This is a genomic window from Marinobacter sp. G5_S1_61_S3 (genome assembly GCF_054968585.1).
On sequence record NZ_JBQKUK010000006.1, the window covers coordinates 170,201 to 227,871 of the forward strand.

Consider the following 57,671-nt stretch of genomic DNA (forward strand, 5'->3'; position numbering starts at 1 on the left):
CGCAGTCATGAAGAAGGCATCCTGGCGGCTCGCGAGATCGGTTACCCGTTGGTGGTGCGCCCCTCCTACGTGCTGGGTGGTCGCGCCATGGAAATCGTCTATGACGAGGAAGAACTGGTTCGCTACATGCGAAATGCGGTGCTGGTTTCCAACGACAGCCCGGTGCTGCTGGATCACTTCCTCAATGCCGCTATTGAGGTGGACATTGACGCCATCAGTGACGGCAAGGACGTGGTGATCGGCGGTATCATGCAGCACATTGAGCAGGCCGGCGTGCACTCCGGTGACTCCGCCTGTTCCCTGCCGCCCTACACCCTGCCGAAAGACGTGCAGGATGAGATGCGCGAGGCGGTACGCAAGATGGCTATTGAACTGGATGTCATCGGTCTGATGAACGTCCAGTTGGCCTGGCAAGGTGGCCAGATCTACGTGATCGAGGTCAACCCGCGGGCGTCCCGTACCGTGCCGTTTGTGTCCAAGGCCATCGGTGTGTCCCTGGCCAAAGTGGCGGCCCGTTGCATGGCTGGCAAGTCACTGGCAGAGCAGGGCTTCACCCAGGAAATTGTGCCGACTTACTATTCGGTCAAGGAATCGGTGTTTCCGTTCAACAAGTTCCCGGCGGTGGACCCGATCCTGGGGCCGGAGATGAAGTCCACCGGTGAGGTGATGGGTATTGGTGACAGCTTCGACGAAGCCTTTGCCAAGGCAGCCCTGGCCTCTGGTGAGCGCCTGCCGGCCAAGGGCACGGCTTTCATGTCCGTGCGGGACGTCGATAAGCCCGGGGCCGCGAAAGTGGCACAGGATCTGATTGACGCCGGTTTCAAGGTAATTGCCACCACCGGTACAGCCAAGGCGCTGAAGCAGGCCGGGCTCACCGTTGATCGGGTGAACAAGGTTCGTGAAGGTCGTCCGCACATCGTGGACGCGATTAAGAATGGTCAGGTGCAGCTGATTATTAACACCACCGAAGGTCGCAAGGCGATTTCCGACTCGGCACAGATTCGCCAGTCGGCCCTGCAGACCAAGGTAACCTACACAACGACACTGGCGGGCGGCGAAGCCTTCTGCAGGGCCATCAAATTCGGCCCCGAGCGCACTGTGCGCCGCCTCCAGGATCTACACGCAGGAAAGTAAGACTATGGCTGACAGAGTACCCATGACAAAGGCGGGTGAAATCCGCCTACGTGAGGAGCTTCAGAAACTGAAGTCCGAAGATCGTCCCCGGGTGATTGCGGCTATTTCCGATGCCCGCGAACACGGCGACCTGAAAGAGAACGCGGAATACCACGCCGCTCGGGAGCAGCAGAGCTTTATCGAAGGGCGTATCCAGGAAATTGAAGGCAAACTGTCCGCAGCCCAGGTGATCGACGTCAACACCATCGAAAACACTGGCAAGGTGATCTTCGGCACCACCGTGCGAATGCTCAATGTCGATACCGATGAGCAGGTCAGCTACCAGATCGTTGGAGAGGATGAGGCGGACATCAAGGCCGGAAAGCTGTCCATTTCTTCGCCGATTGCGCGGGCGCTGGTAGGCAAGAGCGAGGGTGACGTGGTTGCCGTGCGTGTGCCTTCGGGCACCGTTGAGTATGAAATCGAGCAGGTAGAGCACATCTGACATTCGTCGGGTGCGGATTCTGCAAACAAAAAGCCGGCTGCGAACAACAGCCGGCTTTTTACATTGTGTGGCTCTAGCGTGCTGACAGCGTCAGTGTTTCTGGCGCAGCAGGTTGGACAGCTTGGGGTTGGGCTTTTTCGCCCGGCGCAGGATCACGGCGATCTTGCCGATAGTCTGCACCAGCTCCGCACCGGAGGCTTCGCACAGGGCGGCAACGGCTTCCTGGCGGGTTTCGCGGTCCTGGCTGGCAACCTTGATCTTGATCAGCTCGTGGTCGTTCAGGGCCCGCTCGAGTTCCTCCTGAAGCCCTTCGGTCAGGCCCTTGTCGCCGACAATGATAACGGGCTTCAGGTTGTGGGCGATGCCCCGGTATTCCCGGCGCTGTTCCGGCGAAAGACTCATTATGTGATCTCTTTATGGGTGCGATTAATAAAACGTCAGCGGCGAAACGCTCGCCAATTCCGTATAATCGCGGGATTGTATCAGATCAATCGGCCGGTGAAATCGCCGTTACCACGTACCCATATGATCGGAGGCCCAATTGGAGCGCTTTATGGAGGTAGGTTTTGGCTCGCTCGAAAACCAGTGACCGCTGGCTGAAGGAACATTTTGATGATGTCTGGGTCAAAAAGTCCCGGGAAGACGGCTATCGTTCGCGGGCCAGCTACAAGCTGATTGAGCTCGACAACAAAGATCGCCTGTTCCGCCCCGGGCAGACGGTTGTCGATTTGGGCGCCGCGCCTGGCGGCTGGTCCCAGGTGGCGGTAGAGCGGGTTGGTGACAACGGCACGGTGGTCGCCAGCGATATTCTCGAGATGAGCCCGATTGCGGGTGTGGCGTTTGTCCAGGGCGATTTTACCGAGCAGTCAGTACTGGACGAATTGCTGGATTTACTGGGTGATCGCCGCGCTGACGTTGTAATTTCGGATATGGCACCCAATATGAGTGGTATGGCGGCAGTGGATATTCCTAACGCCATGGGTTTGGTGGAGTTGGCGCTGGATATGGCGCAGCAAGTCCTGAAGCCCGGTGGCGTGTTTGTCGCCAAAGTATTTCAGGGAGAGGGATTTGATGTCCTGCTGGCTGAAATGCGTAAAAGTTTTGGCACCGTTGTCAGCAGGAAGCCTGACTCCTCCCGCGCAAGATCCAGGGAGATCTATCAGGTGTGCAAGGGATTTAAGGGCTGACCCGCCCCGGAACGGAATGACCGTGGGATTGACACCCCTGCAGTGGTCGATACGGATAGGCCGATTCTGGTGGACGGGCGTACAATTGGTGTAAGGTGTCAGAAAAGGCTTTCTCCTGACGGGGCGATCCTTCAATTCACAGGTGACGATCCTTGAACGATATGGCAAAAAATCTGGTTCTCTGGCTGATTATAGCCGCCGTACTGCTGATGGTGTTTCAGAATTTCACACCCACCACCAGCGGACAACAGGTCAATTATTCGCAGTTTGTGGAAATGGTGCAGGACGGACAGGTCCGTCAGGTCACCATTGACGGTCTGCAGGTTCAGGGTACCCGTGGTGACGGCTCCCAGTTCCAGACCATCCGCCCTCAGGTGTCCGATAACAAGCTGATGGATGATCTGCTGGCCAACAACGTGGAAGTCATCGGTAAGGAGCCGGAGCGTCAAAGCCTCTGGACTCAGCTGTTGGTGGCTGCCTTCCCCATCCTTATCATTATCGCGCTGTTCGTATTCTTTATGCGGCAGATGCAGGGCGGTGGCGGTGGCAAAGGGCCCATGTCCTTTGGCAAGAGTAAAGCCCGCCTGATGAGTGAGGATCAGATCAAAACCACCTTTGGTGACGTTGCCGGTGTCGACGAGGCCAAGGAAGACGTTAAGGAACTGGTGGATTTCCTACGGGATCCCAGCAAGTTCCAGCGTCTTGGTGGCAGTATTCCCAAGGGCGTGCTGATGGTGGGTCAGCCGGGTACCGGTAAGACCCTGCTCGCCAAGGCGATTGCCGGTGAGGCCAAGGTGCCATTCTTCTCGATTTCCGGTTCGGACTTCGTGGAAATGTTCGTGGGCGTGGGTGCCTCCCGTGTTCGTGATATGTTCGAGCAGGCCAAGAAACAGAGCCCCTGTATCATCTTCATCGACGAGATCGATGCCGTTGGTCGCCATCGTGGCGCTGGTATGGGTGGTGGTCACGATGAGCGTGAGCAGACACTGAACCAGTTACTGGTCGAGATGGATGGCTTTGAGGGTAACGAAGGCGTTATCGTGATTGCCGCCACCAACCGTCCGGACGTGCTGGACCCGGCTCTGCTCCGCCCGGGGCGCTTTGACCGCCAGGTCGTTGTCGGATTGCCGGACATCATCGGCCGTGAGCAGATTCTCAAGGTACACATGAAAAAAGTGCCCCTGGCCGATGGGGTAGAGCCTGTGTTGATTGCCCGTGGCACGCCCGGCTTCTCGGGTGCTGACCTGGCGAACCTGGTGAACGAAGCTGCGTTGTTTGCGGCCCGTCGCAACCAGCGTCTGGTCTCCATGGAAGAGTTTGAGCTCGCGAAAGACAAGATCATGATGGGCGCCGAGCGCAAATCCATGGTCATGAGCGAGAAAGAGAAGCGTAATACGGCATACCACGAGTCCGGTCACGCCATTGTCGGGCGTCTGATGCCTGAGCATGATCCGGTCTACAAGGTCAGTATCATTCCTCGCGGCCGCGCCTTGGGTGTCACTATGTTCCTGCCAGAGGAAGACAAGTACAGCCACAGCAAGCGCTTCCTGATCAGTTCGATCTGCAGCCTGTTTGGTGGTCGTATTGCAGAAGAACTGACCCTCGGTTTCGATGGCGTCACCACCGGTGCTTCCAACGATATCGAGCGGGCAACCAGCCTGGCGCGCAATATGGTGACGCGCTGGGGGCTGTCGGAGAAGCTCGGCCCACTGCAGTACGATACCGACAGCGAAGAGCCTTTCCTCGGCCGCTCTGCCGGTCAGGCACAAACGGTCTATTCTCCTGAAACGGCGCAGCGTATCGATGAAGAAGTTCGCAACATCATCGACAGCTGTTATGAAAAGGCGAAGCAGTTGCTCGTCGATAATCGTGACAAGCTCGATCTGATGGCCGATGCCCTGATGAAATACGAGACTATTGATCGTTACCAGATCGATGACATCATGGAAGGCCGTGAGCCACGCCCGCCGAAAGGTTGGGGAGATAGCGGTCCCTCTGGTGGTGTTCCGGCTGATGAGCCTGAGCAGGCGCCTGCTCCGAAGGGTTCAGACGACGGTCGTCAACCGGGTGTTGGCCGGCCGGCTGGTGAGCACTGAGCCAGGCTGGATACCGGTCAGATGTAATTGAAGACTGAACGCCGCCCCTGACGGGGCGGCGTTTGTTTTTGTGGGTTGCAGAAAAGGTTGGTTATGCAGATAAACTTCGCGGGCAGAATTCTGGATATGTCCGGCTGCCATGTCATGGGGATCCTGAATGTGACGCCGGACTCCTTCTCGGATGGAGGTCGGTATAATACCGTCGAGATTGCCCTGGCGAGGGCTCGTGAGATGGTGGCGGACGGTGCGGCTTTTATTGATGTAGGGGGTGAGTCCACGCGGCCAGGTGCTACTCCGGTGTCTATTGAGGAAGAGCTTGCGCGAGTGTGTCCGGTGGTAGAGGCGATTGCCCGTGATCTGGACGTTGTTGTTTCGGTCGATACCAGCTCTCCCCAGGTTATGGCGGAGGTGGTGAAGCTCGGTGCCGGGATGATTAACGACGTCAGGGCGCTGCAACGGGATGGCGCGCCCGAGGTGGTGGCAAGGGCTGAAGTGCCGGTGTGTGTCATGCACATTCAAGGTGAACCGGATACCATGCAGGATGATCCTCGCTACCGGAATGTGCGGCGGGAGGTCAGTTCGTTTCTTACCGAGCGGATGCGGGTGATAGAGAAAGCCGGTGTGCGGCCAGATAACATCATCCTTGATCCCGGCTTCGGTTTTGGCAAGTCTCCGCAGCACAACCTTCAGTTACTGGCTTCACTGGAGCAGTTGCAACTGCTGGGGCATCCGATGCTGGTGGGTATGTCCCGCAAGAGTATGTTGGGCCATATCACCGGTCGTGATGTCAGTGAACGCTTGCCCGCAAGCCTCGCTGCCGCGACAATATCCGCCATGAAGGGCGCATCCATCATTCGCGTCCACGATGTCAGGGAAACAGTCGATGCCGTTAAAGTGGTGACGGCAATGGAGGAAGCTGGACGATGAGTGACAGAAAATATTTCGGCACGGACGGTATCCGGGGCCGGGTGGGTGAATTCCCCATAACACCTGAATTCATGCTGCGCCTGGGATGGGCTGCCGGGCAGGCCTTTAAGCGGGATGGGCAGCGCAACAGCGTATTGATTGGCAAGGACACCCGTCTATCGGGTTACATGTTTGAGTCGGCACTGGAGGCGGGTCTGTCGGCGGCAGGCGTGGATGTAAAGCTGCTTGGCCCCATGCCTACCCCGGCGATTGCGTACCTGACGCGTACCTTCCGAGCGTCCGCCGGAATCGTCATCAGTGCCTCCCATAATCCGCACCATGACAACGGTATCAAGTTCTTTTCCCCTGCCGGGACCAAGCTGGATGATGCTCTGGAGACAGAGATCGAGAAATGGTTGGATCGGCCCATTGAAGTTTGCGGGTCGAAGGAGCTGGGGAAGGCGTCCCGGGTGGATGACGCCCCTGGCCGATATGTGGAGTTCTGCAAGAGCACCGTGCCTAATGAGTTTTCCCTGGAAGGTCTGCGCATCGTCCTGGACTGTGCCCATGGTGCAACGTACCACGTTGCACCGAAAGTGTTCCGCGAGTTGGGGGCGAAGATCTCCGTGGTGGGGGGCGAGCCTGACGGTTTGAACATCAATCTCGATGTTGGTTCCACTCACATGGAATCATTGAGCCGGGCCGTTCTGGAGAAGCAGGCCGATCTCGGGATTGCCTTTGATGGTGACGGTGACCGGGTGCTCATGGTGGATCGTGACGGCTCTGAAGTCGATGGCGACGAGTTGCTCTACGTGATCGCCGCGCAACGTCATGCCGCTGGAACATTGAAAGGCGGTGTTGTGGGCACCCTAATGACCAACCTGGGTGTTGAGTTGGCGCTCAGGGAGCAGGGTATTGATTTCGAGCGCGCAAAAGTCGGCGACCGGTATGTCATGGAGCGACTTATCGACCGGGGCTGGTTACTCGGTGGTGAAGGTTCCGGCCATATGGTCATCCGCGATTGCACCAGCACTGGTGATGGTATTGTGTCGGCGCTTCAGGTTTTGTTGGCTATCCGTCGTGCAGGCAGTTCCCTGGCAGATTTGCGCCAGGGCATGAGCAAGCTGCCCCAGAAAATGATCAACGTGCGTGTCGATCAGCGTTTTGATCCCCTCGGGCGTGACGATATTGTCAGGGCCGTGGAGTCGGCAGAGGCCAGGCTGGGTGGCGGTGGCCGCGTGCTTCTGAGGGCGTCGGGCACCGAACCTCTGATCCGGGTAATGACAGAAGGGCAAGATGAGACGCAAATCGTGAAAATTGCCGAGGAACTGGCTGTTGTGGTTGAGAATTCGCGGGCATGATTTTGTGCTCAGGGGCAGTTGTCTGCCGTAAAAGACTGCTGTATAGTTCGCCCTCCCTTGATTCAGGGGTTTTTTATGCGCCGTAAGATTGTTGCCGGCAACTGGAAAATGAACGGGTCGAAAGACCTTGTAAGCAATCTGGTTGGTCAAGTCCGGTCCGAGTTGGCATCGTTTGATAATGGTGTGGAGGCTGTTATTATTCCTCCCGCCCTGTTTGTTGGCGATGTCGTTGAGCAGGCTGGCGAAAAGCTGGCGGTTGGTGTCCAGAACGTAGCGTGCTGGGGTTCAGGCGCCTACACCGGGGAAGTCTCCGCGGCGATGGCAAAAGATTGCGGCTGTGGTTTTACCTTGGTCGGGCATTCGGAGCGCAGACAACTCTTCGGCGAAACCGATGAGCAGGTTGCCGCCAAGGTCGGGCAGGCCCTGGCGTCCGGGTTGGTCGCTGTCATCTGTGTTGGCGAGACCCTCGAAGAGCGTAGTGCGGGCAAGGCTGAAGACGTCGTGTCGCTGCAGGTTCGCAAAGCCGTCGCGGACGTTGGCAGTGAGTCATGGCAGCAGGTTGTGATTGCCTATGAGCCAGTTTGGGCCATAGGAACGGGTAAAACCGCAACCGCTGATGATGCTCAGGCCATGCATGCCGCGATCCGCGATGTGTTGAAGTCCCTTGGGGCTCCGGCGGATGAGATATCGCTGCTTTACGGCGGCAGTGTAAAAGCGGATAATGCCGCGGCGCTTTTTGCTCAGCCGGACATCGATGGTGGGTTGATTGGTGGCGCGTCATTGGATGCAAACGATTTTGTAAGTATTTGCCGGGCGGTGCCAGGCAAGTCCTGAGCGTTAAAGGTTCGCGAAAGCCATTAGCAAGAGTCATTAGAGAGTCATTATGGATTGGGTCGAAACACTGGTTGTCGTTCTGCACGTGCTCATTGCGGTGGCGCTGGTGACGCTGGTCCTGCTCCAGCAGGGTAAGGGTGCCAATGCCGGTGCTGCATTTGGTGGCGGCGCCTCCCAGACCGTGTTTGGCAGCGAGGGCAGCAGTAGCTTTCTGACCCGTGCCACAACTTTGCTGGCTATCGTATTTTTTGTAACGAGTTTTTCGCTGGCTGTATTTGCCAAGCAGCGTGCCGAAGTCGCAGGTGAAGCGGGTATTCCTGTGGTTCAGGAATCACCGGCCGCATCGGATGCCGGGCAGGCTGAAAGTGAATCAGCGACAGACGGCGAAGCCGGGCGCGGGGATGAGAATAAACTCCCCGAGCTCGAGTAAGGGTGCTGCCCAGGTGGTGGAACTGGTAGACACGCTATCTTGAGGGGGTAGTGGCGAAAGCCGTGCCGGTTCGAGTCCGGCCCTGGGCACCATACTAGAAGAAAAACGGCTTGGATTTACCAGGCCGTTTTTTTTGGTCAGTCCTTGACCACTAAGGCCGGCGTCTCTATACTCCGGCGGATATTGGAGCGGGCTCCGGGCGCAGTTTGCCCTGCCGGTTCCAGGCAGGCCAGGTGTCTGTCAGCAGGGGGTGTTTAGATTGCTTTTCCCCTGTGAGTTCTTGCAACAAAGGGCCCCACTTTTTAGGGGCTTTTTGATTAAGGGGCCTGGCGCATCAGGCCCTGGTGCATAAAAAGGGCTGATCAACAGCCCTTTTTTTGTTTTTGGGGTCAGATAAATCGAGTAACGGAGACGGGATAACCTTGTCAGCCAAGTTGAAGCAGCTGGAAGAAATGCTCAGGCCCATTGTGGAAGGCCTGGGTTACGAGTTTTGGGGCATTGAATTTCGCTCCCAGGGACACCATTCCCTATTGAGAATTTTTATTGACGATGCTGAGAACGGCATCGGCATTGAAGACTGTGAGAAAGTCAGTCGCCAGGCCAGCGGCGTAATGGATGTGGAAGACCCCATTCAGACGGAGTATACCCTCGAGGTATCTTCTCCGGGCATGGACCGGCCGTTGTTCCGTCTGGAGCAGTATGAGGCATTCGCAGGCCACCAGGTCCAGATCAAATTACGAATGGCATTTGAGGGGCGTCGCAAGTTTCAGGGCCTGATTAAAGGCATTGAAGGTGAAGACGTTGTCGTGGTTGTTGATGATCACGAATACCTGTTGCCATTCGATAGCATCGAGAAAGCCAACATCGTTCCGGTATTTGAGTAAGTCAGTGGACGCAAAGTTTATTTTTAAGGGCAGGGCAATCCAATGAGTAAAGAGATCTTGCTGGTGGTTGAATCCGTCTCGAACGAGAAAGGTGTCGAGAAGGACGTGATCTTCGAAGCAATCGAGCTGGCACTCGCCACCGCTGCCAAAAAACGCTATGACGACGAGGAAGCGGATATCCGCGTTTCCATCGATCGCCGCACCGGCGAATATGAGACGTTCCGTCGCTGGCTGGTGGTTGATAACGATGCGGTTCCTGCCTTGGGCACCGAGTTGACCATGCAGGAAGCGGAAGACATCGACAAGAGTCTGCAGCCCGGCGATATCCACGAAGAGAAAGTGGAATCCGTTGCCTTCGGCCGTATTGGTGCCCAGGCAGCGAAACAGATCATATTCCAGAAAGTGCGGGAAGCCGAGCGCACCAAGATTGTCGACAGCTACCGGGATCGCGTGGGTGAACTCGTCTCTGGCACCGTAAAGAAAGTGACACGTGACAACGTCATCGTGGATCTGGGGGCCAATGCCGAAGCCTTGCTGCCCCGTGAACACCTGATTCCCCGTGAAACGTTCCGTATGGGTGATCGTGTGCGCTCTCTTCTGCAGGAAATTCGTACCGATCATCGCGGCCCGCAGCTGATTCTGAGCCGTACCGATCCGCAGATGCTGATCGAACTGTTCCGCATTGAGGTGCCGGAAATCGCGGAGGAACTGATAGAAATTCGTGGCGCTGCCCGGGATCCAGGCTCCCGCGCCAAGATTGCAGTCAAGACCAACGATCGCCGGATTGATCCGGTGGGCGCCTGCGTGGGCATGCGTGGTTCACGAGTCCAGGCGGTTTCTAACGAGTTGGGTGGCGAGCGTGTGGATATCGTGCTGTGGGACGACAACCCAGCGCAACTGGTCATCAATGCCATGGCGCCGGCGGAAGTCGCGTCCATCGTCATGGACGAGGATCGCCATACCATGGAAGTGGCGGTAGCAGAGGATAACCTGGCCCAGGCAATAGGCCGTAACGGTCAAAACGTTCGGTTGGCGACGGATCTTACCGGTTGGACGCTGAACGTCATGACCGAAGAAGAAGCGGGTGAACGTCAGGAGCAGGAGTATAATTCTCTGCTCGAGCACTTCACCGGCAACCTGGATGTGGACGAGGAATTTGCAGGTGTCCTCATTGAGGAAGGGTTTACCTCCATTGAGGAGGTGGCGTACATCCCCATGGAAGAGATGCTTGCCATTGACGGTTTTGATGAAGAAACCGTGACCGAATTGCGTCGCCGTGCCAAGGATGCCCTGTTGAATCAGGCCTTGGCCAGCGAAGAGGCGCTAGAGGGCGCTGAGCCCGCTGAAGATCTTCTCGCAATGGACGGTATGGACCGTGGCCTGGCCTTCAAGTTGGCCGGTATGGGGATTCGTACCATGGAAGATCTCGCAGAGCAGTCGGTTGACGATCTGCTCGACATCGAAGGAATGGAAGAAGAGCGTGCCGGCCAGTTGATTATGGCAGCACGCGCCCCCTGGTTTGAAGACCAGGCTTAATCGGGAGGAGGACCAGTATGGCTGATGTAACGGTAAAACAACTGGCCGCAGATGTAGGCGCTCCCGTGGATCGTTTGCTGCGACAGATCGTGGAGGCGGGCTTGAAAGCCCGCTCCGAGGCGGATTCTGTTACCAGTGATGAGAAGCAACAGTTGCTGACCTATCTGAAAAAGAATCACGGTGAGAGTGAAGCTGAACCCAAGAAGATCACTCTCAAGCGCAAGACAACAACCACGCTGAAAGCGGGCCGTACCAAAACGGTCAATGTTGAGGTTCGCAAGCGCCGTACGTATATCAAGCGCGCTGAGCTCGAGCCGGAAGCGGCGAAGCAGGAAGAAGCTGCCGAGCAGGCAGCGGCTGCTGCACCGGAAGAGGCTCCAGCGACAGTAGCGGCTGAGCAGGCACAGCCTGCGGACGCGCCGAAGCCGGAAGCGCCGGTGTCAGATGCCCCGGCTGAAGAGCCGGCTGTTGATGAAAAACCGGCCGAGGAAGTTCAGCCGGAAGTGGCTGCTGAGCCGGAACCGTCACCGGTTCCCGCCCCGGAAGACATGCCGATTCCGCCGCCGGAAGAAGGCGAAGGCAAGGATCGCAAGCCGAAGAAGAAGAAAGAGAAAGCCCGTGAGCGCGGTGACGAGCTGGAAGAAGGCAAGCCCAAGAAGAAGTCCGCGGGGCATCGTGGGCCGCGTAGCCGTCCGGTGGAAGAACCTCTGATTATCAATGAAGAGGAAGAAGACACCACGCTGCGTAAGCCGCTTCGAGCGAAAAAGAAACCCAAAGAAAAGCGTCATGCTTTCGAGAGGCCGACCAAGCCAATGGTACGAGAAGTCGATATTCCCGAGACGATCACTGTCGGTGATCTTGCCCAGCGGATGGCCGTCAAGTCAGCCGACGTCATCAAAAAACTGATGGGCATGGGGGTAATGGCGACAATCAACCAGGCTCTCGATCAGGAAACCGCCGTGCTGGTGACCGAAGAGCTGGGTCACAAGCCGAATACAGTGAGCGAAGATGCATTCGAAGAGGAAGTTCTGAGCGAGTTCTCCTTTGAAGGCAAGGAAAAGACCAAGCGTGCACCTGTCGTCAGTGTGATGGGCCACGTAGACCATGGTAAAACCTCGCTGCTGGATTACATTCGCCGCACCAAGGTGGCGTCCGGCGAGTCCGGGGGGATCACCCAGCACATCGGTGCGTACCATGTGGAAACCGACCATGGCATGGTGTCCTTCCTGGATACTCCGGGCCACGCCGCTTTCACGGCAATGCGTGCGCGGGGTGCCCAGTGCACCGATATCGTTATCTTGGTGGTGGCCGCCGATGACGGCGTTATGCCGCAAACCAAGGAAGCCGTAGATCACGCTCGTTCTGCCGGCGTTCCCATCGTTGTTGCCATCAACAAGATGGACAAGGAAGAGGCCGACCCGGATCGTATCAAAACCGAGCTGGCTGGTATGGAAGTCATTCCGGAAGACTGGGGCGGTGATGTTCAGTTTATCCCCGTGTCAGCCCATACCGGTGACGGCATTGAAGACCTGCTTGAGGCACTGCTGCTGCAGGCCGAAATCCTTGAGCTCGAGGCTTCTCCGGACGCACCTGCGAAGGGTGTGGTGGTTGAATCCAGCCTCGAGCGTGGTCGCGGTTCCGTGGCTACAGTGCTGGTCCAGAACGGCACGCTCCGTCAGGGCGAGATGGTGGTTGCGGGTTCCTTCTTCGGTAAGGTTCGCGCCATGACCGACGAGGCTGGCAAGCAAGTCAAGCAAGCCGGGCCCTCTATTCCGGTGGAAATCCTGGGCCTGAACGGCACGCCGAACGCTGGTGATGAGTTCTTTGCCGTGGCCGACGAGAAGAAAGCCAAGGAGCTGGCGGAATTCCGTCAGTCCCGCGAGCGGGAGCAGCGTCTGCACAGGCAGCAGGCCGCCAAGCTTGAGAACCTGTTCGAAAATATGGGCAAGGACGAGGTCAAAACCCTAAATGTGGTGCTCAAGACCGACGTTCGTGGTTCCCTGGAAGCCATCACCAAATCGCTGCAGGATCTTGGTAACGACGAAGTACAGGTCAAGATCGTGTCCTCGGGCGTTGGTGGTATTGCTGAGACTGACATCAGTCTGGCGATGGCGACCAACGCGGTTATTTTCGGCTTTAACGTGCGTGCGGACACGGCGTCCAAGCGTCTGGTGGAGCAGGAAGGTCTGGATCTGCGCTACTACAGCATCATCTACAACCTGATTGATGATGTGAAAGCGGCCCTGACCGGCATGTTGGCGCCGGAATTCCGCGAGGATATCGTGGGCATTGCCGATGTGCGTGACGTGTTCCGTTCGCCGAAGTTCGGCCAGGTGGCTGGCTGTATGGTCACCGAAGGTAACGTATACCGTAACAAGCCAATTCGTGTCCTGCGGGATAACGTGGTTATCTTTGAGGGCGAGCTGGAATCCCTGCGCCGCTTCAAGGACGACGTGCCGGAAGTCCGCAACGGTATGGAGTGTGGTATCGGCGTTAAGGGCTACGACGTGAAAGTCGGCGACCAGATCGAGGTGTTCGATCGCGTTCGGGTCGAGCGTAAGCTTGAGTCCACCGGCGCGTGATGCGCCTGAGATAAAAGGAAACCTGATGCCAAGAGAGTTCAGCCGGATTGATCGCATCGGCGATCAGATGCAGCGAGAGCTGGCCCAGCTCATCCAGCGGGAGGTCAAGGACCCGCGGGTGGGTATGGTCACGGTGAATGCCGTCAAGGTGAGCCGTGACCTGGGTTATGCAGACGTTTACGTATCGCTGCTGACCACCGAAGAGCTGACCGAGGAGTCGCCGCAGGTGCGGGATTCCCTGACAGTGCTGAATAAAGCGGCTGGCTTCCTGAAGGGGCAGGTCGGCCGTGCCATGAAATTGCGGGTGACGCCCCAGTTGCGCTTTCATTTCGATACGCTGCTTGGGCACAGCCGTCACATGGACAACCTGATTCGCGAAGCGGTTGGTGATAAACCGGCGGTTGACCGTGACGACGCCTCCACCGACGGGGCGTCTGATGATCCGGAGCAAAAGGCTTGAGTCGACGTCGTAAAGGCCGCGATGTTAATGGCATCCTGGTGATCGACAAACCGATGGATATTACGTCCAACGGCATCCTGCAGCAGGTAAAACGCCTGTTCGGGGCGGCCAAGGCCGGTCACACCGGTGCGCTGGACCCGCTGGCCACCGGCGTGTTGCCGCTGTGCTTCGGCGAGGCCACCAAGTTTTCCCAGATGATGCTGGACAGCGACAAAGCCTACATCGCCACCGCTCGCCTCGGTGTTCGCACCGAAACCGGGGACAGCGAAGGCGCCGTGGTTGCTGAGAAACCGGTACCCCCTGGGCTGGATGCAGAAGCCCTGGAACCGGTATTGGATCGCTTTCGTGGCGATATCCAGCAGGTTCCCTCCATGTACTCCGCGCTAAAACACAAGGGCAGGCCACTCTATGAGTACGCGCGCGAAGGTATTGAAGTGGAGCGTCCGTCGCGCCCGGTGACCATTTACGAGCTGACGCTGCTGGAGGTGCGCGAGACCGAGATTGATATCGCGGTAAGTTGCACGAAAGGCACCTATATTCGCTCGCTGGTGGAGGATATTGGCGAGGCATTGGGCTGCGGTGCGCATGTGACGGCATTACGCCGCACCATGGCCTCCGGCTTCACGCTCGCGGACGCGCGCGAGGTCTCAATGCTGGAGTCCATGCGTGAAGAGGGCGAAAGTCTGGATGGCCTGCTGGTGGCCCCGGATGCTGCTCTGTCCATGTTCCCGGAACGGGATCTGGAAGGCAGTTCGCTGGTATCGATATTGAATGGACAACCAGTTAGAATATCGGGTCAGCCTGAGGAAGGGTTCGTTCGCCTTTATGGCAACGGGCGTTTTGTCGGGCTGGCGGAAGGATTCCCGGAGGGGGAGGCGACCAAACTGGTGCCTCGCCGTCTGGTGAAGAGTGGCTGACAACCGTTTGAGAGAACGGGGTGCAGCTGATTAGCCGGGCTGTAGAGATGCGTGGTTCGGCCGAATTCGATAGCATCGCGACAATGAGGTGAGTTTTATGGCACTTTCTGCCGACGAGAAAGCACAGATCGTTAAGGATTTTCAGCAGGGTGATGGCGATACCGGTTCACCTGAAGTTCAGGTTGCACTGTTGAGCCACAACATCAACAAGCTGCAGGATCACTTCAAGACCAACAAGCAGGATCACCATTCCCGCCGTGGTCTGATCCGGATGGTTAACCAGCGTCGTAAGCTGCTGGATTACCTCAAGCGTAAGAACGCAGACCGCTACCTGGACCTGATCCAGCGTCTGAGCCTGCGCCGCTAATCCGGTTGTACTTAACGGCCGGCGGGGCTCTGATAGCCCCGCTGGTTGTGCCTCTCTCCTGCATCGTGTCTGTCTGTGAACCCTGAAGGAACTCCCTGTCGTAACGGAAAGCTGAAATTGATAGCAGGTTGTTGAAAAGCCCGGTTTAGCAAAGTGGTTTCTGCCCCGGGGTTTTGCAACAGCCTGTTAGCTTTCAGACGGGCTACCCTTCAGTTCATCACTTCAGACGGTGTTGCAGTTATAGCGGATAATTCGCAGGGGCGAGTTGTCCGGGTCAACCAATTGAAATGATGAATTCAGGAGTTACCGTGGATCTTAATCCCGTTAAAAAATCGTTCGAACTCGGCGGCAAGACCGTCACCATCGAAACCGGTCGTATCGCCCGTCAGGCCACTGGCTCTGTGCTGGTTACCGTAGACGACATTTCGGTACTGGGTACCGTGGTAGCGGCCAAGGAAGCCAAGCCGGGCCAGCCGTTTTTCCCGCTGACCGTCAACTACTTCGAGAAAACCTACGCTGTGGGCAAGATCCCGGGTGGTTTCTTTAAGCGTGAAGGCCGTCCGTCCGAGAAAGAAACCCTGACCTCCCGTCTGATTGACCGTCCGATTCGTCCGCTGTTTCCCAAGGGATTCATGAACGAAACCCAGGTCATCACTACGGTGATGTCGTCCAGCAAGAACCAGGATCCGGATATTGCGGCCATGCTCGCCGCTTCCGCCGCCCTGTCGATCTCCGGTATCCCGTTCGATGGTCCTATCGGTGCATCCCGCGTCGCATACACCAACGAGCGTGGCTACTTCCTGAACCCGACCTTCGAAGAGCTGGAAACCTCCCTGCTGGACATGGTGGTTGCGGGTACTGAAGACGCGGTTCTGATGGTTGAATCCGAAGCCAAGGGCCTGACAGAAGACCAGATGCTGGGCGCCGTGCTCTTCGGGCATCAGGAAATGCAGACAGCGGTTACCGCGATCAAGGAATTTGCCGCTGAAGTTGGCAAGCCGCGTTGGGAATGGCTGCCAGAGGCGGAGAACACCGAGCTTCTGAACGCCGTAAAAGCTGACTTTGCTGCCGACATCGAGCAGGCCTATGGTATCCGTGACAAGATGGAACGCTATGCCCGCCTGAGCGAGATCAAGTCCGCGGCCGTTGAAAAACTGGCCGGAGAAGAAGAAGGTCAGCCGGCGGAAGACGAAGTGAAGAAGTACTTCGCGAAGGTTGAGAAGACGATCGTTCGTCAGCAGGTTATCGACGGCAAGCCGCGTATCGATGGCCGTGACAACAAGACCGTTCGCCCCATTGAAGTGGAAGTTGGCGTTCTGCCGAGCACCCACGGTTCCGCCCTGTTTACCCGTGGCGAAACCCAGGCCATCGTGACCACCACGCTCGGTACTGCGCGTGATATGCAGATCATCGATGCCCTGGAAGGTGAGCGTAAAGACCCGTTCCTGTTCCACTACAACTTCCCTCCGTACTCCGTTGGCGAAGCTGGCCGTGTGGGTACACCGGGCCGTCGTGAAGTTGGCCACGGCCGTTTGGCCAAGCGTGGTGTGGCAGCGGTTATGCCCACCATGGAAGAGTTCCCGTACACCATCCGTGCGGTGTCTGAAATCACCGAATCCAACGGTTCCAGCTCCATGGCGTCTGTCTGTGGTTCCAGCCTGGCGCTGATGGATGCGGGTGTGCCCATCAAGGCGCCGGTGGCTGGTATCGCCATGGGTCTGGTCAAGGAAGGCGAACAGTTCGCGGTTCTGACCGACATCCTGGGTGACGAGGATCACCTCGGCGATATGGACTTCAAAGTCGCGGGTACCTCTGAAGGTATCACTGCGCTGCAGATGGACATCAAGATTCAAGGCATAACTGACGAGATCATGGAAATTGCCCTGGACCAGGCCAACGCTGCACGTCTGCACATCCTGGGTGAGATGGCCAAGGTTATCTCTGCGCCGCGCAAAGAGCTTTCCAGTCGCGCGCCAAGCATCACCACCATCAAGATCAACCCGGAGAAGATCCGCGACGTTATCGGCAAGGGCGGTTCTACTATCCGCTCCATCTGTGACGAGACCGGTGCGTCCATCGATCTGGACGATGATGGCAATGTGAAGATCTATGCCGACAATCAGGATGCGGCCAATGCTGCGATGAAGCGGGTGATGGAAATCACTGCGGAAATCGAAGTTGGCGCTATCTACAGCGGTCGCGTTGAGCGCATTGTGGACTTTGGTGCCTTTGTTAACATCCTGCCCGGCAAGGATGGTCTGGTGCACATTTCCCAGATCTCCGAGCGTCGTATCGAGAACGTGACTGACGAGCTGAGCGAAGGTCAGGAAGTTCTGGTCAAGGTTCTGGATGTGGACAACCGTGGGCGCGTGAAGCTGTCCATGAAGGAAGTGAAGGAAGGGGAGCAGCCGACGGATCTGTCTGCGCTGTAAGCTCTGCCTTTGACGAAAACCCGCCGCTCTTCGGAGTTTGGCGGGTTTTTTATTTTCAGGCCTTCAACTCTTGTGAAGCGTCCGTCGCAGACAGGCTTTCAAAACACGCCACGTAAATACGTCCCTGTAGGGCTCGGTCGCGCCATCCCTGGCGCTCCACGGTTTTGCAAGCCTGTCTGCGACGGACGCCCAGGCTGTTTACTCGCCTTCCATGAATTCCAGAACTTCCTCCTGATACCCCGGAATCACAAATGTTGAGGCGTGGGACGTATCCGTTTGCAAAAACGATTTTGGTTCCGCCGCCGCTTCATACAATCGCTCCCCATGATGAAACGGGATGATTCCGTCCCGAACACTGTGAATCACCATCACTGGAACCGGGCTGATATCACCGATGCGTTCGTGAGCTTCGTATTCGTCAGTGATCGTCCAGCTCAATGGAACCTGCAGTGGCCAGGTTAGCCAGAAGTCGCCGAGTTTTTCGCGGGCGATGGCGCGGAAGCCGGAGAAGGTGCCGTCGAGGATGACGCCATCAAGAGGTGGTTGTTCATTGCGTTGAACCCATTCGCTCGCAAGGGCGGTTCCCAGTGCGCCGCCGAGGCTCTGGCCAAGTAGGAACAGGGGGCGGTTTTCGACGTCCTGTTGTCCAACCAGCCACCGAAGACCGGTCTCTGCGTCGTGCAGGGTGCCTTCTATGTCCGGTGCGCCGGTGGAGCGGCCGTATCCCCGGTAGTCGATCAGGAAGACGTTGTAGTGCCTCTCAGGCAGCCAGGCGACGTTCATGATGTGGCTGCTGATGTTCTGGGCGTTGCCGTGAAGGAAGTAAACAGTCCCTTTCGGTTCGGAGCTGGCGGGGAGCCACCAGCCGTGGAGGGTTTCTCCGTCGGGGGTTTCCACGAACACGTCTTCGTAGTCCAGGTTCAGTCGGTCCGGGGTGATGTAGGTGACCTGGTCCGGATAGAAGAACACGCTGCTGCAGCCGGTCTGCAACAGCAGGGTAAACGCGGCGGTGAGGCCGGCCAGTGTTCTCAGAGTTGTCAGAAGTAGGCGTGGAGTCCGAGTTGCCATGTGCTGCGGTACCTGTCGTAGTGGTCTTCACGGCTGAATTTTCCGAACAGGCTGAAGTCCCGTCCGAGGTGCCAGTTGCCTTCCAGGTAGGCTTGGTCCTGGCGGTGTTGGTTGCTGACGATCCAGGCCTTGGTTTTCACGCCACCCAGAAGGCTGAACTGGTTGTTTTGGTGGAGTATGCCCAGATCGGCGCCGGGGGCAGCGTCGTAACCGCGGCGCAGGTCGTCGTCGATTTCCAGGTCGGCGGTGGCCATGGCAAAGGCCTGGGTGCCGGTTGTCAGTCGCCAGCTTCCACCGGCACCGCCCTCGAGGTAGGGGGTGAATACGCGTTTGGTTTCGGTGTCCGTGCGGCGGCCGCCGAAGCCGACTTGCCAGGATAATGGCGAGAAGAACTGGTTGCGCGGCGAGAGGGAGCGGATTTCCACGCCGGTCAGTTGTTCAACCTGTACTTCGTCGTTGTCCGTGTAAAGGCGGGCGTCCAGGCGCAGGAATTGGAGTTGTGCTCCGCCACGGTAGCCTGCGGGAGGGTCAAGTACATCGTGGTAGGCGGGGCGTAACGTGAGTTCGCTAAAGTTGCGGTCACCCATGCGCCCGCCGCTGACGCTGGCGCGAAAGGTGTCATGGCCCTGGTCGTCGCGGATGGCAGGCTCAGGGGGGCCGTCCTGTATTGCGACCCCGCGGATCTCGCTGCGTTCCCTTAGCAGGTCATGGGAGAGTGGGGCTGCGTGTTCCCTGGGCCAGCCCTCGGCTTCGCTTTGGTAGCGAACATAGTCGTAGGTGGCGTCCAGCACCCTCGCACGCGGCTCATCGCTTAACGCTTGTACCTCGGGCGCATCGGCATCCACATACCCGTTGGCGATGGCGGCGGCGAGTGTCTGATGATCGTCCGGCAGGGCGTCGATGCGGTGGCTGACGTTGGTGGCTGCTGAGGGGCGGTAGTAGACGGAGTCGACAAGCCCCTTGTCGACAGCCCATCGCACCGTGTCCGAGGGAATGGCATGGGTGCCAACTTCCCCCAGCAGGTCGGTGCCGGGTCGGGCGACGTCGATCAGGGCCAGCAGGCGGTAGGCGCAGTTCTCGTCAAAAAAGTAGTAATCGAAGTTGCGATCGCGAATCTCCCAGGTGTGAGCCAGCATCATGTCCACTTCCGACTGGGTGAGATTAAGCGTGTACTCCCACAGGTCCCGGTGCTCAATGTCGGAATAGAGGCGGATTTTTTCGTAATAGGGCTGGATCGAGGTAATGCCCGGGTAGCCACCAAAAATACCCTTGTAGGCAAACAGGATTTCACTGTCGTGGGCGGCTGCATCAGCGGCGTAGGAGATGGTGTTGGCCAGGATCAGGTTGGTTTCCTCGTCTTCCTGGGGCGGGTCCAGGCGTAGAAACGTGTGGCCAAACATGGACGACGGGCTGTTCAGATACGACGCGGCAAACACCAGGGTCACGGTTTCGGTATTCAGCTCGTCGGTCCAGTCCTCGAAAGCGGGGCAGTTTACGGGGTGCTCCGGCAGGTCCAGTTGCGCCCTCAGCCAGCGGTCCCGTGCCGGGAAGCGGCAGCGCGCGTGCTCATTTCCGCCTCCGGGTTGGGTGATGGCCGTGACAGTGGCTTCCAATTCCGCCTTTGGTGAGGTTTTGCCGTTGTCGCTGAGGTAGAAGGCATCGTCGTCCGCCTGGCCAGTGTAGCCGTCGCCAAAGCGGTCGGGTTGGTAATGGAGCAGGGTCAACCACGCAGGATTCAGATGCAGGTTTCCGGTGTTGGGGAGCGATGTGGCGAATGCGTTGAAACAGGATGCCAGCCAGACAAAGGCCAGCGCGAACCGAAGCGAAGTGCGCATGGATGGTCAGTCAATTCCGGGTTAGGCGACAGGTGGGTGGCAATGGAATCATTGCGCCTTCCCTGGCGCGCAAACTCCGTTTTCTTCGAGCCCGAGGATCAGGCGGCTACGTACTTGCTCAGCGTATCGTTCTGCTCCAGCAGGGCTACGATGGCATCGACAGCCTCGCCAGAGGTGGTGTCGGACGATGGGAAAATGGTGGCGAAGTTGTCCTGCAGAACTTTGCGGAAAGAGTCGCGATCCGTTTCGTCCACACCCAGCAGCACGGCCAGGGTGTCCAGGTTTTCGCCGGAGCCACGGGACATGTCGCGGGCAACCTTATCGATGTTGCTGTCCATGTACATGGCCATGGATTGCACAGACTGGTTGGTCTGACAACCCAGGGTGCCGGTGGTCATACCAAACGTCTGGTTACCGAAAGTACCGTTGGTGGTTGCCGCCAGAACATGGGGGGCGATGCCTGACTGTCCTTTCCAGATCATTGCGCCTACGCCGCAACCAGGCTGAGCGAAGGCCAGGGTAGAAGCACCCATGAGCAGTGCACCTGCGATGAGTTTTTTCATTATCCACTCCTTGTTTGGTTTAGCTGTCGTCGCAAACGCGCCATACCCACCTGAAAGAGTCCCGGGACCGGCGCGCTAACGGCCCTGACTGATTTCCCGTGGAGACAGGTCGACCGTTGACTCTGAGTATAGTTGAAATCTCAGGAAGGCAAATTACAAAAGCGCTGAGTGATTGATTTGGCCCATAAATCCAAAGTGTGATCACGTGTTCATATTTCTAAATGAGCTAAAAAATGTTCTTTTTCCGCAATCTTGTTATATATGATTGGTTTGGGTATAGTGCGCGCGGCCATGAAGGCTTGTACACAACACATGGAGATTGAGTTTTGAAAAAAGTTCTTGTCGCATCATCACTGATTCTTGCCGGCGCACTGACTGGCTGTTCCTCACTGAACACCAGTGCTCCTTCCCTGCCGCTGTCCGGCTCCGTCGCTACCGACGTCAAGGCCGACATCGAAGTAGGCGAGAAAATCACTGGTCAATCCTCGGCAACCAAGGTTCTGTTCTTTACCCTGGGTGCTGAAACGGAATACGCTGACGGCGTTGCCTACTCTGCCGGCGGTAACGGTGGCAGTGCATTGCCTTTCGCGCTGCCGAATCCGGTTGAAGCTGTTAAGGCAGCGGCTGCCTACAACGCCATTCAGGAATCCGGTGCTGACGTGATTGTCGCTCCACGTTACACCGTCCAGAAGGACGATTACGTGGTATTCGGAACCATCAACGTATCCGTTGAAGGTTACAAGGGCACCATCAAGAGCGTTAAGTAAGTGATTGCTTGATGCCAGGTGTTACAAAAAAGCCGGAACATGACACCATGTTCCGGCTTTTTTGCGTTTAGGTACGCCGTTCTATCGGTGGATGGCTATACCATCAACCACCGAGATAGGCATTCTGAACGTCCGGGTTGGCCAGCAGGTTTTTTCCGGTATCGTGCAGGCGGATGCGTCCGGTTTCCAGCACGTAGCCTCGATCCGCCAGGTTCAGTGCCTGATGCGCATTCTGTTCCACCAGGAACACAGTAATACCTTCTTCTCGCAGCTTCCCGATGATCTCGAAGATCTGTTTGATCACCAGCGGTGCGAGCCCAAGCGAGGGCTCGTCCAGGATGATCATATTCGGTTTGCTCATCAGCGCCCGCCCGATGGCCAGCATCTGCTGTTCGCCACCTGACATGGTGCCGGCCCGCTGATGTTCCCGTTCCTTCAGGCGCGGAAACAGTTCGTAGACGTGGTCCTGGCTTTTGCGGATTTCCGATTTGGTGTTGAAAAAACCGCCCATGTGGAGGTTCTCTTCAACCGTCAGGCCGGAAAACACGCGCCGGCCTTCCGGCACAATGGCAATGCCCGAGCGCATGATGTTGGACGTGAGATCACGGGTGATGTCCCGCCCCTGAAGGATCACTCGGCCAGAGGTGGCCTGGGGATTCCCGCAGACGGTCATCAGCAGGGTGGTCTTACCGGCGCCATTGGCACCGATCAGCGACACGATCTCACCTTTCTTTACTTCAACAGAAACCCCGTGAAGTGCCTCGATCTTGCCGTAATGGGTATGGACGTCTTCTAGTACAAGCATGGTTATTCCTCAGGCCTCACCCAGATAGGCTTTGATGACATCATCGTTGCGGCGAATCTCATCCGGTGTGCCGCTGGCCAGGGGGCGCCCCTGGTTGATCACATTAATGCGGTCGGAGATATCCATCACCAGACTCATGTCGTGCTCAATCAGCACCACAGAGACGTTGTAGTCTTCCTTAAGGCTGATAATCAACTGATTCAGGTCTTTGGTTTCGGCCGGGTTCAGGCCGGCAGCGGGTTCATCCAGCATCAGCAGTTCGGGCTCGGTCACCATGCAGCGAGCTATCTCAAGACGGCGCTGTTGGCCATAGGCCAGATTGCCAGCTTCCCGGTTCGCCATGTCCGTCAGCCCCACCCGGTCCAGCCAGTAGGCGGCCCGGTCCAGCGACTTTTGTTCTTTCTCCCGATAGTTGGGCGTATTCAGTATGCCGGAGAGCAGGTTGGTGTTGAGGTGGCGGTGCTGGGCCACCAGCAGGTTTTCCACCACCGTCATACGGCTGAACAGCCGCACGTGCTGAAAGGTTCTGACCAAGCCAAGACGGGAAATCTTATAGTCTGGCTTCCCCTGGATTTCGCCTCCCTTGAACAGGATCTTGCCACCAGTAGGTTTGTAGAAACCGCTCATGCAGTTAAACACCGTGGTTTTGCCGGCTCCGTTGGGGCCGATGATCGCCACAATCTCATGTTCCCGTACGTCCAGCGACACCTGATCCACCGCCAGGAGCCCGCCAAAGCGCATCGACAGATTCTGTACTTCAAGCATTATCCGTCACTCCTGCTTTTTCAGTTCAATGTGGATGCGTCGCATGGGCAGCAGGCCTTGCGGGCGCCAGACCATCATCAACACCATGGCCGCGCCGAAGATCAGCATCCGGTACTCGGAGAACTCCCGCGCCAGTTCCGGCAGTATAGTGACCGCTATTGCGGCGAGAATAACCCCCATCTGGGAGCCCATGCCACCCAGTACCACAATCGCCAGAATGATGGCCGATTCCAGGAACACAAAGGATTCCGGGCTGATAAAGCCCTGCTTGGAGGCGAACACCGTACCAGCAAAGCCGGCGAAGAAAGCGCCGATGGTAAAGGCGGAAAGCTTGACCGCAGTCCGGTTCAACCCCAGGGATTTAGCCGCAATCTCATCTTCTCGCAGGGCTTCCCAGGCACGGCCTACCGGCATGCGCATCAGGCGGCGGATAGCGATAGCGGTAATGACGGCCAGTACCAGAGCGATCAGGTACAGGAAAATCACCTTATGCTCACCGCTGTAGGCAATGCCGAAGGTTTCATGGAATGACGTGTTGCCTTCCTCCTTGACCCGGCGACCGAACTCCATGCCGAACAGGGTAGGGTCGGGAATGCCGCCAATACCGTTTGGCCCGCCCGTCAGATTGGTCATGTTGTTCAGCAGGATGCGGATGATTTCCCCAAACCCGAGTGTGACGATGGCCAGGTAATCCCCGCGCAGTCGCAATACCGGAAAGCCGAGGACCAACCCGAACAGGGCTGCTAGCAGGGCACCGATCGGTAGGGCGAACCAGAATGAAACGCCGTAGTACTGCGACAGCAGGGCAAAGGTGTATGCCCCTACAGCGTAGAAAGCGACGTAGCCCAGATCCAGCAGGCCGGCCAGGCCGACAACCACATTCAGGCCCAGGGCCAGCATGACGTAGATCAGTACCAGGGTGGACAGATCCACCGCGCCGCGAGAGGCGATAAATGGCCAGACGAGAGCGCCTATGATCATCAATGTGAGCAGGGTCGATTCCAGTTTCAGCCGCTTGCTCTGTTCCATGGGCTTGCGGTTGGCCAGCGGGTTTACCGCGGGCAGTTGCCGCAGCGACCCCATCAGGTTGTCCCGGAACAACTGGAACAGGAAGACGGCAACCGCTGCCAGCAGCACACCGACGATGGTCGAGGTCTTGGCCCCTTCAAGGGTAACCGTAGTGCCTTCACTGGCCAGGTTAAATCCCAGAATGGGGTACGAAATGATCAGGGTGACAATGGCGCAAAACAGCGCGTGTTTCAGGTTATGAGCAGCCATCAGATCTTTTCAACCTCCGGTTTGCCGAGCAGGCCGGTGGGTTTGAACAGCAGGATCAGGATCAGCAGTCCAAAGGACACAACGTCCTTGTATTCGCCGCTGAGGTAACCGGAGGTCATGCTTTCGGCGACGCCGAGAATAAGCCCGCCCAGCATGGCGCCGGGAATACTTCCAATACCCCCCAGGACGGCGGCCGTAAACGCCTTCAGCCCTGCAATGAATCCAAACAGCGGATCGATGGAGCCGTAGTACATACCCAGAAGCAGGCCCGCGACGGCTGCCAGCGCGGCACCGATCACAAACGTTGCTGAAATGATGCGGTTGGTGTCGATGCCCAGCAGATTGGCCATGCCCAGATCCTGGGAAACGGCGCGACAGGCGCGGCCGATGCGGGAGCGGGAAATAAACAGGGAGAGAATCGTCATGCAAACCAATGTGGTCGCGAAAATGGTGATCTGCATGTAGGTAATTGAGGTCTGGAATGAGTCTTCGGCACCAAAACGAAAGCCGCCCTCAATCAGCGCAGGGAAGCCGATGTTGCGCGACCCCTGGGCGAGGTGAACGTAGTTCTGGAGGAAGATGGACATGCCAATGGCAGAGATCAGCGGAATCAGGCGATGCTTTCCTCGCACAGGGCGGTAGGCCACCCGTTCCACCGCCCAGCCCATGGAACTGGATACAATCATCGCGCAGACCAGCGCCACGATCAGTATCAGCGGCAACCAGGCGATGCCCAGTGCGGCGAGGCCGGTAATGGCGATAAGCGCCGTGTAGGCACCGATCATATAAATTTCACCATGGGCAAAGTTGATCATGCCAATGATGCCATAAACCATCGTGTAACCGATGGCGATCAGGGCGTAGGTGCTCCCGATCGTCAGCCCGTTAATGAGCTGCTGGATAAAATACAGGAGGTCTTGCATCTGTGTGGGACTCCGATAGCCTGCCCCTTCCACTGCATGCAGGCTCGGCCCGGGGTGCCGGGCGTACTGGATACAGGATCATCAGGGGCCTAGAAAAACACCTTCTCCCGGATCGCGGTGAGAAGGTGTTCTCATAATTACCGTTTGTTAACGATTGCGGCTTAGTTTACCGGAGTTTTGCTGCCATCTGAATGCCATTCGTAGACAACAAACTCAAACGATTCCATATCGCCCTTGCCGTCGTACTCAACGGTACCGATGGGCGTCTGGAATGTGCCTGCGCGCAGCGCTTCGGCAACATCGAACGGATCCGTTGATTCGGCGGCTTCAATGCCATCGGCAATCAGCTGTACGGCGGTGTAGGACGTCAGTACGAAAGGACCGGACGGATCTTCACCTTTTTCTTCAAAGGCCTGGACCAGTTCCTGGTTTTCGTCTTTCTCGTCGAAGCTCGGTGGCAAGGTGACCAGCAGGCCTTCGGCTGCATCGCCGGCGATAGTGTTGATGTCCTTGTTACCGACGCCTTCCGGGCCCATGAAGGTGGCGTCCAGATCAGCCTGGCGAGCCTGGCGCAGAATCAGGCCCAGTTCAGGGTGGTAGCCGCCATAGTAGACGTAGTCCACGTCGGCCTGCCGGAGCTTGGTGACCAGTGACGAGAAGTCCTTGGCGCCGGCGGTAATACCTTCGAACATGGCCACTTCAACACCGCCTTCTTCGAGGGTGTCACGAACAGCCGTTGCGATGCCTTCACCGTACTGCTGCTTGTCGTGAATAACGGCAACGCGTTCCGGCTTCTGGCTGATCAGGTAGTTGGCGGCGACCGGGCCCTGCATGCTGTCCAGGCCGATGGTACGGAAAACCAGCTCATAACCACGCTCGGTAATATCCGGGCTGGTGGATGCCGGCGTCACCATCAGGATGCCTTCATCCTCGTAGATGTCGGACGCCGGCTGAGTGGAGCTGGAGCACAGGTGCCCAACCACGAAACGTACGCCTTCGTTCACCATGTTGTTGGCAACGGTCACGGCCTGCTTGGGGTCACAAACGTCGTCCTGTTCAACACCGACGAGTTTTTCTCCCATGACGCCGCCATTGGCATTGATCTGTTCGATCGCCATGCGGGCACCGGAGAATTGCATATCACCGTACTGGGCGACAGGGCCGGTCATGGGCCCTGCGATACCGATTTTGATTTCGGCGGCCGCTTGGCCGGCGCCCATCACGGCAATGGAGGTTGCTACAGCGGATACGAGTTTCTTGACTGGTGTTCTCATTGGGTCTGTCCTGTTTTGTGTCAGGGTTTTTCTTATGTTCTCAGCGATGTAAACAAACACCACACCTGCCACCTTGTCAAGCGGGCAGCGTCAGTGAATGTGCCGGAACGTCGACGATTGTTTTTCCGACATTAGAAGAGCAAAGAGCATGCCGGCCTGCCGCATCAGGCGTCAGGCTGGTCCCCGTCGTCGGTAAAAATCAGTTTCCGGAAACTGTCGTGATCCCTTAACTGTTCGAAACTAGGGTCGACGGAGGCGTCGTCCTTATACGCCTCAGAGATATTAATCGCCTTTTGCAGCGTCGTCACAGCATCGTCCCAGCGACCGATTTCGGCATAGGCGCAGGCCAACTGGTAGTGTGCATGACCGTTTTCAGGAGCCAGTTTCAGGGCGCGCTGGCAAAGGCTGATCGCCCACAGTGGCTCCTGCATTTCCAGCACCGCATCGGCCTTGTAACTCAGTGCCTCCACGTCGTCAGGCCGAAGATCCAGAATCGTATCGTAGGCAGAAATCTTGTTCTGTTGAGAGGTTTCCTGACTGGCCTTCAGCCAAAGGGAGTGCACTTCGTTGGTGCGTTCGATCTCGGCCTGGTTCTGATGAATGATGTCGGATTTCTGCTTCAACTGGTCTTCGATGAATTCCAGCCGCTTTTCATATTCAACGACCAGTTCGTTGACCCGCTTCTCGGCAAGGCTGGTGAGCTGGTTTCGCATGTCGCGAATCGAATTCCAGCCAATGACTACGAGAATGGAGGTGGCGCCAGCAATCAGGTAGAAGAAGTAGGTAACGGTGTCGGTGGCGTAAGACATGGTTTTGTCAGCCACCGAGAGTTCCTTGTCCACAACCTTCTCGATCAGCTCGGCGCGGGTGTTCATCATTTCCTTGCGCAGTGCTTTGGTTTCCTCCAGCAAGTACAGCTCGACAAACGGTGTATACATGGGTTCTTCCGCAGTGTCGATTCGTTGCTGCACGTCCTCGGCGCTAAGGTTCTCACCCGGCTCCTGGGCCATGGTGAAGGAACTGAATAACAGTGCGATCAGGCCTGAAGCGAAGAAGGTTGTCAGACGCTTCCAGGAAGGGCTGTGCAGGAGGGGGTTAGGTGTTCGGGTGTTCATTGGGCCGTGTCCGTTTTTGCGGAAATTGAACAAGAGGGTGACCTTAGCATAGTGGTTGGCGGAAAAATGCGAAAATTCGTAAAAGGACCGGCAGGTCAGTGCAATACGCGCCGATGGGTGTGGGCAGTACTGCTTGCAAAATCAGGAGCAAAGACCTCTAATACTTAGTGTTATAAATAATTCGGCAAAACGAAGCGGAGTGGTGCGTTGAACAATTATGAAGAGGTTTTGGTGGCGTTGCGCCGGGTGATTCGAGCAACTGACCTGCATTCCAAACGTCTGAGCAAGCATGCAGGCCTGACGGGGCCGCAATTGCTGATTATGCGCAGCATCCGCGATCTGGGTGAGGTGACTATCGGAACCATTGCCGACAAGGTGAGCCTGAGCCAGGCAACCGTGACCACGATTCTTGATCGGCTGGAGCATCGTAAGCTGGTTTACCGTGTTCGCAGCACCCAGGACAAACGCAAGGTTCATGCGCATCTGACGAGTGAGGGTGCGGAAATTCTCTCGCGGGCACCGAACCCGCTTCAGGAAGACTTCACACGGAAGTTCCAGAGCCTGGCGGAGTGGGAGCAGACCATGATTCTGGCTTCGTTGCAGCGGGTGGCCAATATGATGGACGCCGACGATATCGATGCTGCACCGATGCTCACGGTGGGCTCAGTGCTAAAGGATGATGGCTGGAAGGCTGATGACAAGTCCTGAGACGATGGCACCGGCTTCAAGGATTATTCCGGCATTTTTGCGATGATCTCAATGGATTGGTACCAAGCCGCCAGATCAGAAATCTGTTGATTCGTCAGGTTCTTGGCGACCAAAGACATCATCTCGTGCTCCCGTTTGCCACTGCGAAAAGCTTTGAGTTGTTTTTCAATATAAATCTGACTTTCGCCCGCAAGATTGGGTGCGACTGGGATCTTCGCTATCCCGTCCAGGCCGTGGCAGGTCTTGCACTGGGCTGCGAGTTTCCGCCCCTCGGCAGGGTCTGCGCCCTGGGCCACTGGGCTCATCGCAAGAAAATATGCCAGAACCGCTATTGTTGAATAGGCGGCTCTGGCTTTTCTTGCCGCATGATTTTTCCAGAGAGCCGGAGGATTCCCACCTGTTTTGGGAATCATGAGCCGGAACCCGTGTACGCGATTCTGTATACAGCCCCGGCCAAATCATCCGAGACCAGCAGTGAGCCATCTTTCAACTGGGCTACATCAACCGGCCGGCCGAGGTATTCACCGTTTTCATCCAGCCACCCTTCGGCGAAAGGAATCGTTTCGCCACTAATATTGCCTTCGGCGTCCACCGGCGTGAACATGACCCGTGCTCCGACCGGAACGGTCCTGTTCCAGGAGCCATGTTGCGCTGAGAAAATTCCGCCCTGATATTGCTTCGGAAACATGTTTCCGGTGTAAAACATCATGCCCAGATTGGCCGCATGTGCCGTTGTCTCAGAGACTGGGAACACCACCTCTACCGGCACTTCCTCGCCTTTGTATTCGTTGGTGCGAACATCACCGCCTCCGTACCAGGGATGGCCAAAATGCTGGCCCATGGCGGTCTGGCGATTGATTTCTCCAGGTGGGATATCGTCGCCCATGCCATCGACCTGATTGTCCGTAAACCACAGTTCGCCGGTATTAGGGTTAAAGTCCTGCCCCACAGAGTTGCGGACACCACGTGTGTAGATTTCACGTCCGCTGCCATCCTGATTAACCCGGATAATCCCGCCAATGCCCCACTCATTGAACGTGTCCAAGTGTTCTTTCGGCGCAACATTGTAGGGTTGCCCGAGCGAGATGTAGAGCTTCCCGTCCGGGCCAATGTCGCAGACTCGGGCGGTATGGTTGTAACTGACGAACTGCTCAGGGATCAACTCGCCCCCTGGAATCACCTCTGAGGCGACTACATCGCCCCCCTCAAAGAAGAACTCCGCGGCCGGATACGCCAGTACCCGGTTTTGTTCTGCAATGTAGAGTACGCCCGACGGCGAAAAACAGGGACCGTTGGGGACGGACTTGGCCAGCGACGGTGCGAAATTCTTTACTTCATCGGCCACGCGGTCTTTATCCCGGTCGGTCATTGCCCAGACTTCGGTTTTACGGGTTCCGACAAAGGTAACAACACCCTGGGGGCCAACCGCCATGTGTCGCGCGTCGGGAACGAGTGCGTAGAGGCTTATTTCAAACCCCTCGGGAAGTGTTATTTTCTGCAGGGTCTTGCGAATAGCGTCGGCGCTGTCACTCTTCTGATCGATCACAGTGAACTCGGCTTTCCCGGTGGTCTGGAAGTTGCCAAGCTTTTTGAGAGTATCGTCAGATTGGCTGTGAGCGAAGGGGATGAAAGCAAGGCCCACAGCCACGCACAGGATTGAGTTGTTCTTGTTCATTGTTTTGCCACTCCCTTTGACTCAGCGAGTCGGAAGCCGGTGACCCTCGGGTCACCGGTGCTCGGTTATTGCTCATGTCAAAGCGAGTAAAGACAACGGCTGCATAGGCGTCAAGGCAGCCCTGCAGTGGTCAGACCAGTAGTATTAGTGGACGCTTGATCCCTTGCGGGGTTTGTTCCCGAAACACACCTGAAACACGTCGTTGTAATGCTTCGCAAAATTCACCGTCAGGCCTTCTTTGAGGTATTCCGGTAGCTCTTTATAATCCCCCCGGTTTGCCTCCGGCAGAATCAGGTTGGTGAGTTTCTGGCGGCGGGCAGCGATGACTTTTTCGCGGATGCCGCCCACGGGTAGTACCTGGCCGGTGAGCGTCAGTTCGCCGGTCATGGCGATGTTCTGCTGTGGCGATTCGCGGCGGGCGATGGACAGCAGGGCGGTGGCCATGGTGACGCCCGCGCTGGGGCCGTCTTTGGGGGTAGCGCCTTCGGGAACGTGCAGGTGCACGAAGGATTTGTCGAAGAAGGTCGGGTCGCCCTTGAATCGCTTGAGGTTCGAAGAGACGAAGCTGTACGCGATTTCGGCGGACTCTTTCATGACGTCGCCCAGTTGCCCGGTGAGTTTGAAGCCACGCTGGCTGCTGTGGATGCGTGAGGCTTCGATGCTCAGGGTGGCGCCGCCCATGGCGGTCCAGGCCAGGCCGGTGACTACGCCGGTGCCTTTCAGGGATTTCTCTTTGCGGAAGGCGGGTTGACCCAGATAGGTTTGCAGGTCGGAAACGCCGACTTTCACTGGTTCATCTGGGTTTTCCAGCAACCGCACAATGCCCTTGCGGATGACTTTGTGCAGCAATTTTTCCAGGCTGCGGACGCCCGCTTCACGGGCGTAGCCTTCGATGATCTGTTTGATGGCGGCGTCGGTAATGTTCATCTGCTTTTTCAGCAGGCCGGCTCGTTTTAGCAATCTGGGCATCAGGTGATGCTTGGCGATGTCGAGCTTTTCCTCGGTGATGTAGCCGGATAGCCGGATGACGTCCATGCGGTCCAGCAGTGGCCGGGGAATGGTGTCGAGCTGGTTGGCGGTGCAGATGAACAGGACCTTGGACAGGTCCATGCGCACGTCCAGGTAGTGGTCCAGGAATTCCCGGTTCTGTTCCGGGTCCAGGGTTTCCAGCAAGGCGGAGGCCGGGTCGCCCTGGAAGGAGGCGCCGATCTTGTCGATCTCGTCCAGCATGATCACCGGGTTGGACACCTTCGAGTCTTTCAATGCCTGCACGAATTTGCCAGGCATGGCGCCGATATAAGTGCGGCGGTGCCCCTTGATTTCGGCTTCATCACGCATGCCGCCCACGCTGAATCGATAGAACTCGCGGCCGAGGGCATCGGCGACGGAATGACCGATGGAGGTTTTGCCCACGCCAGGCGGACCGACCAGCAAGAGGATGGAGCCGCTGACTTCGCCCTTGAAGGTGCCTTCGGCCAGGAACTCGACGATACGGTCTTTCACGTCGTCGAGTCCGTCGTGGTCACGGTCCAGAATGCGGCGGGCTCCCGCCAGATCGAAATGGTCCTCCGACGTCATGCCCCAGGGCACCTGGGTCAGCCAGTCCAGATAATTGCGGGTAACGCCGTATTCCGGAGAACCCTGCTCCAGCACCTGCAGTTTCTGAAGCTCGTCGTCAAAGCGTTCCTGAACCTGTTCCGGCGGATTCAGGCTTGCCATACGCTCGTGGAAGCGCTCGGCATCGGCGGTTTTGTCGTCCTTGGCCATACCCAGTTCGCGCTGGATGACCTTGAGCTGTTCCTTCAGGAAGAACTCACGCTGGTGTTTTTGCACCTTCTCGTTCACTTCTTCGCTGATTTCACTTTGCAGGCGGGCCACTTCCTGTTCTTTCGCCATCAGCAGGAGTACTTTTTCCATACGCCTGAGCAGCGGCACGGTATCGAGTACTTCCTGCAATTCCTGGCCGGGAGCGCTGGTCATGGAGGCGCCAAAATCCGCCAGGGGAGAGCTGTCATCCGGTCCGAATCGGGAAAGGTACTGTTTCACTTCTTCGCCATAAAGCGGGTTGGTGCGCAGCAGCTCCTTGATGGAACTGATGATGGCGAGGGTATAGGCTTTCAGTTCGTCTGCGGCTTCTTCCGGTTCTTCAGGGTACTCCACTTCCACCAGGTAGGGCGGCCGGCGGCGAAGCCATTGGGTAATGCGAAAACGCTGCAGCCCCTGGGCAATGAACTGGACTTTGCCGCTTTCGCCCTGGGCGTGATGGACGCGCACGGCGCAGCCCACGGTTTCCAGTTCCTCGCTGCCGGGAATGCCTTGCTCAGGATCGCTGTCTTCCACAAAGCATATACCTAGCACCTTGTGGTCGGTTTCGCCTACACGCTTGAGGGTTTCCTGCCAGGGGTTCTGGTTAACCACAATCGGCTGCACCTGGGCCGGGAAGAAAGGCCTGTTCGACACCGGTAACACGTACATGCGGCGGGGCATCTGCTGTTTCGGCAGTACCAGGCTTTTGCTGTTCTCGTCCTTGCCGATGTACTCGGTCAGGTCTTCTTCGGGAGCCTCAAAAGAGTCGTTGCGGTTGTCGTCGTTCATGCCGTATACGCATCCTCCAGGGAATTTCATCCGGGCAGTCGCTCCGGTCCTATTGCCTATGTAACGGCAACGGGGATTATTTCAAGGTAGGTGCCGGTATTTACTGCCAGCGAACAGAGCCGACGGCAAAACCTTGAATTCGGGCTCTCAGCCCCCACTTCCAACAACAATCCGTTATGACATTTCAGGAAATTACTTTCAGGTGCCATCCATGAGCAACTCGCCTTACATTTTTGAAGCCACCATGGACAACTTCCAGCAGGATGTGATGGAAGCGTCCTCCAAAACGCCCATATTGATCGATGTCTGGGCGGAGTGGTGCGCCCCCTGTAGGCAATTGATGCCGCTACTGGAAAAGCTGGCGGATGAGTACAAGGGCGGCTTTATGCTGGCCAAGGTCAACGCCGACGAACAGCAGCAACTGACGGGTAGCCTGGGCGTGCGCAGCCTGCCTACTGTGATCCTTGTGAAAGATGGCCAGGCAGTGGATGGCTTCAATGGTGCATTGCAGGAGAGCGAGATCCGCAAGGTCCTCGACAAGCACATTGAGATACCGGAAGACGAGGAAGCGCCCTACGACAAGGCCCACAGATTGTGGGAGGAGGGTGACGTAGAGGCGGCGCTGGCCGTGCTGACAGAGATGAATCGTAGTAACCCGGACGACCTGAAAGTATTGATTGATCTTGCACAGTTGAAGGCTGAGCTCGGTGACCTGGAAACCGCTGAACAGGTACTGGAAAGCCTGCCGCCGGAAGAAAAGATGCAGCACCAGGCCAAGCAGTTGGCGGCCCGGCTGAAATTCCTCAAGGCCTCAGCCGAATTGCCCCCCATCCACGAACTGGAAGATGCACTGGATAAAGATCCGAAAGATCCTAATGCCCTGCACCTGCTGGCGCTGCATCACATCCTTCAGGAAAACAACGCCGAAGCGATGGAATTGCTGATTCGCCTCATGCGTGTGGACAGTAAGTATAAGGATGAGGTCGCTAAGACCACGTTGATTGAGCTGTTCGACAAGCTGGGAAATAACAACCCGGATGTGCGTACCTATCGGCGTAAGCTGTATACGTTGATGCACTGATGCGGCCATTCCGGACGCGGGTATCGGTTGTGAAACCGTTCCCCTTCCAGGATGGAGCGCCCCTTTTTGCTACACATTTTTCTGTGATCTTCCTATAGTGATTGTTGCCGGTCTGACCGGAACAATCCTACCAACGGAGAAAGCAGGAAAGCTTGATGCCCCTTCAACAGCGAGAAAGAACGTCAGCGGCAGACACGTTTCTAGCAAATGAAGCTGATCTGATTCACTGCCTTTATCAATCACTGCAGAATCAGACCGGATTTCATGATTTCCTGGCGATGCTGATGGTCTCTGTAAATGGTTGTGCGGCCCAGCTCTCGTTTGTACGCAGAGCGCCGAGAGCGATTGAGCATATCTGGTATGCCGGTTTATCCGATGAGTTCATTGGGTGGTATCTGGATAACAACATGATTGCCCATGACGCCGTGACCAACGTCGCCATTACCCAGGCTCCCGGCACTTTCCACTCGGCTCTGCCCCTTATTGAAGACGGCCCTCCGGGTGATCAGTACGACCGCTGGGAGTCGGATCACAGCATGCTCGATTCGGCATGGCTGGTTGTCGATGCCTCAGACACACACATCGTAATGCTGACTGTGCAGCGCACAGTCGCTCAGGGGGGCTATCTTCCCTCCGAACTTGAGGCGATGGATCGTCTGATTCCCTTTATCCGTCAGTCCGTCAGCCTGGCGGAAACCTTTCATCAGAACCCACATTCCGAAAAGGCGTTGTCGACGTTTATTGAGCTAGTGTCGGACGCTGCGTTTGTTCTGAACAGTCGTGGGCGCCTGATGGTATCGAATCAAAGGGGGGAGGCGTTTCTGGCTACGGACCGAACCATCATGTTGCGGCAGCAACGCTTCACGTTCGGTGACGACGTTGCCCAGAAAACCTTCTTTCGAACGATTACCCGAGTTGCCCGTGCGGATCTGGAAGGACGTACCTATGAGCCGGAAACGCTCGTTATACCTAGGCCAGAGAGAGCGCCTCTGCTGATGAGCCTGCGCCCTCTTGAGCACAGCGAGTTCCTGACAGGCGGTGTGCTGGTAACGGTGATCGATGCAGAGTCGAGAGCGCTACCTGATGAGGCGACTATTCGGCAGTATTTCTCGCTGACTGGAGCGGAAGCCCAGTTGTGCAAGGATCTGATTACAGGCATGAGCTTGAAGGATATCGCGCACCGGCGCCATAAAAGCGAGGCAACGGTCCGAAGCTATCTGAAGCAGGTTTTTCTGAAAACCGGGCAGAGTCGGCAGGGCCAGCTCATCAGCACTATTCTGTCATCGCTGCTGCGGTAAGGTGAGCGGGGGGACTGGAGCAGCTGGTGCGGGCAGGAAAAACCCGCACCGCACCAGCTTCCGATCATTCACTGGTTTTGATCAGAACGGCCAGGCCAAGTTCATCCGGGTCTTCGTTGGTTTCCTGCCACTTCAGGGTGAAAATGCCGAGACTTGCTTCTTCATTGAAGAAGCCGTCCAGAAGGGTGGTTCCATCACTGCCGGCAATCGTTATTGAGGTCTTTCCGGCGCCGCCGAGAGACACGGCTGCCTGCGTTTCGACGGTATCTGTGGTGACTTCGATGTCGCCGGCCAGGCCGGACTTTCGAACTTCGAAAAACGCACCGTCGATGGCGCCGGTCGTTTCTGATGTCATTGTGAGGAAGGTGTTGAACTTACTGGAGGACATCAGAAAGTCTTCACCACTGCCCAGCTTCATGGACGTCAGAAGCATGCGGTACTGGTTGCCGGTAACCGTCGGTGCTGTTTCTGGTAGCTTGACCAGCAGGGTTTTGCTGGTCTCCGCGTTGTACTGGTCGCCCTCGGCCTCGGCAAACGCCATGAAGTTAAACGTGTCGTTGATGAAGCCGTCCGCGGGCTCGCCGCCGGCTGAGGCTATGTCGCCGTTTGTGGCGATCACCATGGGCTGGTCAGCCTCCGGAGATTCAGACAGAACGCTGTAGGTGGGGCCGGAGGACTCCAGGCCAATCTGGTGACCGCTGACCTGGCCGTAGTCGTAAGTGCCATCGCCGTTGAAACTGAGAATGTTGGTTTCCGTTGCCAGTTCAGTGACTCCCCCGGCTATCCAGGATTCAATATATACCCGCCCAAAGGTTCCGGTCAGATCCGAGTTCTGGAAGGCCTCGGGTTGACGGCTGAACACCTCAAGTGAACGAAATACTTCGTCACCCGTTTTCTGTTGGGGGTCGACGGCATCTTTTTCGCCATCACTGTTTGTGTCGACAGTTGCATAGCGCACAGCTGCTTCATTGGATAGGACGAAGAAGAGGCCGGTATCTGTTACTTGCTGCAAGTTGTAGGTATGGGCGGGATAGCGCCAACCATGGTCACCACTGATTTCCTCCTCGAATTCGCCGGAGATCGACAGGATGCCGTTGTCAGTGAGGGTTGCTGGAAAACCTTCGTCAATGTCTTCCGAGCCAACTTCGTAATAGACGCTGCTCTGGTTCAGTGCCGAGCCGGTCAGGCTACCATAGGCGCTATCTTCCGCGATATGGGTCACCGAGATGTTGCCATTTCCGTTGTTGGCGAAGCTGAAAGTACTGGCCCACAGATCGTTGGCATAAGTGCCAATGTCGTTGCTTTCGCTGTCGTGTAGAGCAAAGGAGAAGGCAGCGCTGCGATAGTTGCCGGTGATGCCAGAGCCATCGCCTTTGTCGGATTTGGCAACTGCCACTTCGTTCTCGACGAAATCACCAATAGCGTTTTCCAGTGTAGCAAAGGCCTGCTCAAGGTTTGCCGAGCCAGACAGTGAGAGGTCAAATTCTTCGACGCTGCTTTCAAGTTTTACAACGTCGGTCACCACTAACTGGTCGAGTTCGGCGCCCTGGCTGATGAATTTTCGGAGTACGAACTCGGAAACCGGCGAGATATCAACGTCTTGGTCCACCACTTGTGCTCGAAGGGCGGTGTCGTTCTGCCCAGTGATCCGAACAATCAGGTTTCCGGCCAGGTTGACGTTCTGAGGTAACGTAAGTTCGTAGTCGCCGGTGATTGAGGTCACGGACGTTGCCAGCACCTCGCCAACCTGCTTTCCTTCGTTATCTACACGGATCAGTTCAACCGTCGCACCTTCAATCGGGTCCAGGCCTGTGACGGCGGCTGCGACCGGTGAAATAAAGAAATTCAGGGCGAATTCGATGGCGCTGGGTGGGATCTCGAATGCAACTGTTGCAGCGGGCGCCGAGGCAGTACCAGAAATTGAAACGTCGGAAGTGTTGCTGCTCTCTGATGCATCGCTGTTACTCGATGACCCGCCGCAACCGGCGAGCAGGAGTGAGGAGGAAAGAGCGCTTGCAAATGCAATGTGGTTTATTTTTTTCACTGAAGACTCCTAAACAAACAGTCAGTTTGGTGAGGCTTGAGACTAGCATCGGGCTTGTCAGGAAAACGCCCTCATATGGGGGTAATTCGGAGTTCGAAGGTAGTGCAGGGTTACGAAGGTGCGGGGAGGGGGTAATGGTTTATATCCAAGGCGCCGGCACGGCGACGCCTTGGTTCGGTGACAGAAAGGTGTTAGCCGTTACCCTTCTTCATCTCTTCATACTCATCCTCAAAGAAGAACTTCTCCTCTCCAAGGGCCGGTTCCAGCTCATGCAGCCACGTGGCTGTTTCGCTGTACTTGGCAAAGAACGGGCGCTGTACCCAATCCGGGTTGCGGGCCTGGATGAACCGGAGCACGAACACTTTTTCGCCGTTGATCTCGGTGATGCCCTGTACCTCAACCTTGCCGGGGCCAGCGCTCATTGACGGGCCGCGGGCGGTGCGAGCCAGGCCTGAAACCTGCTTGATGGCTTCGCGATAGATGTTAAAGGCTTCTACCAAAGGCACTTCGAAGTAGTTCTTGGCGCCGGTGTCCCGCTCCACAAACATGTAGTAGGGGATGATGCCCAGCTGTACTTCCTTATCCCAGAGCTTCGCCCAGTCGTCCGCGTTATCGTTTACGTGTTTGATCAACGGACCCTGGGCGCGGATTTCGGCACCGGTGGCGCGCAGGCGGCGGATGGCTTCTTCCGCGATATCGGTGGTGATTTCCTGCCAGTGGTTGTAGTGCGCCATGATGGCCACGTGCTTACCGGCGTCCACAAGGCGGGCAAACAGATCAATCAGTTCGTCCGCATCCTTGTCGGTCACAAAACGGTATGGCCAGAAGGTCAGCGCCTTGGTGCCGATGCGGATGGTCTGGATGTGATCAAACTCCGGCTGCAGAAGCGGCTCCAGGTACTGGACCAGATTTTTGGTTTTCATCACCATGGGGTCGCCACCGGTGACCAGCAGATCACTGACTTCGGTATGCTCTTGCAAGTAGCCGTGAAGCTTTTCTGCTTCGGTGCTGGCCATCTTCAGGTCCTTGTCGCCCACGAACTGAGCCCAGCGGAAGCAGAAGGTGCAATAGGAGTGGCAGGTCTGGCCCTGGGCCGGGAAGAACAGAACGGTTTCACGATATTTGTGCTGAACGCCGTCCAGGACTTCGCCGTTCAGTTCCGGCATGTTCATTTCCATCTGGCCGGCCGGGTGCGGGTTCAGCTCGTCGCGAATTTCTTTCGCCACGGCCTGTATTTCTTTCTTTTCCGCGCCCTCACGATGCATCTTTGCCATGCGCTCGTAATGCTCGTCCTTCAGCATGCCCTTCTGGGGAAACACCAACTGGTAAAGTGGGTCATTCGGCACTTTGTTCCAGTCGATCAGCTCATTGATCACGTATTCGTTAACGCGGAAGGGCAGCACGCTGGCCACCACCTTCATTTCAAACAGGGTCTCTTCAGGGAGATTCTGGATTACGTCAATTTTATCGAGCTGGCGGTCTGTGTAGACCTTGAAACGCCGCTCTTCGAACTCGGCGGTTGGAATCCGGTTCGGGAACGTGACGATGGAGTTCATAGATCGCCCTCTTTGGTTGTGAGCCATAGTCTGGAGGGGTGGGCGTTGCCACCGCTCCGCTGGTCAAAAAACGGGCAGGCGAGTATACATAAATCTGAAAGTATTTTCAGGTCTAATCAAATTGGTAGGAATCCTACGACCTTGGTCTGAATGTGCTTGTTTGAGAGAGAAAAAGGCGCCATTCTTACGTAAGTAACCGAAATAGTCCGACAGGCTATGGTGAATTTTCCTCAAAAATTGAACTTTCATGCCGAAATGTAGTAAAAATACTACCTAATCGTCGGTGTGGTTGTGCCGGTATGTGAATGCTACCTGATTCGCCTGGCCAAAAGCCGAGTGACGCAAGGGCGCTTCAGGCAGTAAAACTGGCGATCGTGTTCTATGCTTGTTCAAGGTAACGAACAGGCGGATATCCATAATAAAACGCTCTGCATTTCATCGCAGCTTATCGATATTGCAAGGCGCTCAGCTGCTGATCGTGGCGTGCGCTGCACTTTTTAATGCCAAGGGGAGGTTTGATGTACCAGGACGATGATCCCATAGAGACCAGTGAATGGCTGGATGCGCTGGAGTCTCTGATCGAACAGGAGGGCGTTGATCGCGCCAAGTACATACTCGAAAGGCTCTCCGAACGAGCCAGCCGCGACGGCACTGAGTTGCCCTATTCCATCACCACGCCCTTCCGCAACACGATTCCTGTCACCCAGGAATCCAGAATGCCGGGTGATCTGTTCATGGAGCGGCGTATTCGCTCGCTGATCCGCTGGAACGCCATGGCCATGGTGCTGCGGGCCAATCAGCGCCCGGGTGATCTGGGCGGGCACGTGTCATCCTTCTCCTCGGCGGCCACATTGTATGATGTTGGCTTCAACTACTTCTTCCACGGCGGTGACGAGAAGCGTGAATCGGATCTGGTGTATTTCCAGGGCCACTCCTCTCCCGGCATTTATGCCCGTTCCTACCTGGAAGGGCGTTTTGACGAAGATCAGTTGGACAAGTACCGGGAAGAGGTTGACGGCGACGGCCTGTCATCCTACCCGCACCCCTGGCTGATGCCGGATTACTGGCAGTTCCCAACGGTGTCCATGGGCCTCGGGCCGATCCAGGCCATCTATCAGGCCCACGTGATGAAGTACCTGCACAGCCGCGAGCTGATCGACATGGGGGACCGCAAGGTCTGGTGCTTTGTCGGTGATGGCGAGTGCGACGAGCCTGAAACCCTGGGTTCCATCTCTGTGGCTGGCCGCGAAAACCTCAGCAACCTGATTTTCGTGGTTAACTGTAACCTGCAGCGTCTCGACGGCCCTGTGCGTGGTAACGGCAAGATTATCCAGGAACTGGAAGGCGTGTTCCGGGGAGCCGGTTGGAACGTACTGAAAGTGGTCTGGGGCCGCATGTGGGATCCCCTGTTTGAGAAAGATCAGGACGGCCTGATGCAGCGTGTCATGGACGAAGCCGTTGACGGCGACCTGCAGAACTTCAAGAGCAACGGCCCGGCTTATACCCGTAAGCACTTCTTCGGCAAATACCCGGAGTTGTCCAAGATGGTGGAAAATCTCACCGACGAGGACATCAACAAGCTTAATCGCGGTGGCCACGATCCCTACAAGGTCTATGCAGCCTATCATCACGCCATTCACAACAATGGCGGGCGGCCAACGGTGATTCTGGCCCATACCATTAAAGGTTATGGCTTCGGTTCGGCCGGCGAAGCGCAAAACACGGCACACTCGCTCAAGAAGCTTGATATCGAGCAACTGAAGGCCTTCCGTGATCGCTTTGCGGTGCCGCTGAAGGACGAAGAGCTCAAGGACGTGCCCTACTACCGTCCTGCGCCGGACAGTCCGGAAATTGTCTACATGAACAAGCGCCGCCAGGAATTGGGTGGTTTCTATCCCAAGCGTCGCAAGGACTGTCAGCCGTTGCAGACGCCGCCACTGGATACCTTCAAGAACCTGCTGGAAGGCTCCAACGGTCGTGAGATCTCCACCACCATGGCGTTCGTGCGATTGCTGACGGCTCTGACCAAGGACAAGCGCATCGGTAAGAGAATTGTTCCGATCGTACCGGACGAGGCGCGTACCTTCGGGATGGAGGGCATGTTCCGCCAGATGGGCATCTACACCTCTGAAGGCCAGAAGTACGTGCCGGAAGACCGTGACCAGATCATGTACTACAAGGAAGACAAGAAAGGTCAGGTGCTTGAGGAGGGGATCAACGAAGATGGTTCCATGGCGGCCTGGATGGCAGCAGCGACTTCCTACAGCACCAACAACTTCCCGTTGATACCGTTCTACATTTTCTACTCCATGTTTGGCTTCCAGCGTGTGGGCGACCTGGCCTGGGCGTCGGGTGACATTCAGGCTCGCGGTTTCCTGGTGGGTGGTACCGCCGGGCGAACAACGCTGAACGGTGAAGGCCTGCAGCACCAGGACGGCCACAGCCACATCCTGGCTCAGACCATTCCCAGCTGTAAGGCCTATGACCCGGCTTACGGCTATGAGATGGCCGTGGTGGTTCAGCATGGCATCAAGGAAATGTTTGAAGATAATCAGAACGTCTTCTACTACCTGACCATCGAAAATGAAAACTACGAGCAGCCCGCCATGCCTGAAGGCAAGGACCGCAAGAAAGTGGAAGACGGCATCATCAAGGGCATGTACCTGCTGGATTCCGTTGAAACCAAGGGCCGTAAGAAAACGCCACGAGTTCAGATGATGGGCTCCGGTGCCATCCTTAATGAGGTGCGCGCGGCGGCGGAACTGCTGAAAGAAGACTTTGGTGTTGCCTCTGATATCTGGAGTGTGACCAGCTTCAACGAACTGGCCCGTGACGGCCTGCACATTGAGCGCTGGAATCGCCTGCACCCCGATGACACGCCCAAGAAATCGTACATCACACAATGCCTGGAGAAACAACAGGGACCGGTGGTGTCGTCCACGGACTACATCAAGTTGCTGTCCGAGCAGGTGCGTGCCTACATTCCGAAAACCTACCTGACCCTGGGCACCGACGGCTTCGGCCGCAGTGATACCCGCGAGAAATTGCGGAGTCACTTTGAGGTGGATCGTTACTACGTGGCAGTGACCGCGCTGGCAGCCCTGGCACGGGACGGTGAAATCAAGAATGACGTGGTTCTCGACGCTATGCGCAAGTACGGAATCGATCGCAACAAAACGAACCCGGTGCTGAGCTAAGGAGACCGCCATGAGTGAACAGGAAATCAAGGTTCCGGATCTCGGCGGTGCAGACGAGGTCGAGGTTATCGAAGTGCTCGTCAGTAAGGGCGATTCGGTTGAAGAGGAAGATCCGATACTGACGGTGGAGTCCGATAAGGCATCGGTAGAACTGCCGTCACCGGGTGCCGGAAAAATTACCAAGATCACCGTCAAAGTGGGTGACAAGGTCAAGGAAGGCGATGTTGTCGGCATGATGGAAGCCAGCAGCGACGATGGTGGCTCGGATGACGGCAAGGATTCTGGCGAAGACGCCAAGTCCGATGAGAAAGGCGAGGCGGAAGCCAAGTCGGACGATAAGGAAGCCGAGTCTGAAGAGAAGAAGCCGGCACCGAAGAAATCCGGTGGTTCCCGTAAGGAAACCGTGAAGGTGCCCGCATTGGACGGCTTCGACAATGTGCCCGTGATCGAGATCAACGTCAGCGAAGGTGATGAGGTTGAGGCGGACGATGCACTGGTCACCGTGGAGTCCGACAAGGCCACCATGGAGATTCCGTCTCCCTATGCCGGCAAGATCGGCAAGGTTCTGGTGTCCGAAGGCGACAAGATCTCCGAAGGTCTCGATCTGGTTGAAATGACCATTGTGGAAGAGGGTGGTGACGAAGGCGAGGAGGACTCATCGTCCGAGGCGTCTGAGTCCTCCGGCAAGGAAAAGCAGGAAGGTCAGCCTGAATCGAAAAGCAAGCCTTCCGAACCGAAGCCGGAACAGTCCTCGGCAACCTACGAACCACCGGCACCGGGTGCCAAGGTTCACGCGGGCCCGGCGGTGCGCAAGCTGGCCCGTGAATTCGGCGCGGATCTGACTCGCATCAAGGGTTCCGGCCCGAAGGGTCGCATTCTGAAGGACGATGTTCAGGCCTACGTGAAAAGCCAGCTGCAGCAGACGCAGCAGGGTAGCACGGTGGCTGGCGGTGGTGGTGCCGGTATTCCTGGCGTAAAACTGCCTGACTTCAGTCAGTTTGGTGAGATTGAGCGTGAATCCATGTCACGCATGATGTTCGCCACGGCGAATAATATGCAGCGCAGTTGGCTGAACGTGCCCCACGTCACCCAGTTCGAGGACGCGGACATCACCGACATGGAAGACTTCCGCAAGGCTCAGAAGGCGGCCGGCGAGAAGAAAGGTGTGAAGATGACACCGCTTCCGTTCCTGCTGAAGGCCTGCGCCACGGCGCTGGCGGAGTTGCCTCAGTTCAATGTGTCGCTGGATATGGACCGCAAGGAAGTGATCCGCAAGCAGTACATCCACATTGGGATCGCGGTGGATACGCCTCACGGGCTGATGGTGCCGGTGATCAAGGATGTGGACAAGAAGGGGCTCTGGGAGCTCGCGGCGGAAAGCGCGGACCTGGCGCAGAAGGCGAGGGACAAGCAGCTTAAGCCGGCGGAGATGCAGGGTGCCTGCTTTACCATCACCAGCCTGGGTGGTATCGGTGGCACGGCGTTCACGCCGATCGTGAATACGCCGGAGGTGGCGATTCTTGGTGTCTCAAAAGCGGCTATGAAGCCGGTCTGGGATGGCAAGGATTTCCAGCCACGGCTGATGCTGCCGTTGTCGTTGTCCTACGACCACCGGGCTGTAAATGGGGCAGATGCGGCCCGGTTTACGTCCGTGTTGAGTCAGTTGTTGGGAGACATTCGCTCTCTTCTTCTTTGACTTCTAGTGATTGATCGCTCTGTAGCTTTCTAGCTATGGGGCGATCGCGAGGCCGGTAAGGCTATTCAGAACACGCCGCGAGTACGTCCCTGTAGGCTCGGTCGGGCCATCCATGGCCCTCCACGGTTCTGAATAGCCTTACCGGCCTCGCTTGTTTTTGCCTCTTTGATATCGCCTTTTGTTTATCGTTTCTTCTGCCGACTTGTTAATGACGGGATCTTTCTCGGCATTCCGGCCAATGCAGCCATTCTGTTTACTCGCCATGATCGGATCTCGTCCTTGGAAAATTCCAGGCATCCTACGGAGACCGATCAATGAATCCTGCCGAACTGCTTTCCCAGCCGCTGGCCCTGCAAAACGGGGCGGTGATACCCAACCGATTTGCCAAATCGGCCATGAGCGAAACCCTTGGAACCATGGATAACCGTGTGACGCGGGATCTGCCACGGCTTTATGGCACTTGGGCGGATGGCGGGATCGGGTTGTCGATCACCGGGAATGTGATGATTGATCGGCGACATATTGGTGAGCCAGGGAATGTGGTGCTGGAGGATGAGCGGGATCTGGACCTGTTGCGGGAATGGGCAAGGGCTGGCTCACGCAATGGGTGCCAGTTGTGGATGCAGCTCAATCATCCTGGTAAGCAGAGCCCGAAAATGTTGAACAAGGCGCCGGTGTCGCCCAGTGCGGTTCCGTTCCGCAAGGAGTTACAGGCCATGTTTGCGACGCCTCGGGCGCTGAAAGTGTCGGAGATTGAAGACATTATCCAGCGGTTCGCCCGCAGTGCAGCAATCGCAGAAAAGGCGGGCTTTTCCGGGGTGCAGATTCACGGCGCGCATGGATATCTGGTGAGTCAGTTTCTGTCGCCCCACCATAATGTTCGGGAGGACGAGTGGGGCGGTAGTCCCGAGAACCGGATGCGGTTTGTGGTGGAAGTGTACAAAGCCATCCGTGCAGCGACCGGCGAGCAGTTCAGTGTAGGCATCAAGCTGAATTCGGCGGATTTTCAACGGGGCGGTTTTACCGAGGAAGAGTCGTTGGGCGTTATCGAGACCCTGGCGAACCTCGGCATTGATCTGGTGGAGATTTCCGGTGGCAACTACGAAAACCCGGCGATGGCGAAAGGCGCCAAGGGTGCGAATGGCGCGAAGGCCAGCACCGTCGCCCGGGAGGCGTATTTCCTGGAATTTGCGGAGAAGGTGCGCATGCGGGTGGACGTGCCGTTGATGGTAACCGGTGGTTTCCGCACCGAGTCAGGCATGGCGGAAGCTGTGGCATCGCGGGCTACCGATCTGGTTGGCCTGGCGCGACCACTGGCGGTGGAGCCGGAGTTTCCGAAACGCATTATGGCAGGGCAGGCATTTACCAGTTCCGTGAAGCCCATTCGCACCGGCATTCGCGTGATTGACGAGATGGCGCTGATGGAAGTGAGCTGGTACACCCGGCAACTCGGTCGCATGGGCAAGGGTAAGGTACCAAAGAAGCACGACCGGGGTGTGCTGTCTTTGATGGAGGTGCTGGCGGTGATGGCGTCGCGGGGCGTACGTACCCGGCTACGGGCCGGCGAGTGATGTTTGGAAGGTTTCCAGCTTGTGGTTGAAAATCGCGCGCTGAGCTTCGGCCTCTGCGACATCCGCAAGGTAAAAACGGATTTTTGCCCCTGGCCCACGTTGCGCCAGTCGGCCAGCATCCAGGGTGCTCAGGCAGCCTATTTTCGGATAGCCGCCGATGGTTTGCCGGTCTTTCATCAGAACGATCGGCTGGCCGTCACTGGGCACCTGAATAGCGCCATAGGCAATGCCTTCCGAGATGATGCCGTCCAGCTCAGAGGCGATAGGTTCGCCCGTTAACCGGTAGCCCATTCGATCGATTCTCTGGCTGACCTCGTAAGAGCCCGTGAAGAACTTCATACGCTCACCAGGAGAAAAGTGCGCGTATTGGTAGCTGGGAATCACACCGACTTGAAGGTCCTGGTTATAGTCCGGGATTTCACCGGCTGGCAGACTTGTCATGGTCTTCTGGTGACAGCGGTCAAAACCGATGCAGTCGTCTTTGGCCAGCTTCTGTCCGCGTCCATCCAGCCCCCCAAGGCCTTCGCGCACGACGGTGGCGCAGCTGCCGAGTTTGATGGCGGGCTTAAAGCCCCCGGCGACGGCCAGGTAGGCCCTTAGTCCGGCCACCGGCATGCCGAATTCGATTCGGTCTCCCCGCTGGATGTGATAGGTCTGCCAGGGCGCTGCCTCCTTTCCATTGATCCGTGCTCCGAGGTCCGCACCCGTGAGCGCGATGCAGGTATCCTCATGGGCCAGCAGGCCCAGTTTCCCAATATTGATCTCAATCTGCGCCGCCTCTGGTGGATTATCGAGCAGGCGATTGGCCCAACGAAAGGCATGCTCGTCCATGGGGCCGCCGGTGGTCACGCCAATGTGCTGATAGCCGTACCGGCCGGGATCCTGCAGTAAGGCCAGCATGCCGCCATCCAGAACTTCAAAACTCATCGAGGCTTCCTCCCAGGTCCAGATATTCCTGGCGGTCAATCGACCGGAACCGAACTTTGTCACCTACTGCTACCAATGCCAGGGAATCACTGTCCCAATCGATCATTTTTTGAGGTGTGCGACCGACTATCTGCCACCCGCCCGGCGTGGCGCTGGGATAGATCGCGGTCTGCGAGCCTGCAATACCAACGCTTCCAGTGGGCACTTTCTGTCGGGGCGTGGCTTTTCGGGGCAGGGCTATTCGTTGGTCGGTAATGCCGAGGTAGGCGAACCCAGGGCTGAATCCAATGGCGTAAACGCGGTAGGTCTGCTCACTATGGATGCGCACCACTTTGTCCCGGCTCAGGCCTGAATAGTCACAGACCTCGTCCAGGTCCAGGCCTACTTCGGCGCCGTAGTAGACCGGCAACTCAATAGTGCTGGAAGCGTTTTCATCCGGCGCCTCTTGTTCGCCTTGGCTCAATGCCTTGCGTAGGCGGGACGCGATACCGAAGCGGTCGGTCCTGTCGGCGTCATAGCAAACCAGCACGGAGGTATACGAAGGCACCAGGTCAATCACCAGATCCGACAGGTTCCGGCGAATGGCCTCCGTGGCGCGCTTGACCTGGCCAGCGATGTCATCGTCGATACGGTCACCAAAGTAGACGATGCACGTACTTTCGTTGACGGCTTCAATGATCATAGTGACTCGACTACCTGCCGCATGTGCCTGGCCGCCTCCACAGCATGCTGGCTGTCGCCATGAATGCAGAGGGTATCGGCCTTTATCGGGATACGTTTGCCGGAGATCGACGTGACGCTGCCTTCGGTGATGATCTGTGTTACCTGCTTCTCTATGGCTTCTGGTGTGTCGTGAACCGCGTTCTTCACAGAGCGCTTAACGAGCCGGCCTTCGTCGCTGTAGGCGCGGTCTGAAAACGCCTCGAACCACACGTCGATGCCAACGTCGGCGGCCAGCGCCAGAACCTCGTCAGCATCGGGTGTTGCCATGACCACCAGGGGGCAGTGGGGCGTGTAGTTGCGTACAGCAGCCATCACCGTTGCCAGAGTTGCACGGTCAACCGCCATTTTGTTGTAGAGCGCGCCGTGGGGTTTAACGTATTCGATGGCCGTACCGTGGGTGCGGCAGATGCCGTCCAGCGCAGCGATCTGATACACCAACAGGGCCTGGAGTTCCTCTGGCGCAAACTCCATGTCACGCCGACCAAAGCCGAGCAGGTCCGGATAACCCGGGTGTGCGCCGATGGCGACCTTCTCGGCCATCGCGGTTCTGACGGTGCGGTCCATGGTCAGCGGGTCTGAGGCATGAAAACCGCAGGCAATATTGGCCATATCAATGTAGGGCATGACCTCGGCATCCATGCCTTTGGTCCAGCTACCGAAGCTCTCGCCCATATCGCAGTTGAGTTTCATTGGTTGTCTCCAGAAACAGGTAAGTGTGCGCTAGCCTCGGCTCATGGTCTGAGGGAGGTAGGTGACAATTTCCGGGAACCAGCCGATCAGAAACAGCGCCGCCATGATCAGCAGGAAAAAGGGTAGGGCTGCCCTGGCAACGTAGAGGATGTCTTTCCCGGTCAATGCCTGGATCACGAACAGGTTGAAGCCTACTGGTGGTGTGATCTGTGCCATCTCAACCACCAGAACAATAAAGATGCCAAACCAGAGCATGTCGATGCCGGCCTGCTGGACCATGGGCATCACTACGGCGACGGTAAGAACGACCACGGAAATGCCATCGAGGAAGCAGCCCAGGATTACGAACAGGGCGGTCAGGCAGACAAGCAGTTCGAAAGAAGAGAGCGACATGCTGCCGATCCATTCCGCCAACTCTCTTGGAATACCGAGAAAGCCCATGGACAAAGTGAGAAAGTGCGCGCCCACCAGAATCAGGCCAATCATGCAGGAACTCTTGACCGCGCCCAGCAGGCTTGCCTTGAAACTGTCGGCGTTCAGGGAGCCGGTGACGGCCGCCAGCAAAAGGGCGCCAAAAACGCCAAGGGCGGCTGCTTCGGTGGGTGTGGTAAAGCCGGCATAAATCGAACCAAGCACAAATACAATCAGACCGACAATCGGGAGCAGCATTCGCAGCGCCTTGATCTTGGCTGAGAACGAGATGTGCTCTTTCTTATGTTTGGGCATCTCATTCTTGTTCAATGCCGCCCATACCATGGTGTAACCCATAAACATGACCACCAGCATCAGGCCCGGCAGGGCGCCGGCAATAAACAGGCGGCCGATGGAAACTTCCGCCGCTACGCCGTAAACGATCAGAATGATAGATGGTGGTATCAACAGCCCCAGCGTGCCGGAGCCGGCAAGGGTGCCGACAGCCATGCGGTCGCTGTAACCCTGGGCCTTGAGCTCGGGGAGGGTCATGCGTCCAATGGTGGCCGCCGTGGCGGCTGACGATCCCGACACCGCGGCGAATATACCGCAGCTGAGAATGTTTACGTGCAGCAGTTTGCCCGGTAAACCACCCATCCAGGGTGACAGTCCCTTGAAGAGGTCCTCGGACAAGCGAGTACGGAACAGAACCTCGCCCATCCAGATGAACATGGGCAGTGCGGTCAGCGACCAGCCGGTGCTCGCACCCCAACTGGAGGTTGCGAACAGAAGGCCGATCTGGTCGTTGCCGGACAACAAAAGCCCGAGGACGCCAATGCCAACCAGTGTCAGTGACACCCAAACGCCAAGTGCGAGCATCAATATCATGGAGGCGGCGAGGGCGATGGAAAGCAGCGTGGTATCCATCAGATTTCCTCCAGATTGACGTCACTTTCGTGTTGTTGGTAAGAAGGCACACGTTTTCGCAGCACCGCGACCAGGTCATCCAGGATCGCGATAGTAAGCGCTAACGTGCCCAGCCCTACCGGGATCTGAGGAATCCAGAGCGGAATGGGAATGTAGCCGTGGGAGACTTCCTCAAAAACGTAGGACTCCCACACCATGTGCCAGCAGTAGAATGTCATGAAGCACGAAAGGCCGAGGCCAAGGATGAGTACCGCCAGTTCCTGAACGAACCGCGCCCGGGCCGACCACTTCTGGATAACCAGGGTCACCCTGATATGGCCACCTTCATGGAAGGTGTAGGCCAGCCCGAAAAACGTAGACGCAGCGAGCGCATACCCGGACACGTTTTCAGCAGAAGGGATGATGAAGCCGAACAGGCGGCCGACAATCTGCACCAGAATCACGACCATGATCAGTGCAATGCAAAAACCCGCTGCGTAACCAGATGCCAGGTAAAACTTGTCTCGAAGGGTACTCATGGCAGATGCCTCCCAAGGCGGCTTTCCCGCTGGAATACCAGGGGAAAGCGTCTTGTGAATGGACCGTTAACGGTAGTTCTGCAGAATGGCGCCGACTTCCTTCGGAGCTTCCTCTTCCCATTCCTTAATCATGATGTCGCCGATCTTCTGGAATTCCTGCATCAGCTGTTCGGATGGCTCGGATACTTCAATACCGTTCTCTGCCAGCGTCGCCGTGTCTTCGGCGGCGGTTACACGAACGCCTTCCCAGCCTTTCTTTTCTGCGGCTGCGGCAGCATCAAGAATGACCTGCTGTTGTTCATCGCTCAGGCGGCGAAAGGCGCGCTTGTTGACGACGACAACATTCTTGGGAATCCAGGCTTTGATGTCAGTGTAGTGAGAGAGGTAATCCCAGGCCTGGCCGTTGGCGCCGGTGGACGGAGAGGTAATCATCGCGTCAATGATGCCAGTGCTGAATGCCTGGGGGATCTCAGGTACCTGAACGGTGGTTGGGGTGGTGTTCATGAGATCAGCCAGCCGTGAGGTGGACGGGCTGTAAGCGCGCATCTTAAGACCTTCCAGGTCGCTCATGGTGTTAACCGGGGCCTTTGTATAGAGGCTCTGGGCGGGCCATGGCACCGTGTAAAGCAGCTTCATGCCCTCTTTGTCGAGTTGTTTTTCCACCTCGGGTTTCGCTGCTTCCCAGAGCCGTTTTGCATCCTCAAAGCTGGTTGCCAGAAACGGAATGTTGTCGTGTTTGAACACCGGGTGGGTGTTGCCCATGATGCCGATGAAGATCTCCCCCAGCTGAACCTGCCCTGTGCGGACGGCTCTCGGGATTTCCGGGTGTTTGACCAGTGAGGCGCCGGAGTGGACGGTGATCGCGATGTCGCCGTCGGTGCCTGCCTTGATGTCTTCAGCAAACCCGTAGGCGATTTTGGTGGGCAGGTTCGCATCGCCGTAGGGCGTTGGCATATGCCATTGGGCTGCGTTGACTGCGGTGGCGAAGAAAACGCCGGCCATCAGGGTGGCTGTCGCAAGTTGTTTGAACATATCGATTCTCCCGTTCTTTTGTTGTTGTTGCTGTGGTCATCAATTGGCAGTTGCTACAGCACCGCCAGTTCTTCGTTGAGCCGCTCGGTGAGCAGCATTTTTCCCGGTACGTGAGTGATCGCGATCGGGGGGCGTGCGTTTTCCAGGGCAACCTGCGGCGTCACGCCACAGGCCCAGAAGACAGGTATTTCGTCACGGCCGATGGTGACGGCGTCGCCAAAATCCGGAGTGTGAATATCGTTGATTCCGATCAAAGCCGGGTCTCCGATGTGCACCGGTGCTCCGTGCGCTTTGGGTAGCCGGGTGGTGATCTGAATCGCCCTTATGGCATCGGCAGCTTTGAACGGCCGCATGGATACCACCATGTCGCCGTGGAACCGGCCGGCCGATTGGGTGGCAATGTTCGAGCGATACATGGATACGTTCTGTCCCTGCTCGACATTCCTGATGGACAGGCCGGCACGGACCAGCGCATCTTCGAACGAGAAGGAGCAGCCGAGTACAAACGTCACAAAATCGTTGCGCCACACATCACGAATATCAGTGGCGGTCTCAGCCCGTTCTCCGTTGCGGAAGATCTGGTACTCGGGAATGTCGGTTCGGATGTCGAGATCCCGTCCAAGGCCCGGCAGCATAGGATCTCCGGTCTGGGAAACACCAATGAGGGGGCAGGCGACAGGGTTATTCTGGCAAAACAGAAGAAAATCGTTTGCCCAGTCGGCCGGAAGGATGACGACATTGCCCTGAACCAGGCTTTGTGCCTTGCCGCTGGTGGTTCCGGTATGGAGACCGGAACGGATGTGTGCGCGCAGCTCAGCTACCTGGTCGAGCAGGCCTGTTTTGAAGTCTGAATAATCGCCGGTCTGCATCTCGGCTACCCCTGATTGAATTTGTTATGTGGTTATAGATCAGGTTATTCCTATTGGCGAAAAAGTCTAATTATGGTTTTTTACGTTTGGCGATAAGTTTTCGTGATGTCCGGCTCCACGTACTGTTTCGAAACCTTTACCGCCAGATTGGCGGCCAGTTCGGCGATCGGGTTAAATGGCACGCTGGGGTAGGAGGCTGTGAATGCCAACTGTGATGGTGTCCAGGCGGCCTCCAGAGTGATCAGGCGCCCGCTTTTCAGGCCGTCAGATATCACGCTCAGCGGTAGTGCCGACACGCCAATGCCATCGAGGGTCAGACGTCGACACGCAGCCAGTGAACTGGACGAATAGAAGCGTGCGGGCAGCTCGTCCAGTTCACTGAATTTCTGACTGATTTCGGCGAACGGCTTGGTATTTCTGGCGTAGGTAATAATGGGCCATTGCGCCAGCTCCTCCAGTTCCAGTTTTCGGTCTGGCAGCTTTAGTGAGGGACTTGCGACCCAGATCAGGGGAAAGCTGCACAGGTCCAGGTTTTCAATTTTGGGTTCGGAAACCGGGCCCATCAGGAACGCGAGGTCAAAAGTCCGGTCCATCAGGCCGGTGCGGAGATTCCCTGTGACGTCGACGGTGATCTCCACGTCCAGATTCGGTGTGTTCTCGTTCAACTCGCGGAAGAAGTACGGCAGCCAGGAATGGACAATGGTTTCGGAAACGCCGAGTCTCAAGATGCCGGACAGCAACGCGACCCTGTCGGCTCGTTTACGGAGCTGCTGCGACATGGAGACGATTTTTTCGGCATAGGGCAGTAGCTCCTGCCCCCTGGTCGTCAGCATGGTGCGGCCGGAATCCCGCTCAAAGAGCTGAACGCCCAGTTCCTCCTCAAGCGCTGCGATCCGATTGGATATCGCGGGTTGCGTGGTGTTTTGCCGCTCTGCCGCCTTGCGAAAGCTCCCGAGGGTGGCTACCCAGATAAAAGTTTCCAGACGTTTAAAGTTCATGGGCGTTCTTTGTGTTGGATAGCGAAAGACCCTTTAACGTTAAGTGGGGCTGCTAGCTGAAGTTTAGTTCAGGATACAGGAGGCATAAAAAAACCCCGGCACGCGGCCGGGGTTTTCGTGTTGCTGACTTCTAATTCGATTAGAAGTTGTACTGTGCTGCGAACAGGATGCGGCTTGCGTCGCCGTCGTCGCCGCTAACGTTTTCACGCTTCAGGAACGCGTATTCAACGCCCATCATCACGTTTTCAACCGGAGTCCACTGGTAGTTAGCCATCACAGCTGAGTTGGTTTCGCTCTGATCAGCAACTGCAACGCCATCGTCTTCGGCATCGTCCCAATCAACTTCGACCAGACCGTAACCGACGTTAATGCTGCGTCCGCCGCCCAGATTAAAGCCGGCACCTACAGTACCACCGTAACCGGAAATGGTTTCTACATCACCGGAGGCAGGGTCAACATAGGCACTTGCGGCACCGAAGTTTTCACCTGAACGATACAGATAGCTGTTGGCGCCATCAGTGTAGCTCAGGGAGCCCTGAACAGTGATCATGTCGCTCAGAGCGATCTTGGCAGCGACAAAGGTAGCAAAGCCCATGGCGCTTTCATCTTCGGATCCGGTGTCATAGCCAACCTGGTGAGCCAGAACGGCGGCTGAATATGACAGGCCGCCAGCGGAGTCCTGCAGGCGAGCTGTGAGTGCCGGCAAGGAATCTTTCTGCGCAGCATTGGCCGGCGCTGTTACGAAAGAGCTTTGCGGATCTTCCAGAGAGAGGGAAAGTGGGCCTGTAGTGTAACGTGCTTGTGTAGTACGGGACTGATAGCCTGCAACGCCAGGAAGTGAGTCGAAGTCCAGAGTTGAGGTATTGCCGACAAAGCTGGTGAAGTTCGACCAGGTTTGACCCATCAGGACGCCATTGTATTCACCGTAGGCATGGCGCAGGCGCAGTGAGCCGCCGCCACCGCCGCGGAAGTCACCTTCGATGTTAATCTTAACGCCCTCAGGTGATACGGTTTTTACGCCAATCCGGCTCTGGAAAGCGTCAGCGCCAAAGTGGCCGTCTGCCGCATCGTCATTGTTCACAAGCCCGCTGTACGAACCTGAGCGTGTGCTTAGCGCCTGGTTGCTGTCGATGTCGTAGGAAGCATTCAGGCGAGCATAGCCATAGATGTCGGTCTGGTAACCACCTGTTTCAAAGCTGACCGCTTGTGCCTGCGCAGCTACCCCCAGAATTGCTACCGCAGCCGTTGAACGAATTGCCATTCTTAATTTGTTGCTTTGCATCTTTGTTGTCTCCACACATTATTTTTTTGTTGGACCCAATTCAAAGTAGTTACGAATTCGTGACATTTCAAATAAATTCTTGCATTAATTAGACGAAGGTCTATGCAACGAAATCGCCGGGTTAGGGGAACTTTTTGAGGATTGTGTTTATTTTCTTCTCCCAGTGGGCCAGAACATCGGTTGTTTCCAGCTATACGTACCTATCTCTATGACGAAAAATACCCGACACCTCGACGACGCCACCTTCGCTTTTCTGGACATTGAAACCACGGGTGGTAATTCATCCCACGACCGGATCACGGAGATTGGTATCCGTTTCTGGCGAGCAGGGGAGGTGGTTGGCGAGTGGCAGACCCTGATCAATCCGGAAACCCGGATTTCCCCCTTTATAGAGGGCCTTACCGGTATTTCCGATGCCATGGTGGCGGATGCGCCGGTGTTTGAAGACATTACCGGGACGTTAGACGAGCAGCTGAAAGGCACCATTTTCGTGGCCCATAATGCGCGGTTTGATTACGGATTTATCAGGGCCGAATTTCGGCGGCTGGGGCTGCTGTTTTCGGCGAAAGTACTCTGCACCGTTAAATTGTCTCGCAAGCTGTACCCCGGTTTTCGGCGTCACAACATGGATGCATTGATTGAGCGTCATAATCTGGAACAGGTGCAGCGACATCGCGCGTTGGGAGATGTCTCCGCGATGATGGCGTTCTTCGAGCACGCCTTGGCGGAAAAAGGGAGCGATGCCATGGAAGCGGCCATCCGCAATTTGCTCCAGAGGCCCAGCATTCCGTCCAACCTGCCCACCGATGTGCTTCAGGATCTTCCGCGTGGGCCGGGGGTGTATCGATTCTACGGCGAAAACGACGTTCTTCTGTACGTAGGTAAAAGTACTAACATTGCCCAGCGTGTGGCCTCTCACTTCTCTGGTGACCACAATTCCAGCCGCGGCATACGCATGTCTGAGAGCCTGCGGCGGGTGGACTGGACAGAAACCGCTGGCGAGCTGGGCGCGTTACTGCTTGAATTGAGGCAGATAAAGCAGTTGAAGCCACTGTTTAACCGGCGTTCCCGGGCAGCGAAGAATCTGGTGAGCATCGAGCTGACAGAGAATTCCTCCGGGTATCTGCAGGCGCGTCTGGTGTGGGAGATTGAACCACACCGGCTGGACAACTATTTTGGCTTGTTTCGCAGCAAGAAAGACGCCGAAAAGGCACTCAGTGGCATCGCCGCGAAAAACGACCTGTGCAACAAATTGCTGGGGTTGGAACCTGATGGCGATGGTCCCTGTTTTCAGCGCAGTCTTGGTAGTTGTAAGGGTGCCTGTGACGGCGGTGAGGACGTCGTCCGCTACAACCTGAGAACCCAGATTGCATTCCACGGGCTGCGCCTGAAAACCTGGCCCTGGAAAGGCCCGGTCGGGATCGTGGAGCACAATGCCAGATCCGGCAGGACCGATGTCCTGGTGGTTTACAACTGGATGCACGTGGCCACGCTGCAGGGAATGGATGAGATCGAGGGTCTTTCTTTGCGCGGCCAGGCGGTCAAATTCGACCTGGATTCCTACAAGCTGGTGGTCAAGGCCCTGATGGGGCAGGATGGTCGCTCGCTGAAAGTGATTGAGCTGGATGCGGTGGGCGCGCCGGATGTGCTCATGCCTTGAGTGGCGTATGATTAAATGTACCTTTTCACGTTTTGTTTGAGAGACACCGATGAACAGAGAACCTGTCAACCGTGAGTTGTTCGATGAGGTAATGGTCCCCAACTATGCCCCCGGATCTGTGATTCCCGTCAAGGGTGAAGGCTCCCACGTATGGGATCAGGGAGGTAAGGAGTACATCGACCTGGCGGGCGGCATTGCGGTGACCTGCCTCGGTCATAATCATCCCGGCCTTGTGGGTGCGCTGATGGAGCAGGCAGAGAAAATCTGGCACCTGTCCAATGTCATGACCAACGAGCCTGCCCTGCGGTTGGCCAAGACTCTGTGTGATCTGACCTTTGCCGAGCGAGTGTTCTTTGCCAATTCCGGTGGCGAGGCTAACGAAGCCGCGTTCAAGCTGGCCCGTCGCTATGCATGGGAACATTTCGGCGCGGAAAAGAACGAAATCATCTCATTCAAGAGCTCGTTCCACGGTCGCACCCTGTTTACGGTCAGCGTAGGTGGCCAGCCCAAGTACCTTGAAGGTTTTGAGCCTGCGCCTGGAGGTATTCATCACGCCGATTTCAACGATCTGGAGTCTGTTCGGAAACTGATCTCCAAGGACAAGACCTGTGCGGTGGTGGTAGAGCCTATTCAGGGCGAAGGTGGCGTCATGCCCGGCGATCCGGAATTCCTCAAGGGCCTGCGCCAGCTCTGTGACGAAAACGATGCCTTGTTGGTGTTCGACGAAGTCCAGTCCGGCGTTGGCCGCACCGGGCACCTCTATGCCTACCAGATGTATGGTGTAACGCCGGATATTCTGTCCACGGCCAAGGGGCTTGGCGGTGGCTTCCCGGTGGCGGCCATGCTGACCACGGAAAAAGTGGCGAAAAGCCTGGGTATCGGTACCCATGGCAGCACTTATGGCGGGAACGCCCTGGCCTGTGCGGTTGCCCAACGGGTGATTGATACGGTGAGCCAGCCGGATATCCTCAAGGGCGTTGCGGCGCGTTCGGAGCGCCTCCGGAAGGGGATGATGGACATTGGTGAGCGCTATGGCATCTTCAGTGAGGTTCGTGGCTCTGGCTTGCTGCTTGGCTGTGTACTGACGGAAGACTGGAAAGGCAAGGCGAAGGAGTTTCTCAATGCCGGCCTGAACGAAGGTGTGATGGTGTTGATTGCCGGCCCGAATGTCGTTCGGCTTGCGCCGTCACTGATCATTCCAGAGCCTGACATTGATGAAGCGCTGGCCCGGTTTGAGGCTGGTGTGAAAAAGGTTTGTGGTAAGTAGCAGACGTTAATCCGCGATAGTAACCACAAGCATGATGACAGGAGCCGCCTATGTGGCTGGTACGTCCGGCTCAGCCGGGTGACCTGAACGACATACTCGACATCGCCGGGGGCCAGGGCCCCCGGATGTCATCCACCCTGCCCAAAAAACAGGACGCGCTGTCCACCAAGATTGATCAATCCACTCGCTCCTTTGCCGGCACAAACAAACCTGACGAACCCAAGCGGTTCCTGTTCGTACTGGAAGACACCCGTACAGGTAAGGTGCAGGGCGTATCGGGTATCGATGCGCGGGCGGGCAATGGACAGCCGTTCTACAATTACCGACAGGACGCACTTATCCATGCCTCCCATGAGCTGGGCGTTTCGCGCCGGGTGGAGGTTTTGTACCCGTCCCATGCGCTGACGGACCACACGCTGTTGTGCTCCTTCGCGATCCGGCCGGAGCTACGTGGTACTGACGCCTTCGAGCTGCTGTCCCGCGCCAGGATGCTGTTTATCGCCAGCCATCGCTCGCTGTTCACGGATAAGGTGGTTGTGGAAATTCAGGGTGTGCAGACACAAGACGGCGAGGTGCCGTTCTGGGACAGTCTGGGGCGGCATTTCTTCAATATGGATTTTGAAACCGCCGATCAATACTCCGGGCTGTTGAGCAAAACCTTTATTGCAGAACTGATGCCACCCAACCCGATCTACGTCACGCTGCTGAGCCAAGCCGCTCAGGACGCGCTCGGGCAACCTCATTCACAAACCCAGGCGACGTATGAGTTGCTTCAGCGCGAAGGATTCCGGGCTGGGTGCTATCTCGATATTTTCGATGCCGGGCCGGTACTGGAAGCTCGCACCGATGCGCTCAAGTCTGTTGTGACCAGTCATCCGAAAACCCTCCATGCCGCCTCTACCGACGATGGCGAAACCTGCCTGATTTGCGGCGGTGACGGCGG

At 56.9% G+C, this 57,671-nt stretch carries 49 protein-coding genes and 1 tRNA gene (2 of these 50 running past the window's edge); 26 read left to right on the top strand and 24 right to left on the bottom strand.

Translation table 11 applies throughout. The annotated features are described in order from the left end of the window. A protein-coding gene (gene carB / locus ACTRWH_RS07770; RefSeq protein WP_462826214.1) for a carbamoyl-phosphate synthase large subunit crosses the window boundary here: on the top strand, window positions 1–1,134 show its 3' portion. Its footprint begins 2,082 nt before the window's first position; only the last 1,134 of its 3,216 coding nucleotides appear in the window; its start codon lies off the left edge, out of view; its stop codon occupies window positions 1,132–1,134. A 4-nt stretch (window positions 1,135–1,138) separates the two neighbouring features. Further along, on the top strand, window positions 1,139–1,618 hold the full coding sequence (gene greA / locus ACTRWH_RS07775; protein ID WP_292048674.1) for a transcription elongation factor GreA: 480 nt from the start codon (window positions 1,139–1,141) through the stop codon (window positions 1,616–1,618). A gap of 90 nt (window positions 1,619–1,708) precedes the next feature. Here greA and yhbY read toward each other — a convergent pair whose 3' ends face one another. Next, entirely contained in the window at window positions 1,709–2,020 is a 312-nt protein-coding gene (yhbY, locus tag ACTRWH_RS07780; protein WP_007153111.1) for a ribosome assembly RNA-binding protein YhbY, read from the bottom strand. Window positions 2,021–2,184: 164 nt separating this feature from the next. Between yhbY and rlmE the strand changes: the two genes are divergently transcribed. From rlmE to pnp, 14 genes are all read left to right on the top strand, one after another. Continuing rightward, the gene (rlmE, locus tag ACTRWH_RS07785) at window positions 2,185–2,805 is read left to right on the top strand and encodes a 23S rRNA (uridine(2552)-2'-O)-methyltransferase RlmE (RefSeq protein WP_462826215.1); all 621 of its coding nucleotides are present in this window, start codon (window positions 2,185–2,187) and stop codon (window positions 2,803–2,805) included. Window positions 2,806–2,957: 152 nt separating this feature from the next. Continuing rightward, window positions 2,958–4,901 (top strand): ATP-dependent zinc metalloprotease FtsH, encoded by a 1,944-nt coding sequence (gene ftsH, locus ACTRWH_RS07790; RefSeq protein WP_292048673.1) that lies wholly within the window; start codon window positions 2,958–2,960, stop codon window positions 4,899–4,901. 93 nt (window positions 4,902–4,994) lie between these two features. Then, window positions 4,995–5,828, top strand: a complete 834-nt coding sequence (folP, locus tag ACTRWH_RS07795) for a dihydropteroate synthase (protein ID WP_420389559.1) — start codon at window positions 4,995–4,997, stop codon at window positions 5,826–5,828. Then, window positions 5,825–7,168 carry a phosphoglucosamine mutase gene (gene glmM, locus ACTRWH_RS07800; protein WP_462826216.1) on the top strand — a complete coding sequence of 448 codons (1,344 nt, stop codon included), beginning with the start codon at window positions 5,825–5,827 and terminating at the stop codon, window positions 7,166–7,168. Before folP ends, glmM begins: the two co-directional genes overlap by 4 nt. A gap of 75 nt (window positions 7,169–7,243) precedes the next feature. After that, window positions 7,244–8,002 carry a triose-phosphate isomerase gene (tpiA, locus tag ACTRWH_RS07805; RefSeq protein ID WP_462826217.1) on the top strand — a complete coding sequence of 253 codons (759 nt, stop codon included), beginning with the start codon at window positions 7,244–7,246 and terminating at the stop codon, window positions 8,000–8,002. A 49-nt stretch (window positions 8,003–8,051) separates the two neighbouring features. Further along, window positions 8,052–8,432: a preprotein translocase subunit SecG gene (gene secG, locus ACTRWH_RS07810; protein WP_292048670.1), complete on the top strand. Its 381-nt coding sequence runs from the start codon at window positions 8,052–8,054 to the stop codon at window positions 8,430–8,432. Window positions 8,433–8,439: 7 nt separating this feature from the next. Beyond that, window positions 8,440–8,524, top strand: a tRNA-Leu gene (locus tag ACTRWH_RS07815). Between the two features lie 330 nt (window positions 8,525–8,854). Next, window positions 8,855–9,316: a ribosome maturation factor RimP gene (gene rimP, locus ACTRWH_RS07820; protein WP_300496484.1), complete on the top strand. Its 462-nt coding sequence runs from the start codon at window positions 8,855–8,857 to the stop codon at window positions 9,314–9,316. 42 nt (window positions 9,317–9,358) lie between these two features. Then, window positions 9,359–10,852: a transcription termination factor NusA gene (nusA, locus tag ACTRWH_RS07825; protein WP_300496487.1), complete on the top strand. Its 1,494-nt coding sequence runs from the start codon at window positions 9,359–9,361 to the stop codon at window positions 10,850–10,852. 17 nt (window positions 10,853–10,869) lie between these two features. Next, the gene (gene infB, locus ACTRWH_RS07830) at window positions 10,870–13,434 is read left to right on the top strand and encodes a translation initiation factor IF-2 (protein ID WP_462826218.1); all 2,565 of its coding nucleotides are present in this window, start codon (window positions 10,870–10,872) and stop codon (window positions 13,432–13,434) included. 25 nt (window positions 13,435–13,459) lie between these two features. Beyond that, complete coding sequence (gene rbfA, locus ACTRWH_RS07835; RefSeq protein WP_421911377.1) at window positions 13,460–13,894, top strand: 30S ribosome-binding factor RbfA; 435 nt, start codon at window positions 13,460–13,462, stop codon at window positions 13,892–13,894. Further along, window positions 13,891–14,811, top strand: coding sequence for a tRNA pseudouridine(55) synthase TruB (gene truB / locus ACTRWH_RS07840; protein WP_462826219.1), 921 nt, complete (start codon window positions 13,891–13,893; stop codon window positions 14,809–14,811). Before rbfA ends, truB begins: the two co-directional genes overlap by 4 nt. Window positions 14,812–14,908: 97 nt before the next feature. After that, window positions 14,909–15,178: a 30S ribosomal protein S15 gene (gene rpsO / locus ACTRWH_RS07845; protein WP_007153099.1), complete on the top strand. Its 270-nt coding sequence runs from the start codon at window positions 14,909–14,911 to the stop codon at window positions 15,176–15,178. Window positions 15,179–15,486: 308 nt separating this feature from the next. Continuing rightward, the gene (gene pnp / locus ACTRWH_RS07850) at window positions 15,487–17,610 is read left to right on the top strand and encodes a polyribonucleotide nucleotidyltransferase (protein ID WP_421911375.1); all 2,124 of its coding nucleotides are present in this window, start codon (window positions 15,487–15,489) and stop codon (window positions 17,608–17,610) included. A 198-nt stretch (window positions 17,611–17,808) separates the two neighbouring features. Here the strand turns inward: pnp and ACTRWH_RS07855 are convergent, their stop codons facing one another. The 3 genes from ACTRWH_RS07855 to ACTRWH_RS07865 all read right to left on the bottom strand — a co-directional run bounded on the left by ACTRWH_RS07855 (window position 17,809) and on the right by ACTRWH_RS07865 (window position 21,076). Then, the gene (locus ACTRWH_RS07855) at window positions 17,809–18,678 is read right to left on the bottom strand and encodes an alpha/beta fold hydrolase (protein WP_462826220.1); all 870 of its coding nucleotides are present in this window, start codon (window positions 18,676–18,678) and stop codon (window positions 17,809–17,811) included. Next, window positions 18,648–20,513 (bottom strand): DUF7840 domain-containing protein, encoded by a 1,866-nt coding sequence (locus ACTRWH_RS07860; protein ID WP_462826221.1) that lies wholly within the window; start codon window positions 20,511–20,513, stop codon window positions 18,648–18,650. The genes ACTRWH_RS07855 and ACTRWH_RS07860 overlap by 31 nt, the downstream gene beginning before the upstream one ends. A gap of 98 nt (window positions 20,514–20,611) precedes the next feature. Then, complete coding sequence (locus ACTRWH_RS07865; RefSeq protein ID WP_300496501.1) at window positions 20,612–21,076, bottom strand: DUF3015 domain-containing protein; 465 nt, start codon at window positions 21,074–21,076, stop codon at window positions 20,612–20,614. Between the two features lie 326 nt (window positions 21,077–21,402). Here ACTRWH_RS07865 and ACTRWH_RS07870 point away from each other — a divergent pair, with 326 nt between their 5' ends. After that, window positions 21,403–21,843, top strand: a complete 441-nt coding sequence (locus tag ACTRWH_RS07870; RefSeq protein WP_300496504.1) for a hypothetical protein — start codon at window positions 21,403–21,405, stop codon at window positions 21,841–21,843. 103 nt (window positions 21,844–21,946) lie between these two features. Here ACTRWH_RS07870 and ACTRWH_RS07875 read toward each other — a convergent pair whose 3' ends face one another. The 6 genes from ACTRWH_RS07875 to ACTRWH_RS07900 all read right to left on the bottom strand — a co-directional run bounded on the left by ACTRWH_RS07875 (window position 21,947) and on the right by ACTRWH_RS07900 (window position 27,898). Then, a complete protein-coding gene (locus ACTRWH_RS07875) occupies window positions 21,947–22,648 on the bottom strand; it encodes an ABC transporter ATP-binding protein (protein WP_007153092.1) in 702 nt (233 codons plus the stop codon). 9 nt (window positions 22,649–22,657) lie between these two features. Next, window positions 22,658–23,413 (bottom strand): high-affinity branched-chain amino acid ABC transporter ATP-binding protein LivG, encoded by a 756-nt coding sequence (gene livG, locus ACTRWH_RS07880; RefSeq protein WP_300496508.1) that lies wholly within the window; start codon window positions 23,411–23,413, stop codon window positions 22,658–22,660. 6 nt (window positions 23,414–23,419) lie between these two features. After that, window positions 23,420–24,691, bottom strand: a complete 1,272-nt coding sequence (locus tag ACTRWH_RS07885; protein ID WP_462826222.1) for a high-affinity branched-chain amino acid ABC transporter permease LivM — start codon at window positions 24,689–24,691, stop codon at window positions 23,420–23,422. Then, window positions 24,691–25,614, bottom strand: coding sequence for a high-affinity branched-chain amino acid ABC transporter permease LivH (gene livH / locus ACTRWH_RS07890; RefSeq protein WP_007153089.1), 924 nt, complete (start codon window positions 25,612–25,614; stop codon window positions 24,691–24,693). The genes ACTRWH_RS07885 and livH overlap by 1 nt, the downstream gene beginning before the upstream one ends. Window positions 25,615–25,775: 161 nt before the next feature. Next, on the bottom strand, window positions 25,776–26,888 hold the full coding sequence (locus tag ACTRWH_RS07895) for a high-affinity branched-chain amino acid ABC transporter substrate-binding protein (RefSeq protein ID WP_462826223.1): 1,113 nt from the start codon (window positions 26,886–26,888) through the stop codon (window positions 25,776–25,778). Window positions 26,889–27,052: 164 nt separating this feature from the next. Next, the gene (locus tag ACTRWH_RS07900) at window positions 27,053–27,898 is read right to left on the bottom strand and encodes a TPR end-of-group domain-containing protein (protein ID WP_462826249.1); all 846 of its coding nucleotides are present in this window, start codon (window positions 27,896–27,898) and stop codon (window positions 27,053–27,055) included. A gap of 312 nt (window positions 27,899–28,210) precedes the next feature. On the opposite strand from ACTRWH_RS07900, the gene ACTRWH_RS07905 reads away from it, so the two are divergent. Continuing rightward, window positions 28,211–28,711 carry a MarR family winged helix-turn-helix transcriptional regulator gene (locus ACTRWH_RS07905; RefSeq protein WP_007153086.1) on the top strand — a complete coding sequence of 167 codons (501 nt, stop codon included), beginning with the start codon at window positions 28,211–28,213 and terminating at the stop codon, window positions 28,709–28,711. Between the two features lie 23 nt (window positions 28,712–28,734). On the opposite strand, the gene ACTRWH_RS07910 is transcribed toward ACTRWH_RS07905, so the two are convergent. The 3 genes from ACTRWH_RS07910 to lon form a co-directional block, all read right to left on the bottom strand. Next, complete coding sequence (locus ACTRWH_RS07910) at window positions 28,735–29,124, bottom strand: c-type cytochrome (protein ID WP_462826224.1); 390 nt, start codon at window positions 29,122–29,124, stop codon at window positions 28,735–28,737. Further along, a complete protein-coding gene (locus ACTRWH_RS07915) occupies window positions 29,121–30,386 on the bottom strand; it encodes a PQQ-dependent sugar dehydrogenase (RefSeq protein ID WP_462826225.1) in 1,266 nt (421 codons plus the stop codon). Before ACTRWH_RS07915 ends, ACTRWH_RS07910 begins: the two co-directional genes overlap by 4 nt. A 144-nt stretch (window positions 30,387–30,530) precedes the next feature. Further along, entirely contained in the window at window positions 30,531–32,981 is a 2,451-nt protein-coding gene (lon, locus tag ACTRWH_RS07920; RefSeq protein WP_462826226.1) for an endopeptidase La, read from the bottom strand. Between the two features lie 211 nt (window positions 32,982–33,192). Here lon and ACTRWH_RS07925 point away from each other — a divergent pair, with 211 nt between their 5' ends. Further along, window positions 33,193–34,062, top strand: coding sequence for a tetratricopeptide repeat protein (locus tag ACTRWH_RS07925; RefSeq protein WP_462826227.1), 870 nt, complete (start codon window positions 33,193–33,195; stop codon window positions 34,060–34,062). Window positions 34,063–34,217: 155 nt separating this feature from the next. Then, entirely contained in the window at window positions 34,218–35,360 is a 1,143-nt protein-coding gene (locus tag ACTRWH_RS07930; protein WP_007153081.1) for a helix-turn-helix transcriptional regulator, read from the top strand. A 64-nt stretch (window positions 35,361–35,424) separates the two neighbouring features. On the opposite strand, the gene ACTRWH_RS07935 is transcribed toward ACTRWH_RS07930, so the two are convergent. After that, on the bottom strand, window positions 35,425–37,404 hold the full coding sequence (locus ACTRWH_RS07935; RefSeq protein ID WP_007153080.1) for a hypothetical protein: 1,980 nt from the start codon (window positions 37,402–37,404) through the stop codon (window positions 35,425–35,427). A 191-nt stretch (window positions 37,405–37,595) separates the two neighbouring features. Beyond that, window positions 37,596–38,960 (bottom strand): KamA family radical SAM protein, encoded by a 1,365-nt coding sequence (locus ACTRWH_RS07940; protein ID WP_007153079.1) that lies wholly within the window; start codon window positions 38,958–38,960, stop codon window positions 37,596–37,598. 518 nt (window positions 38,961–39,478) lie between these two features. Here ACTRWH_RS07940 and aceE point away from each other — a divergent pair. The 3 genes from aceE (at window position 39,479) to ACTRWH_RS07955 (ending at window position 45,424) form a co-directional block, all read left to right on the top strand. After that, window positions 39,479–42,157, top strand: coding sequence for a pyruvate dehydrogenase (acetyl-transferring), homodimeric type (aceE, locus tag ACTRWH_RS07945; protein ID WP_462826228.1), 2,679 nt, complete (start codon window positions 39,479–39,481; stop codon window positions 42,155–42,157). A gap of 10 nt (window positions 42,158–42,167) precedes the next feature. Further along, a complete protein-coding gene (aceF, locus tag ACTRWH_RS07950) occupies window positions 42,168–43,853 on the top strand; it encodes a dihydrolipoyllysine-residue acetyltransferase (RefSeq protein WP_462826229.1) in 1,686 nt (561 codons plus the stop codon). Window positions 43,854–44,167: 314 nt separating this feature from the next. After that, window positions 44,168–45,424 carry an oxidoreductase gene (locus ACTRWH_RS07955; RefSeq protein ID WP_462826230.1) on the top strand — a complete coding sequence of 419 codons (1,257 nt, stop codon included), beginning with the start codon at window positions 44,168–44,170 and terminating at the stop codon, window positions 45,422–45,424. On the opposite strand, the gene ACTRWH_RS07960 is transcribed toward ACTRWH_RS07955, so the two are convergent. The 9 genes from ACTRWH_RS07960 to ACTRWH_RS08000 all read right to left on the bottom strand — a co-directional run bounded on the left by ACTRWH_RS07960 (window position 45,407) and on the right by ACTRWH_RS08000 (window position 53,801). Continuing rightward, entirely contained in the window at window positions 45,407–46,351 is a 945-nt protein-coding gene (locus ACTRWH_RS07960; protein ID WP_462826231.1) for a 5-oxoprolinase/urea amidolyase family protein, read from the bottom strand. The genes ACTRWH_RS07955 and ACTRWH_RS07960 overlap by 18 nt on opposite strands. Continuing rightward, entirely contained in the window at window positions 46,341–47,033 is a 693-nt protein-coding gene (gene pxpB / locus ACTRWH_RS07965) for a 5-oxoprolinase subunit PxpB (protein WP_462826232.1), read from the bottom strand. The genes ACTRWH_RS07960 and pxpB overlap by 11 nt, the downstream gene beginning before the upstream one ends. Next, window positions 47,030–47,764 (bottom strand): 5-oxoprolinase subunit PxpA, encoded by a 735-nt coding sequence (locus tag ACTRWH_RS07970; protein ID WP_462826233.1) that lies wholly within the window; start codon window positions 47,762–47,764, stop codon window positions 47,030–47,032. The genes pxpB and ACTRWH_RS07970 overlap by 4 nt, the downstream gene beginning before the upstream one ends. A gap of 30 nt (window positions 47,765–47,794) precedes the next feature. Beyond that, a complete protein-coding gene (locus tag ACTRWH_RS07975; protein WP_007153441.1) occupies window positions 47,795–49,102 on the bottom strand; it encodes a TRAP transporter large permease in 1,308 nt (435 codons plus the stop codon). Beyond that, window positions 49,102–49,620, bottom strand: coding sequence for a TRAP transporter small permease (locus tag ACTRWH_RS07980; protein ID WP_292050387.1), 519 nt, complete (start codon window positions 49,618–49,620; stop codon window positions 49,102–49,104). The genes ACTRWH_RS07975 and ACTRWH_RS07980 overlap by 1 nt, the downstream gene beginning before the upstream one ends. A gap of 66 nt (window positions 49,621–49,686) precedes the next feature. Beyond that, window positions 49,687–50,652, bottom strand: a complete 966-nt coding sequence (locus ACTRWH_RS07985; RefSeq protein ID WP_462826234.1) for a TRAP transporter substrate-binding protein DctP — start codon at window positions 50,650–50,652, stop codon at window positions 49,687–49,689. A 53-nt stretch (window positions 50,653–50,705) separates the two neighbouring features. Beyond that, window positions 50,706–51,521 (bottom strand): putative hydro-lyase, encoded by an 816-nt coding sequence (locus ACTRWH_RS07990; RefSeq protein WP_462826235.1) that lies wholly within the window; start codon window positions 51,519–51,521, stop codon window positions 50,706–50,708. A gap of 80 nt (window positions 51,522–51,601) precedes the next feature. Beyond that, window positions 51,602–52,519 carry a LysR substrate-binding domain-containing protein gene (locus ACTRWH_RS07995; RefSeq protein WP_462826236.1) on the bottom strand — a complete coding sequence of 306 codons (918 nt, stop codon included), beginning with the start codon at window positions 52,517–52,519 and terminating at the stop codon, window positions 51,602–51,604. 139 nt (window positions 52,520–52,658) lie between these two features. Then, on the bottom strand, window positions 52,659–53,801 hold the full coding sequence (locus tag ACTRWH_RS08000; RefSeq protein WP_462826237.1) for a DcaP family trimeric outer membrane transporter: 1,143 nt from the start codon (window positions 53,799–53,801) through the stop codon (window positions 52,659–52,661). Between the two features lie 208 nt (window positions 53,802–54,009). On the opposite strand from ACTRWH_RS08000, the gene ACTRWH_RS08005 reads away from it, so the two are divergent. The 3 genes in view from ACTRWH_RS08005 to ACTRWH_RS08015 are tightly spaced (at most 50 nt apart) and all read left to right on the top strand, a layout consistent with a single transcriptional unit that may run on beyond the window. Then, a complete protein-coding gene (locus ACTRWH_RS08005) occupies window positions 54,010–55,461 on the top strand; it encodes an exonuclease domain-containing protein (RefSeq protein ID WP_462826238.1) in 1,452 nt (483 codons plus the stop codon). 49 nt (window positions 55,462–55,510) lie between these two features. Then, the gene (locus ACTRWH_RS08010; protein ID WP_462826239.1) at window positions 55,511–56,728 is read left to right on the top strand and encodes an acetylornithine/succinyldiaminopimelate transaminase; all 1,218 of its coding nucleotides are present in this window, start codon (window positions 55,511–55,513) and stop codon (window positions 56,726–56,728) included. A 50-nt stretch (window positions 56,729–56,778) separates the two neighbouring features. Beyond that, a protein-coding gene (locus ACTRWH_RS08015) for an arginine N-succinyltransferase (RefSeq protein ID WP_462826240.1) crosses the window boundary here: on the top strand, window positions 56,779–57,671 show its 5' portion. Its footprint extends 124 nt past the window's final position; only the first 893 of its 1,017 coding nucleotides appear in the window; the start codon lies at window positions 56,779–56,781; the stop codon falls past the right edge of the window.

Coding starts and splice junctions, on each gene's coding strand:
- ACTRWH_RS07985 (WP_462826234.1), bottom strand. CDS start 50,652: ATGTTCAAACAACTTGCGACAGCCACCCTGATGGCCGGCGTTTTCTTC.
- nusA (WP_300496487.1), top strand. CDS start 9,359: ATGAGTAAAGAGATCTTGCTGGTGGTTGAATCCGTCTCGAACGAGAAA.
- tpiA (WP_462826217.1), top strand. CDS start 7,244: ATGCGCCGTAAGATTGTTGCCGGCAACTGGAAAATGAACGGGTCGAAA.
- ACTRWH_RS07885 (WP_462826222.1), bottom strand. CDS start 24,691: ATGGCTGCTCATAACCTGAAACACGCGCTGTTTTGCGCCATTGTCACC.
- ACTRWH_RS07895 (WP_462826223.1), bottom strand. CDS start 26,888: ATGAGAACACCAGTCAAGAAACTCGTATCCGCTGTAGCAACCTCCATT.
- ACTRWH_RS07980 (WP_292050387.1), bottom strand. CDS start 49,620: ATGAGTACCCTTCGAGACAAGTTTTACCTGGCATCTGGTTACGCAGCG.
- ACTRWH_RS08010 (WP_462826239.1), top strand. CDS start 55,511: ATGAACAGAGAACCTGTCAACCGTGAGTTGTTCGATGAGGTAATGGTC.
- yhbY (WP_007153111.1), bottom strand. CDS start 2,020: ATGAGTCTTTCGCCGGAACAGCGCCGGGAATACCGGGGCATCGCCCAC.
- ACTRWH_RS08005 (WP_462826238.1), top strand. CDS start 54,010: ATGACGAAAAATACCCGACACCTCGACGACGCCACCTTCGCTTTTCTG.
- ACTRWH_RS07930 (WP_007153081.1), top strand. CDS start 34,218: ATGCCCCTTCAACAGCGAGAAAGAACGTCAGCGGCAGACACGTTTCTA.
- ACTRWH_RS07995 (WP_462826236.1), bottom strand. CDS start 52,519: ATGAACTTTAAACGTCTGGAAACTTTTATCTGGGTAGCCACCCTCGGG.
- ACTRWH_RS07960 (WP_462826231.1), bottom strand. CDS start 46,351: ATGAGTTTTGAAGTTCTGGATGGCGGCATGCTGGCCTTACTGCAGGAT.
- livH (WP_007153089.1), bottom strand. CDS start 25,614: ATGCAAGACCTCCTGTATTTTATCCAGCAGCTCATTAACGGGCTGACG.
- aceF (WP_462826229.1), top strand. CDS start 42,168: ATGAGTGAACAGGAAATCAAGGTTCCGGATCTCGGCGGTGCAGACGAG.
- folP (WP_420389559.1), top strand. CDS start 4,995: ATGCAGATAAACTTCGCGGGCAGAATTCTGGATATGTCCGGCTGCCAT.
- ACTRWH_RS07925 (WP_462826227.1), top strand. CDS start 33,193: ATGAGCAACTCGCCTTACATTTTTGAAGCCACCATGGACAACTTCCAG.
- pxpB (WP_462826232.1), bottom strand. CDS start 47,033: ATGATCATTGAAGCCGTCAACGAAAGTACGTGCATCGTCTACTTTGGT.
- ACTRWH_RS07865 (WP_300496501.1), bottom strand. CDS start 21,076: ATGAAAAAACTCATCGCAGGTGCACTGCTCATGGGTGCTTCTACCCTG.
- ACTRWH_RS07940 (WP_007153079.1), bottom strand. CDS start 38,960: ATGAACTCCATCGTCACGTTCCCGAACCGGATTCCAACCGCCGAGTTC.
- ACTRWH_RS07900 (WP_462826249.1), bottom strand. CDS start 27,898: ATGGCCCAGGAGCCGGGTGAGAACCTTAGCGCCGAGGACGTGCAGCAA.
- greA (WP_292048674.1), top strand. CDS start 1,139: ATGGCTGACAGAGTACCCATGACAAAGGCGGGTGAAATCCGCCTACGT.
- glmM (WP_462826216.1), top strand. CDS start 5,825: ATGAGTGACAGAAAATATTTCGGCACGGACGGTATCCGGGGCCGGGTG.
- ACTRWH_RS07860 (WP_462826221.1), bottom strand. CDS start 20,513: ATGCGCACTTCGCTTCGGTTCGCGCTGGCCTTTGTCTGGCTGGCATCC.
- ACTRWH_RS07915 (WP_462826225.1), bottom strand. CDS start 30,386: ATGAACAAGAACAACTCAATCCTGTGCGTGGCTGTGGGCCTTGCTTTC.
- secG (WP_292048670.1), top strand. CDS start 8,052: ATGGATTGGGTCGAAACACTGGTTGTCGTTCTGCACGTGCTCATTGCG.
- infB (WP_462826218.1), top strand. CDS start 10,870: ATGGCTGATGTAACGGTAAAACAACTGGCCGCAGATGTAGGCGCTCCC.
- ACTRWH_RS07855 (WP_462826220.1), bottom strand. CDS start 18,678: ATGGCAACTCGGACTCCACGCCTACTTCTGACAACTCTGAGAACACTG.
- ACTRWH_RS07875 (WP_007153092.1), bottom strand. CDS start 22,648: ATGCTTGTACTAGAAGACGTCCATACCCATTACGGCAAGATCGAGGCA.
- rbfA (WP_421911377.1), top strand. CDS start 13,460: ATGCCAAGAGAGTTCAGCCGGATTGATCGCATCGGCGATCAGATGCAG.
- ACTRWH_RS08000 (WP_462826237.1), bottom strand. CDS start 53,801: ATGCAAAGCAACAAATTAAGAATGGCAATTCGTTCAACGGCTGCGGTA.
- ACTRWH_RS07910 (WP_462826224.1), bottom strand. CDS start 29,124: ATGATTCCCAAAACAGGTGGGAATCCTCCGGCTCTCTGGAAAAATCAT.
- ACTRWH_RS07975 (WP_007153441.1), bottom strand. CDS start 49,102: ATGGATACCACGCTGCTTTCCATCGCCCTCGCCGCCTCCATGATATTG.
- rpsO (WP_007153099.1), top strand. CDS start 14,909: ATGGCACTTTCTGCCGACGAGAAAGCACAGATCGTTAAGGATTTTCAG.
- ACTRWH_RS07955 (WP_462826230.1), top strand. CDS start 44,168: ATGAATCCTGCCGAACTGCTTTCCCAGCCGCTGGCCCTGCAAAACGGG.
- aceE (WP_462826228.1), top strand. CDS start 39,479: ATGTACCAGGACGATGATCCCATAGAGACCAGTGAATGGCTGGATGCG.
- lon (WP_462826226.1), bottom strand. CDS start 32,981: ATGAACGACGACAACCGCAACGACTCTTTTGAGGCTCCCGAAGAAGAC.
- ACTRWH_RS07990 (WP_462826235.1), bottom strand. CDS start 51,521: ATGCAGACCGGCGATTATTCAGACTTCAAAACAGGCCTGCTCGACCAG.
- ACTRWH_RS07970 (WP_462826233.1), bottom strand. CDS start 47,764: ATGAAACTCAACTGCGATATGGGCGAGAGCTTCGGTAGCTGGACCAAA.
- livG (WP_300496508.1), bottom strand. CDS start 23,413: ATGCTTGAAGTACAGAATCTGTCGATGCGCTTTGGCGGGCTCCTGGCG.